Origin of the sequence: Streptomyces sp. A5-4, assembly GCF_051131715.1 — a bacterium.
In the GTDB taxonomy this organism is placed as follows: Bacteria; Actinomycetota; Actinomycetes; order Streptomycetales; family Streptomycetaceae; genus Streptomyces.
Genome location: NZ_CP178591.1, coordinates 5,840,054 through 5,895,557, shown reverse-complemented (window position 1 = coordinate 5,895,557; position 55,504 = coordinate 5,840,054). Strand labels below are relative to the sequence as shown.

At 71.2% G+C, this 55,504-nt stretch carries 52 protein-coding genes and 2 pseudogenes (2 of these 54 cut by a window edge); 27 read left to right on the top strand and 27 right to left on the bottom strand.

Annotation, left to right across the window (positions count from 1 at the left end; genetic code table 11):
- Both ACLLJJ_RS27660 and ACLLJJ_RS27655 read right to left on the bottom strand, forming a co-directional pair.
- A protein-coding gene (locus ACLLJJ_RS27660) for an ADP-ribosylglycohydrolase family protein (RefSeq protein WP_434596439.1) crosses the window boundary here: on the bottom strand, positions 1–685 show its 5' portion. 200 nt of this gene lie to the left of the window's left edge; 685 of the gene's 885 nt are visible here — the first part of the coding sequence; its start codon is at positions 683–685; the stop codon falls past the left edge of the window.
- Positions 686–750: 65 nt separating this feature from the next.
- Positions 751–1,875 carry a ferritin-like domain-containing protein gene (locus ACLLJJ_RS27655; RefSeq protein WP_434596436.1) on the bottom strand — a complete coding sequence of 375 codons (1,125 nt, stop codon included), beginning with the start codon at positions 1,873–1,875 and terminating at the stop codon, positions 751–753.
- 203 nt (positions 1,876–2,078) lie between these two features.
- On the opposite strand from ACLLJJ_RS27655, the gene ACLLJJ_RS27650 reads away from it, so the two are divergent.
- The 5 genes from ACLLJJ_RS27650 to ACLLJJ_RS27630 all read left to right on the top strand — a co-directional run bounded on the left by ACLLJJ_RS27650 (position 2,079) and on the right by ACLLJJ_RS27630 (position 8,316).
- Complete coding sequence (locus tag ACLLJJ_RS27650) at positions 2,079–3,008, top strand: AurF N-oxygenase family protein (protein ID WP_434596434.1); 930 nt, start codon at positions 2,079–2,081, stop codon at positions 3,006–3,008.
- A gap of 77 nt (positions 3,009–3,085) precedes the next feature.
- Complete coding sequence (locus tag ACLLJJ_RS27645) at positions 3,086–3,817, top strand: TetR/AcrR family transcriptional regulator (RefSeq protein ID WP_434596432.1); 732 nt, start codon at positions 3,086–3,088, stop codon at positions 3,815–3,817.
- Positions 3,818–3,866: 49 nt separating this feature from the next.
- Positions 3,867–4,142, top strand: a complete 276-nt coding sequence (locus tag ACLLJJ_RS27640) for a hypothetical protein (protein WP_434596430.1) — start codon at positions 3,867–3,869, stop codon at positions 4,140–4,142.
- A gap of 73 nt (positions 4,143–4,215) precedes the next feature.
- Entirely contained in the window at positions 4,216–6,714 is a 2,499-nt protein-coding gene (locus ACLLJJ_RS27635; RefSeq protein ID WP_434596428.1) for a PQQ-binding-like beta-propeller repeat protein, read from the top strand.
- A 198-nt stretch (positions 6,715–6,912) separates the two neighbouring features.
- Positions 6,913–8,316 carry an NlpC/P60 family protein gene (locus tag ACLLJJ_RS27630; protein WP_434596426.1) on the top strand — a complete coding sequence of 468 codons (1,404 nt, stop codon included), beginning with the start codon at positions 6,913–6,915 and terminating at the stop codon, positions 8,314–8,316.
- A 165-nt stretch (positions 8,317–8,481) separates the two neighbouring features.
- Here ACLLJJ_RS27630 and ACLLJJ_RS27625 read toward each other — a convergent pair whose 3' ends face one another.
- The 5 genes from ACLLJJ_RS27625 to ACLLJJ_RS27605 form a co-directional block, all read right to left on the bottom strand.
- Entirely contained in the window at positions 8,482–9,732 is a 1,251-nt protein-coding gene (locus tag ACLLJJ_RS27625) for a styrene monooxygenase/indole monooxygenase family protein (protein WP_434596424.1), read from the bottom strand.
- 114 nt (positions 9,733–9,846) lie between these two features.
- The gene (locus tag ACLLJJ_RS27620; protein ID WP_434600539.1) at positions 9,847–10,455 is read right to left on the bottom strand and encodes a GTP-binding protein; all 609 of its coding nucleotides are present in this window, start codon (positions 10,453–10,455) and stop codon (positions 9,847–9,849) included.
- A gap of 34 nt (positions 10,456–10,489) precedes the next feature.
- Positions 10,490–10,894: a DUF742 domain-containing protein gene (locus ACLLJJ_RS27615; RefSeq protein ID WP_283517331.1), complete on the bottom strand. Its 405-nt coding sequence runs from the start codon at positions 10,892–10,894 to the stop codon at positions 10,490–10,492.
- Positions 10,891–11,376, bottom strand: coding sequence for a roadblock/LC7 domain-containing protein (locus ACLLJJ_RS27610; protein ID WP_434596422.1), 486 nt, complete (start codon positions 11,374–11,376; stop codon positions 10,891–10,893). The genes ACLLJJ_RS27615 and ACLLJJ_RS27610 overlap by 4 nt, the downstream gene beginning before the upstream one ends.
- Positions 11,373–14,582 (bottom strand): nitrate- and nitrite sensing domain-containing protein, encoded by a 3,210-nt coding sequence (locus ACLLJJ_RS27605; protein ID WP_434596420.1) that lies wholly within the window; start codon positions 14,580–14,582, stop codon positions 11,373–11,375. Before ACLLJJ_RS27605 ends, ACLLJJ_RS27610 begins: the two co-directional genes overlap by 4 nt.
- Before the next feature lie 389 nt (positions 14,583–14,971).
- Between ACLLJJ_RS27605 and ACLLJJ_RS27600 the strand changes: the two genes are divergently transcribed.
- Positions 14,972–15,754 carry a hypothetical protein gene (locus tag ACLLJJ_RS27600; RefSeq protein ID WP_434596419.1) on the top strand — a complete coding sequence of 261 codons (783 nt, stop codon included), beginning with the start codon at positions 14,972–14,974 and terminating at the stop codon, positions 15,752–15,754.
- A gap of 106 nt (positions 15,755–15,860) precedes the next feature.
- Here the strand turns inward: ACLLJJ_RS27600 and ACLLJJ_RS27595 are convergent, their stop codons facing one another.
- A complete protein-coding gene (locus tag ACLLJJ_RS27595; RefSeq protein ID WP_434600538.1) occupies positions 15,861–16,355 on the bottom strand; it encodes a MarR family winged helix-turn-helix transcriptional regulator in 495 nt (164 codons plus the stop codon).
- 157 nt (positions 16,356–16,512) lie between these two features.
- On the opposite strand from ACLLJJ_RS27595, the gene ACLLJJ_RS27590 reads away from it, so the two are divergent.
- The gene (locus ACLLJJ_RS27590; RefSeq protein WP_434596417.1) at positions 16,513–17,163 is read left to right on the top strand and encodes a hypothetical protein; all 651 of its coding nucleotides are present in this window, start codon (positions 16,513–16,515) and stop codon (positions 17,161–17,163) included.
- On the top strand, positions 17,150–17,401 hold the full coding sequence (locus tag ACLLJJ_RS27585) for a hypothetical protein (RefSeq protein WP_434596415.1): 252 nt from the start codon (positions 17,150–17,152) through the stop codon (positions 17,399–17,401). The genes ACLLJJ_RS27590 and ACLLJJ_RS27585 overlap by 14 nt, the downstream gene beginning before the upstream one ends.
- A gap of 80 nt (positions 17,402–17,481) precedes the next feature.
- Here ACLLJJ_RS27585 and lon read toward each other — a convergent pair whose 3' ends face one another.
- On the bottom strand, positions 17,482–19,896 hold the full coding sequence (gene lon / locus ACLLJJ_RS27580; protein ID WP_434596413.1) for an endopeptidase La: 2,415 nt from the start codon (positions 19,894–19,896) through the stop codon (positions 17,482–17,484).
- 183 nt (positions 19,897–20,079) lie between these two features.
- On the opposite strand from lon, the gene ACLLJJ_RS27575 reads away from it, so the two are divergent.
- The 3 genes from ACLLJJ_RS27575 to ACLLJJ_RS27565 all read left to right on the top strand — a co-directional run bounded on the left by ACLLJJ_RS27575 (position 20,080) and on the right by ACLLJJ_RS27565 (position 22,410).
- Positions 20,080–20,763, top strand: coding sequence for a GNAT family N-acetyltransferase (locus ACLLJJ_RS27575; RefSeq protein ID WP_434596411.1), 684 nt, complete (start codon positions 20,080–20,082; stop codon positions 20,761–20,763).
- A 142-nt stretch (positions 20,764–20,905) separates the two neighbouring features.
- The gene (locus ACLLJJ_RS27570) at positions 20,906–21,487 is read left to right on the top strand and encodes a hypothetical protein (RefSeq protein ID WP_434596409.1); all 582 of its coding nucleotides are present in this window, start codon (positions 20,906–20,908) and stop codon (positions 21,485–21,487) included.
- Positions 21,488–21,642: 155 nt separating this feature from the next.
- Positions 21,643–22,410: a hypothetical protein gene (locus ACLLJJ_RS27565; protein WP_434596408.1), complete on the top strand. Its 768-nt coding sequence runs from the start codon at positions 21,643–21,645 to the stop codon at positions 22,408–22,410.
- Between the two features lie 79 nt (positions 22,411–22,489).
- On the opposite strand, the gene ACLLJJ_RS27560 is transcribed toward ACLLJJ_RS27565, so the two are convergent.
- Positions 22,490–23,257, bottom strand: coding sequence for a rhomboid-like protein (locus tag ACLLJJ_RS27560; protein WP_434596406.1), 768 nt, complete (start codon positions 23,255–23,257; stop codon positions 22,490–22,492).
- A gap of 336 nt (positions 23,258–23,593) precedes the next feature.
- Between ACLLJJ_RS27560 and ACLLJJ_RS27555 the strand changes: the two are divergent.
- The 4 genes and pseudogenes from ACLLJJ_RS27555 to ACLLJJ_RS27540 all read left to right on the top strand — a co-directional run bounded on the left by ACLLJJ_RS27555 (position 23,594) and on the right by ACLLJJ_RS27540 (position 30,321).
- Positions 23,594–24,350: pseudogene (locus ACLLJJ_RS27555) on the top strand (spermidine synthase).
- Between the two features lie 74 nt (positions 24,351–24,424).
- Complete coding sequence (locus ACLLJJ_RS27550) at positions 24,425–25,162, top strand: response regulator transcription factor (protein ID WP_214920005.1); 738 nt, start codon at positions 24,425–24,427, stop codon at positions 25,160–25,162.
- Entirely contained in the window at positions 25,159–26,235 is a 1,077-nt protein-coding gene (locus ACLLJJ_RS27545; protein ID WP_434596404.1) for a HAMP domain-containing sensor histidine kinase, read from the top strand. Before ACLLJJ_RS27550 ends, ACLLJJ_RS27545 begins: the two co-directional genes overlap by 4 nt.
- 258 nt (positions 26,236–26,493) lie before the next feature.
- Positions 26,494–30,321, top strand: a complete 3,828-nt coding sequence (locus ACLLJJ_RS27540; RefSeq protein WP_434596401.1) for a multifunctional oxoglutarate decarboxylase/oxoglutarate dehydrogenase thiamine pyrophosphate-binding subunit/dihydrolipoyllysine-residue succinyltransferase subunit — start codon at positions 26,494–26,496, stop codon at positions 30,319–30,321.
- Between the two features lie 84 nt (positions 30,322–30,405).
- Here ACLLJJ_RS27540 and ACLLJJ_RS27535 read toward each other — a convergent pair whose 3' ends face one another.
- Positions 30,406–30,762 (bottom strand): hypothetical protein, encoded by a 357-nt coding sequence (locus tag ACLLJJ_RS27535; RefSeq protein WP_434596398.1) that lies wholly within the window; start codon positions 30,760–30,762, stop codon positions 30,406–30,408.
- A gap of 439 nt (positions 30,763–31,201) precedes the next feature.
- On the opposite strand from ACLLJJ_RS27535, the gene ACLLJJ_RS27530 reads away from it, so the two are divergent.
- Entirely contained in the window at positions 31,202–31,387 is a 186-nt protein-coding gene (locus tag ACLLJJ_RS27530; protein ID WP_434596397.1) for a DUF6104 family protein, read from the top strand.
- Between the two features lie 14 nt (positions 31,388–31,401).
- Here ACLLJJ_RS27530 and ACLLJJ_RS27525 read toward each other — a convergent pair whose 3' ends face one another.
- On the bottom strand, positions 31,402–32,232 hold the full coding sequence (locus ACLLJJ_RS27525) for a hypothetical protein (RefSeq protein WP_434596395.1): 831 nt from the start codon (positions 32,230–32,232) through the stop codon (positions 31,402–31,404).
- A 160-nt stretch (positions 32,233–32,392) separates the two neighbouring features.
- Between ACLLJJ_RS27525 and ACLLJJ_RS27520 the strand changes: the two genes are divergently transcribed.
- Both ACLLJJ_RS27520 and ACLLJJ_RS27515 read left to right on the top strand, forming a co-directional pair.
- Positions 32,393–33,268 (top strand): DUF4097 family beta strand repeat-containing protein, encoded by an 876-nt coding sequence (locus ACLLJJ_RS27520; protein WP_434596393.1) that lies wholly within the window; start codon positions 32,393–32,395, stop codon positions 33,266–33,268.
- Between the two features lies 1 nt (position 33,269).
- The gene (locus ACLLJJ_RS27515) at positions 33,270–34,316 is read left to right on the top strand and encodes a helix-turn-helix transcriptional regulator (protein WP_434596390.1); all 1,047 of its coding nucleotides are present in this window, start codon (positions 33,270–33,272) and stop codon (positions 34,314–34,316) included.
- Between the two features lie 508 nt (positions 34,317–34,824).
- Here ACLLJJ_RS27515 and ACLLJJ_RS27510 read toward each other — a convergent pair.
- The 7 genes from ACLLJJ_RS27510 to ACLLJJ_RS27480 form a co-directional block, all read right to left on the bottom strand.
- Positions 34,825–35,397, bottom strand: coding sequence for a Clp protease N-terminal domain-containing protein (locus ACLLJJ_RS27510; RefSeq protein ID WP_434596389.1), 573 nt, complete (start codon positions 35,395–35,397; stop codon positions 34,825–34,827).
- Positions 35,397–35,606, bottom strand: a complete 210-nt coding sequence (locus tag ACLLJJ_RS27505) for a helix-turn-helix domain-containing protein (RefSeq protein ID WP_434596387.1) — start codon at positions 35,604–35,606, stop codon at positions 35,397–35,399. The genes ACLLJJ_RS27510 and ACLLJJ_RS27505 overlap by 1 nt, the downstream gene beginning before the upstream one ends.
- 48 nt (positions 35,607–35,654) lie before the next feature.
- A complete protein-coding gene (locus ACLLJJ_RS27500; protein ID WP_434596385.1) occupies positions 35,655–37,070 on the bottom strand; it encodes a glycoside hydrolase family 5 protein in 1,416 nt (471 codons plus the stop codon).
- 74 nt (positions 37,071–37,144) lie between these two features.
- Positions 37,145–38,110 (bottom strand): zinc-binding dehydrogenase, encoded by a 966-nt coding sequence (locus ACLLJJ_RS27495; RefSeq protein WP_434596382.1) that lies wholly within the window; start codon positions 38,108–38,110, stop codon positions 37,145–37,147.
- A 98-nt stretch (positions 38,111–38,208) separates the two neighbouring features.
- Complete coding sequence (locus tag ACLLJJ_RS27490) at positions 38,209–39,762, bottom strand: alkaline phosphatase D family protein (RefSeq protein WP_434596380.1); 1,554 nt, start codon at positions 39,760–39,762, stop codon at positions 38,209–38,211.
- Positions 39,759–40,337, bottom strand: a complete 579-nt coding sequence (locus tag ACLLJJ_RS27485; protein WP_434596378.1) for a phosphoesterase — start codon at positions 40,335–40,337, stop codon at positions 39,759–39,761. Before ACLLJJ_RS27485 ends, ACLLJJ_RS27490 begins: the two co-directional genes overlap by 4 nt.
- Before the next feature lie 213 nt (positions 40,338–40,550).
- Positions 40,551–41,762 carry an NAD(P)-dependent malic enzyme gene (locus tag ACLLJJ_RS27480; RefSeq protein WP_434596376.1) on the bottom strand — a complete coding sequence of 404 codons (1,212 nt, stop codon included), beginning with the start codon at positions 41,760–41,762 and terminating at the stop codon, positions 40,551–40,553.
- Positions 41,763–42,283: 521 nt separating this feature from the next.
- On the opposite strand from ACLLJJ_RS27480, the gene ACLLJJ_RS27475 reads away from it, so the two are divergent.
- Genes ACLLJJ_RS27475 through ACLLJJ_RS27465 form a run of 3 tightly spaced genes read left to right on the top strand, consistent with a single transcriptional unit; the run spans position 42,284 to position 45,009 of the window.
- Positions 42,284–43,243, top strand: coding sequence for an ABC transporter substrate-binding protein (locus ACLLJJ_RS27475; RefSeq protein WP_434596374.1), 960 nt, complete (start codon positions 42,284–42,286; stop codon positions 43,241–43,243).
- 36 nt (positions 43,244–43,279) lie between these two features.
- A complete protein-coding gene (locus ACLLJJ_RS27470; protein WP_434596371.1) occupies positions 43,280–44,251 on the top strand; it encodes an amino acid ABC transporter permease in 972 nt (323 codons plus the stop codon).
- On the top strand, positions 44,248–45,009 hold the full coding sequence (locus tag ACLLJJ_RS27465; RefSeq protein ID WP_434596370.1) for an amino acid ABC transporter ATP-binding protein: 762 nt from the start codon (positions 44,248–44,250) through the stop codon (positions 45,007–45,009). The genes ACLLJJ_RS27470 and ACLLJJ_RS27465 overlap by 4 nt, the downstream gene beginning before the upstream one ends.
- Before the next feature lie 76 nt (positions 45,010–45,085).
- Here the strand turns inward: ACLLJJ_RS27465 and ACLLJJ_RS27460 are convergent, their stop codons facing one another.
- Positions 45,086–45,847, bottom strand: a complete 762-nt coding sequence (locus ACLLJJ_RS27460; protein ID WP_434596368.1) for a class I SAM-dependent methyltransferase — start codon at positions 45,845–45,847, stop codon at positions 45,086–45,088.
- Between the two features lie 135 nt (positions 45,848–45,982).
- Between ACLLJJ_RS27460 and ACLLJJ_RS27455 the strand changes: the two genes are divergently transcribed.
- Positions 45,983–46,612, top strand: coding sequence for a CGNR zinc finger domain-containing protein (locus tag ACLLJJ_RS27455; protein WP_434596366.1), 630 nt, complete (start codon positions 45,983–45,985; stop codon positions 46,610–46,612).
- Here the strand turns inward: ACLLJJ_RS27455 and sodX are convergent.
- Positions 46,516–46,941 carry a nickel-type superoxide dismutase maturation protease gene (gene sodX, locus ACLLJJ_RS27450; protein WP_434596364.1) on the bottom strand — a complete coding sequence of 142 codons (426 nt, stop codon included), beginning with the start codon at positions 46,939–46,941 and terminating at the stop codon, positions 46,516–46,518. The two genes, ACLLJJ_RS27455 and sodX, sit on opposite strands and share 97 nt — an antisense overlap.
- A 140-nt stretch (positions 46,942–47,081) precedes the next feature.
- Here sodX and sodN point away from each other — a divergent pair, with 140 nt between their 5' ends.
- Positions 47,082–47,477, top strand: a complete 396-nt coding sequence (sodN, locus tag ACLLJJ_RS27445; protein WP_434596362.1) for a superoxide dismutase, Ni — start codon at positions 47,082–47,084, stop codon at positions 47,475–47,477.
- A gap of 223 nt (positions 47,478–47,700) precedes the next feature.
- Here sodN and ACLLJJ_RS27440 read toward each other — a convergent pair whose 3' ends face one another.
- A complete protein-coding gene (locus ACLLJJ_RS27440) occupies positions 47,701–48,969 on the bottom strand; it encodes an IS256 family transposase (protein WP_434600248.1) in 1,269 nt (422 codons plus the stop codon).
- 118 nt (positions 48,970–49,087) lie between these two features.
- Between ACLLJJ_RS27440 and ACLLJJ_RS27435 the strand changes: the two are divergent.
- Positions 49,088–49,456, top strand: a pseudogene (locus tag ACLLJJ_RS27435) (FtsX-like permease family protein); the annotation flags it as partial.
- A gap of 143 nt (positions 49,457–49,599) precedes the next feature.
- Here ACLLJJ_RS27435 and ACLLJJ_RS27430 read toward each other — a convergent pair.
- Positions 49,600–50,427: a restriction endonuclease gene (locus ACLLJJ_RS27430; protein ID WP_434596361.1), complete on the bottom strand. Its 828-nt coding sequence runs from the start codon at positions 50,425–50,427 to the stop codon at positions 49,600–49,602.
- Positions 50,428–50,502: 75 nt separating this feature from the next.
- The gene (locus ACLLJJ_RS27425) at positions 50,503–50,997 is read right to left on the bottom strand and encodes a S1 RNA-binding domain-containing protein (RefSeq protein ID WP_434596359.1); all 495 of its coding nucleotides are present in this window, start codon (positions 50,995–50,997) and stop codon (positions 50,503–50,505) included.
- Positions 50,998–51,077: 80 nt separating this feature from the next.
- Here ACLLJJ_RS27425 and ACLLJJ_RS27420 point away from each other — a divergent pair, with 80 nt between their 5' ends.
- Positions 51,078–51,305 carry a hypothetical protein gene (locus tag ACLLJJ_RS27420; RefSeq protein ID WP_434596357.1) on the top strand — a complete coding sequence of 76 codons (228 nt, stop codon included), beginning with the start codon at positions 51,078–51,080 and terminating at the stop codon, positions 51,303–51,305.
- Positions 51,306–51,335: 30 nt separating this feature from the next.
- Here ACLLJJ_RS27420 and ACLLJJ_RS27415 read toward each other — a convergent pair whose 3' ends face one another.
- Positions 51,336–52,220 (bottom strand): NAD(P)H-binding protein, encoded by an 885-nt coding sequence (locus ACLLJJ_RS27415; protein ID WP_434596355.1) that lies wholly within the window; start codon positions 52,218–52,220, stop codon positions 51,336–51,338.
- 265 nt (positions 52,221–52,485) lie between these two features.
- On the opposite strand from ACLLJJ_RS27415, the gene ACLLJJ_RS27410 reads away from it, so the two are divergent.
- On the top strand, positions 52,486–53,046 hold the full coding sequence (locus tag ACLLJJ_RS27410; RefSeq protein WP_434596354.1) for a helix-turn-helix transcriptional regulator: 561 nt from the start codon (positions 52,486–52,488) through the stop codon (positions 53,044–53,046).
- Positions 53,047–53,124: 78 nt separating this feature from the next.
- Here the strand turns inward: ACLLJJ_RS27410 and ACLLJJ_RS27405 are convergent, their stop codons facing one another.
- Positions 53,125–54,087, bottom strand: a complete 963-nt coding sequence (locus tag ACLLJJ_RS27405; RefSeq protein ID WP_434596352.1) for a LysR family transcriptional regulator — start codon at positions 54,085–54,087, stop codon at positions 53,125–53,127.
- Positions 54,088–54,305: 218 nt separating this feature from the next.
- Here ACLLJJ_RS27405 and snpA point away from each other — a divergent pair, with 218 nt between their 5' ends.
- Positions 54,306–54,965 carry a snapalysin gene (gene snpA / locus ACLLJJ_RS27400; protein ID WP_434596350.1) on the top strand — a complete coding sequence of 220 codons (660 nt, stop codon included), beginning with the start codon at positions 54,306–54,308 and terminating at the stop codon, positions 54,963–54,965.
- A gap of 139 nt (positions 54,966–55,104) precedes the next feature.
- On the opposite strand, the gene ACLLJJ_RS27395 is transcribed toward snpA, so the two are convergent.
- Positions 55,105–55,504, bottom strand: the 3' portion of a protein-coding gene (locus ACLLJJ_RS27395) for a DUF6304 family protein (protein WP_434596348.1). The gene runs 344 nt beyond the window's last position; 400 of the gene's 744 nt are visible here — the last part of the coding sequence; its start codon lies off the right edge, out of view; its stop codon occupies positions 55,105–55,107.

Sequence of the window (55,504 nt, the reverse complement as noted above, 5' to 3'; positions counted from 1 at the left end):
GGATGCGGCTCCCGCTGCCGAGCACCGCGGCGGCCTGCCGGGGCTCGCTGTCCAGCGGTACGGTCGCGGCGCGCAGCAGGCCGTCCCGGACCGGGCCTTCGGGGGTGCGTTCCAGCACGGCCGGCAGCGAGAGTTCGCCGCGCACCGAGAGCGCCGCGGCCACGGCGACGGCCACCGCGCCCGCGACGCCCTGCGGGTGCGCGTGGGTGACCTGGGCCGACAACGTGGCCTGCTCCACGACGCGTTCGAGGTCGGCGGCGAACCAGGCGCCCAGCGGCGCCACCCGCATCGCCGCGCCGTTGCCGAGGCTGCCCTCCCCGCCGAAGAGCCGCCGGGTGAGCTCGGGCCAGGCCGACGCGTCCGCCATCAACTGCGGCAGCAGTTCGTGCATGCCGCTGCCGTAGCCGCGGGCCTGGTCGGCCATGAAGATCATGGCGAGCGAACCAGCGAGCGGGGTCTGCCGGATCTCACCGTGTTCGTCGAGCACCCGCATGATGCCGCGCGCCATCGCGGTGTCGTCGGTCCAGGGCCAGTGCGGCTCCTCGGGGACCCGCCGCGCCAGGATCGCGTCGTACACCGTCCCACTGTCACGGAAGAGCGGGAACCAGCGCTCGCCGAAGGCGTCTCCGAGGGCGAGGCCTTCGAGGCTGCGGCGGGCGGCCCGGATGTTCGCGGTCGTCGTCATGGTGGTCATCGTGCCGCGCCGGTTTCCGCACGTACAGCGGATTGCCGCGCACCCGACGGATGCCGTCAGGGGGAGACCCGGGCCTCCTCCGCCGCGCCGTCGGCCATCGCCCGGTCGATCTCGGCGAGCCGTTCGCGCTCCTCCACCTCGAAGCGTTCCTCGTCGAGCTTCTCCGCGATCTCCTCGTCCTCCTTCATCAGCAGGTCGAGGTTGGAGTTGCCCATGTCGAAGACGCCCATGTCGAGGTACGCCTTCTGGAGCCGCTCGCCCCACAGACCGATGTCCTTGACGCACGGCACGATGCGGCTGAACAGCAGCTTGCGGAAGAGGTGCAGGAATTCGGACTGCTCGGACAGCTCCTCGGCCTCCTTCTTGGGGATGCCGAAGTTCTCCAGGACCTCGATGCCGCGCAGCCGGTCGCGCATCAGGTAGCAGCCCTCGATGACGAACTCCTCGCGCTCCTTCAGCTCGGCGTCCGACAGCTGCTTGTAGTAGTCGCGCAGCGCCATCCGCCCGAACGCGACGTGCCGGGCCTCGTCCTGCATGATGTACGCGAGGATCTGCTTGGGCAGCGGCTTGTCCGTGGTGTCGCGGATCATGCCGAAGGCGGCGAGCGCCAGCCCTTCGATGAGAACCTGCATACCGAGGTACGGCATGTCCCAGCGGGAGTCGCGCAGGGTGTCGCCGAGCAGCGACTGAAGGTTGTCGTTGATCGGGTAGAGCATCCCGACCTTCTCGTGCAGGAAGCGGCTGTAGATCTCCGCGTGCCTGGCCTCGTCCATGGTCTGGGTCGCGGAGTAGAGCTTCGCGTCGAGGTCGGGGACCGACTCCACGATCCGCGCCGCGCACACCATCGCGCCCTGCTCACCGTGCAGGAACTGGCTGAACTGCCAGGAGGCGTAGTGCCGCCGCAGGTCCCCCTTGTCACGCTCGGTCATCTTCGCCCAGTGCCGGCTGCCGTAGAGGCTGAGGGCGTCGTCGGGGGTGCCGAGCGGATCGTAGGGGTCGACCTCCAGGCTCCAGTCGATGCGGGTCGCGCCGTCCCACTGCTTGTCCTTGCCCTTCTGGTAGAGGGCGAGCAGCCGGGCGCGGCCCTCGTCGTACTCCCAGCTGAACCGGGCGGCGCCGGTGGCCGGCACCTGCCAATGCGGGTCCGACGGGGGCTTGGTGTAGAGCTCGTGCGTCGACACTGACGACTCCTTCGCCTCTTGTCCCTTTATCCCTTACCAGGATGGAATCCCTTATCAGGACGGACAGTTGGCAGACTCACACGTTGCTAGACGAGCGGTCAACAAGTCCTGCGCGAGGGATTGACGAGCTTGCTGACAAGCAGTCTCATAAGGGGGAACGCAAGTGTGACCGCCGGTAACGCCCACCCGTGAGGTGCCCAGCCATGACGACAGTGACCGATCACGACACACTCAGGGACGCACTCGGCCTCCTCAAGGACCGTGAGCAGGTCGCCGAGCGCCTGCTGGAATCGTCCGCCAAGCACTCCTTCGACCCCGACACCGAGCTCGACTGGGAAGCCCCGATCGAGGAAGGCAAATGGTTCTGGCCGCCGGAGCTCGTTTCGCTGTACGACACCCCGCTCTGGCACAAGATGTCCGAGGACCAGCGCATGGAGCTGGCCAGGCACGAGGCCGCGTCACTCGCCTCGCTCGGCATCTGGTTCGAGATCATCCTGATGCAGCTGCTGGTCAGGCACATCTACGACAAGCCCGTGACCAGCAACCACGTGCGCTACGCGCTCACCGAGATAGCGGACGAGTGCCGCCACTCGATCATGTTCGGGAAGATGATCGAGAAGGGCGGAGCGCCCAACTACCCGGTCCCCAGGCTCTATCACAACCTCGCCCGGGTCCTGAAGACCGTCTCGACGACGCCGGGCTCGTTCGCGGCGACACTGCTCGGCGAGGAGATCCTCGACTGGATGCAGCGACTGACCTTCCCGGACGAGCGCGTCCAGACGCTGGTGCGCGGCGTCACACGCATCCATGTGGTGGAGGAGGCGCGCCATGTCCGGTACGCCCGTGAGGAGTTGCGCCGCCAGATGGTGACGGCACCGCTCTGGGAGCGTGAGCTCACCCGGGTGAGCTGCGGAGAGGCGGCCCGCGTCTTCTCCACCTGCTTCGTGAACCCGAAGGTGTACGAGAACGTCGGGCTCGACCGCCGCCAGGCGATCGCCCAGGTCAGGGCGAGCGGCCACCGCGCCGAGGTCATGCAGAACGGCGCCAAGCGGCTGACCGACTTCCTCGACGACATCGGCGTGCTCCAGGGGGTCGGCCGCAAGCTGTGGAAGAGCTCGGGGCTGCTCGCCTAGCCACCCCGGCAGTTGCCCACGCACTCGCCCGTGCGACCGCCCGGGTGGCCGGCGGTGGGCGGGGATACGCTGCGGACATGACCACGGCGTCGACCCCCACCCCCGCGTACCGCAGGCTCGGCGTGGCGGAGCGCCGCTCCCAACTCCTCGTCGCCGCCCTGTCCCTGTTCGCCCACCGGGCGCCCGAAGAGGTCTCGTTGGACGAGGTGGCGGAGGCTGCCGGGGTATCGAGGCCGCTCATATACAGGTACTTCCCGGGCGGCAAGCAGCAGTTGTACGAGGCCGCGCTCGGTTCCGCCGCCGACGAGCTGAAGCTCTGCTTCGCCGAGCCGCAGACCGGCCCGCTGACCCGGCGGCTCGGCCGCGCCCTAGACCGCTATCTGACGTTCGTCGACGAACACGACACCGGCTTCAGCGCGTTGCTCCAGGGCGGCAGCGTCGCCGAGACGTCCCGCACGACCGCGACGGTCGACGGGGTGCGGCGGGCCGCGGCCGAGCAGGTCCTGACCCACCTGGGGCTCGCCGGGACGGCGGGCCCCAGGCTGCGGATGATGGTCCGCACCTGGATATCGGCCGTCGAGGCGGCCTCCCTGATCTGGCTCGACGAGGAGAAGCAGCCACCGGTCGGCGAGCTGCGCGACTGGCTGATCGACCATTTCGTCGCCCTGCTCACCGTGACGGCGGCCACCGACGAGCAGACGGCAGCGGCGACCCGGGCGGCCCTGGCCCTGGAGACCCCGGACGGCCCGGCCGGGGTGCTCGCCCGGCGGGTGCTGCCGGTCGTCGCCGAGGCCGCCCACCTGCTCTGAACGGGGAGGGCTGCGGGCTCCCGGCCCGTCGGCCTGGGAGACTGGCCGGGTGAGAAGCGAGAACACGCCCTTCGTGGGCGGCCCCCTGGACGGGCGGGTGCTGCCGGTCCTTGTGGGGCCGACCGGGCAGCCGCCGAAGTGGTACGAGGTGCCGGTGCCGGACGACGCGGGCGGGGCGCCGACCGTGTACGCCTATGTGCGGGTCCCCGCCGGGTACTCCAAGCGGCTGGGGCTCCAGCGGGGCTGGAAGTACGAGTACGCGCCGGACGGGCGTGGGCGACGTGAGCTGAAGTGGCCCTGGTCGAAGCCCGACAGCAGCACATAGGATCGGCCGCTGTGCCGGTTGTGGCCGATGTGGCCGACTGAGCGACCCCGGCACGGACCACGGGGGGTGCGCCTTGGAAGCGCTGCGTCAGGACGATCCGCGCCAAATCGGTCCGTACGCCGCATTGTTGCGCCTGCGTGAGACCGCGAGTGCCGTGCAGTACCTGGCCCACGGCCAGGACGGCTCCAGCGTCGTGGTGGCCCTCGCGCGCCCGGAGCTGGCCGGGGTGGCCGCTTTCCAGCGGCGTTTCGCCGCGGAGGCACGGACCGCGGAGCGGCTGGCCGGTGGCTGGGTACAGGCGCCGCTGGAGTGCCGCACCGACGGGCCCGAGCTGTGGACGGCGAGCGGGTACGTGCCCGCACTGACCCTGGGCGAGGCCATCACCCTCGCCGGACCGCTGCCCGAGCGGACCGTGCGCATACTGGGCGCCGCTCTCGCCGAGACCCTTTCGCGGGTGCATGCCACGGGCGCGGTACTGCACGGCCTCGCCGCCGACACCGTGCTGCTGGCCTCCGACGGGCCGCGCCTGACCGCCTTCGGGGCGCTGGGTGCGGCGGCGCAGGCCGCGGCCGGGCCCGGCGGGCAGCTGTCCGTACGGCTCGGTTACCTCACCCCGGAGCAGGTCTCCGGCCAGGAGCCCGGCCCCGCGTCCGACCTCTTCGTACTGGGGCTGCTGCTGACGTACGCGGCGACGGGCGCGACCCCGTTCTCGGCGGGCCCCGACGCGACGGCCGCCGAGCGCATCGCGCGGGCCGAGCCCGAACTCAGTGGCGTACCAGCGGAGTTGCGGGAGCTGATCGGCCGCTGCCTGGTGAAGGACCCGGCCGCCCGGCCCGCCCCGGGCTCGGTGGCGGCCGAGCTGGCCCTGGAAGGCGCGGCGGCCCTCGCACGCGACGGCTGGCTCCCCGAACCGCTGGTGACGGCACTCGCGGAGCAGGCCTCCCGGGCGTCCGCGCCGGAGACGGGACAAGCGCCCGAGGACCGGCGGCCGGTGGCCGCGGTGGCTGCTCAGCTGCCCGCCCGGATCGAGGTACCGGCCCAGGGGCACCGGCCCGCCCCGGGCCAGGTGCCCGCGCAGGTCCCGGGACGGGTTCCGGGGCAGGCGCCGGTGTCGCATCAGACGCTGTCGTTGGTACGCGCCGCCGAGGAGGCCGCGCCCGCCCCGGCGCAGCCTGCTGTGCCCGCCTACCAGCGGCCCGAGCGGCCCGTCCTGCCTCCCGCCCTTCCCCCTGCCCCGCATCCGGCACCGGCCGGACCGGGGCGATCCGGTGGCGTGGACCGCCGGTCCCTGCTCACCGGAGTCGTGGCGGGCGCCGCGGGGCTGGTCCTCGGCGGGGGCGGCGTGCTGGCCTTCGCCTCGGACGACCCCGCGCCCGCTCCCAAGCCCGCCCCGAAGCCGCCGACGCCCAGCAAGCGGCCGTTGCCCGGCCTTTATGCGGCGCCACGCTGGGCCTACCGGCATCCCGTCCAGGAGCCGCCCGGCACACCGGGCGCCGTGATCTGGCGGGACCGTGTGCTGTTCGTACCCGGTGGCAAGCAGACGGTCGGCGTGGATCTGCGCACCGGCCGGCAGTTGTGGGAACAGCCGGACGCCACCGCGATCCACCTGCCGGTGGCCGTCGACGACGAGCTGTGCCTGGTCGTGACCGGCAGCGAGTTCCTGTGGCTCTCGGCGAAGGACGGCAGGATCGGGCACCGGGTCCGGTACGCGGAGGCCCTGGTGAAGGGCGACCGTCTGCGGATCTCGAACGTGGCCGCCTCCGACGGGCCCGTCGTCTGGTTCACCGGGCTCACCAGGAGGACGACCGGCAAGAAGCCCCGCGAACGGGCCTATCTGTTCGCGTACGACATGGTGGCGCGCAAGGAGCTGTGGCGCGCGCCCGTACCGCACGAGCACAAGACCAACGGTCCGCGCTACGAGGTGGTCGCCGTCCGCCCCGAGGGCATCCTCGTGCGGCAGGACACCGAGTCCCTCACCCCTGGGCAGCGGAAGAAGGCCAAGAACAAGGCCGTCTTCATGCTCTTCGACCGCAAGAGCGGCAAGCGGCTGTGGAGCAGGCCCGTCGGGCCGCTCAAGCCGGACGGCATTGTCATGGGCGCCGGATCGTCGGACCTGCTGTACGCGTCCGTCGGCGACGATCTGCATGCCTACGACACCCGCACCGGGAAGCGGAAGTGGCAGCTGGGCGGTACGGCCCCGCACGCGTTCGCCAAGGGGACATTGCGGGACACCACGCTGTTCGCGGCGAACTCCTTCCACGACGTGTACGCCGTGAACGCGGCGACCGGGGCCACCCTGTGGAAGCGTTCGACCGAGGGCAGCGGGCCGCGCGAGAGGCCGCGCGTCGTGCTGTCCACGACCGGCAGCACCGCGCTCGCGGTCGAGTCCACCCAGGTCACTGCGTTCTCCGCGCAGGACGGCGGGCGGCTGTGGAAGTTCCAGGACGCGGGGGTCCGTAAGCCGGACGACGGCAGGGACAAGGTCGCGCCCGCCTACCGGGCGCTGGCCTCCGGGAACGGGCTCGCCGTGGTGTGGCGCGATCGCACGTATTACGCGCTCGAAGTCGACTGAGGCGGCCGGGGCCGCGGCGCAGCGGGGGCGACTGCATGTCCCTCGCTCCGAGCGGGGAGGCGCGCCGGAGGTGTGGCGCCTTCCCCCTCGACGGGTGACACGGTTGCCCCAACCCGCCCTCTCACCAGGTCGCCCCGCCGTGGTCGGCGCATCATCGCCGTGAGCCGGACTGTCCGGCCCGCAACCGGAGGTGATGACGTGCCAGGAAGGCTCTCCCAGTCCGTACGGACGGTGGCGCTGGCGGCGGCAACGGTGTTCGCGGTGGTACCGGTCTCGTCCGCCGCGGCCGCCGCCCCCCTGGAGCCGGTACCCGGTGTACCGGGGGATGCGGTACCCGGTGAGGACGTAGCGGGTGGGTCCAACGTGCCGGGGGTGTCCGCCGTGCCCGGCGAGTCCACGGTGCCCGGCGCGTCCGATGGGCCGGGTGTCGGTGATGAGGCCGATGCCGGCGGTGAGGCCGGCGCCCTGGACGCCTTCGGTGTACCCGCCGGTACCGATGATCCGGCCGCGTCCGGCACCGCGGGCCGGTCCGAGCCGCTCGACGGGACCAGGAGCGTCGCCGAGTTGCTGGCGGAACTCCGGCGGCTGTACCAGCAGGCCGAGGAGGCCGGCGAGACGTACAAGGCGACCGACCAGGCGGTCAAGGAGCAGCGGCGCGAGGTCAGGAAAGTCGCGTCGGGACTGTCCAAGGTGCGGTTCACCCTGGCCGGGAGCCGGGGCACGGCGGGCCGGCTGGCGCGTGAGCAGTACCAGGGGCGCACCGAACTCTCCCCCTATCTACGGCTGTTGCTGGCCAAAGACCCGCAGTACGCCCTGCACCAGGGGCATGTGCTCCAGCGGGCGGCCGACGACCGGGCCGCTACGATCTCCCGGCTGGAGAGCGGCGAGAAGCGGGCCGTCGAGCTGGCGCGGACCGAGCGCCGCGCGCTCGGCGTGCAGCAGGCGCTCGCCACGAAGCAGAAGAAGCAGCGCGACGCGGTGGGTGTGCGGCTCAAGAAGGTCGAGGCGCTGCTCGCCTCGTTGACCGAGGACCAACTCGCGGACCTGGCGCTGCTGGAGACCCGGACCACGGGCGCTGCCCAGCGCGAGCTCGTCACCTCGGGCGCGCTGGGCAGCCCGGCGGCGACGGCCAGACGCCCGTCCAAGCAGGGCGGTGAGGCGGTGGAGTACGCCGTACGGCAGCTCGGCAAGCCGTACGTGTGGGGCGCGGAGGGCCCGGCGTCCTTCGACTGCTCCGGACTCACCTCGCAGGCGTGGGCGCAGGCGGGGCGCGCCATTCCGCGAACCAGTCAGGAGCAGTGGCGGCAGCTGCCTAAGGTGTCGTTGCGGGCGCTGCGGCCGGGGGACCTGGTGATCTACTTCCCCAAGGCCACGCATGTGGCGATCTACCTCGGCAGGGGGATGGTGGTGCAGGCCCCGCGGCCGGGTACGCGCGTCAAGGTCTCGCCGATCGCGGCGAATCCGCTGCTCGGTGCGGTGCGACCGGACCCGTTGGTGAAGTCGGTCGCCGCGAGCGCCTATACGCCGCCGGCGCTGCCTCGGGGGGCCGTCGGTGGCGGCTCGGACGCGGGGTACGGGGAGGCGGGAGCGCCGGGGGCGTGATTTCCCGGTACCGGGGCTCCACCCCGGGCGCCGGGCCCCAGGCCTCGGGCCTGGGGCCTCGGGCCTCGGGCCTCGGGCCTCGGGCCTCGGGCCTCGGACGCCGGGCGGGCCGAAAAGACGCCGTGCGGGCCCAAAAATGGCTTGGGCCCGCACGGAAGCCGTCGGTCAGGAACCGGAGGCCAGGGCCTCCGTCGTCTCCCGCAGGTACGCGTTCGTCCTGTCCGGCTCGTAGAAGAAGTTCTCGAAGTCCGACGGATCGTTGAAGCCGTTCGCGAAGCGGTCGGCGACCGGCGGCAGTTGGCCCGCCGCGCCGATCAGGTTCAGCACGTGCTCCGGCGGGACGCCCAGCATCGCGTTCGTCCACTTGGTGACGTGCTGGGCCGTGTCCCAGTAGCGGTCGAACGTGGTCCGCATCCAGGCCTCGTCGAACGCGCCGTCACCGTGCGAGACGATCGAGTCGAGGTACGAAGCGGCGCACTTGGAGGCCGAGTTGGAGCCCTGCCCGGTGACCGGGTCGTTCGCGACCACCACGTCGGCGACGCCAAGCACCAGGCCGCCGCCCGGCAGCCTGCCGACGGGGTTGCGGACCGTCGGGGCGTACCGGCCGGCCAGCGTCCCGTTGGCGTCGGTCAGTTCGACCTTCGTGGCGCGCGCGTACTCCCACGGGAGGAACTGCTCCATGAGCTCCAGCGTGAGCGCCAGGTGCTCGGAGGGGCCCTTGACGCCCTTGAACGCGTCGACCGGGCCGCCGGGGACGCCCTCCCAGAAGAGAATGTCCGCCCGGCCCGCCGTGGTGAGGGTGGGCATCACGAACAGCTCACCGACCCCCGGCACCAGGTTGCACCGCACCGCGTCGAACTCCGGGTGCTCCGGGCGCGGGCCGAGTCCGTGCACGTACGCCACGGCGAGTGCGCGCTGCGGGGCGTCGTACGGGGAGCGTGCCGCGTCCCGGCCGAACATGGAGACCAGCTCGCCCTTGCCCGCCGACACCATGACCAGGTCGTACGTACGGGAGAAGAAGTCCAGGTCGGAAACGGCCGCGCCGTGGATGACGAGCTGCCCGCCGCGCTGCGCGAACGTGTCCATCCAGCCCGCCATCTTCACGCGCTGGTCCACGGACTGGGCGTAACCGTCCAGCTTGCCGACCCAGTCGACGGCCCGCGAGGAGTCCGGCGCGGCCACCGAGACACCGACGCCCTCTATCAGCGGGGCCTGCGACTCCCAGAAGTTGATCTGGAGGTCACGCTCGTGCTGGAGCGCGGTGTCGAACATGCACTGCGTCGACATGACCCGGCCGGCCCTGATCTCGTCCGCCGTGCGGTTGGACATCAGGGTGACCTCGTACCCGCGGGACTGGAGCCCGAGGGCGAGCTGAAGCCCGGACTGGCCGGCTCCGACTATGAGTATCTTCCGCATGGCGGGTTCTCCGTTACGTGTGACCTGCTGCGTGTGACATACCGCGTGTGACTTACTGCGTGTGACTTACTGCGTAAGACCGACCACGTGTGACCGACCACGTGAGCCGGTTGGTTACTCGGGGCCGGCGGCGAGCGCGTGGCCGACCAGGGCCAGCAGTGACTCGACGACGTTGATCCGGTTGCGCGCGTCCATGATCACAACCGGTATGTGCGACGGCACCGTCAGGGCCTCCCGCACATCGTCGGCCTCGTACCCCGGTGTGCCTTCGAAATGGTTCACGGCGACGATGTACGGCAGCCCGCAGCTCTCGAAGTAGTCGAGGGCCGGGAAGCAGTCCGAGAGCCGCCGTGTGTCCGCCATGACGACGGCGCCTATCGCACCCCGCACCAGGTCGTCCCACATGAACCAGAAGCGCTGCTGACCCGGCGTCCCGAAGACGTACAGCACGAGGTCGTCGGCGAGGGTGACGCGGCCGAAGTCCATCGCGACGGTGGTGGTGAGCTTGTCCGGCGTCGCGGAGAGGTCGTCGGTCTCCTCGCTGGCGGTGGTCATCACCGCCTCGGTCTCCAGCGGGGTTATCTCGGAGACGGCCTTGACGAAGGTGGTCTTGCCGACGCCGAAGCCGCCCGCGACCACGATCTTCGTGGCGATGGGGGCCCGGGTGCGGTCGGTCTGCCAGTCCCGGGCGCCGTCTTCCGCCTGGGGCGGCAGGGACTGCACCGGGACGGACGGTGTCTCGGAGACGGAGGGGACGTCAGAGACGACGGAGTCCACTCATCACCCTTTCCAGTAGCGCGCGGTCGGGCTGGCCGGTGCCGTGCCCGGTCCCGTACACACGGATCTTTCCCTGGTCGGCCAAGTCGCTGAGCAGCACACGCACCACGCCGAGCGGCATCTTCAGCAGCGCGGAGATCTCCGCGACGGTACGCATCCGACGGCACAGCTCGACGATGGCCCGCATCTCCGGCATGACGCGCTGCAGGCCGCCGCCGGTGAGCTCGCGCCGGTCCTCGGGCCCTTCGAGCGCGGCCACGAAGGTCTCGACGAGCAGGACGTGCGTGAAGCGGGTACGGCCGCCGGTGAGCGAGTACGGGCGTACGCGGGCGGGCCGGCGGCCCTCGCCCCGTACCGGGAGTTTGACGGTGTGTGACGTCGTCACAGGGCGCTCTCCATCGATTTGCGCAGCTCGCTGCGGAGTTCGGGGGTGAGGACGTGACCGGCGCGGCCGACGAAGAGTGCCATGTGGTACGCCACGACGCTCATGTCGCAGTCGGGCGTGGCATGGACGCCGAGCAGCGAGCCGTCACTGATCGACATGACGAAGACGCTGCCGTCGGCCATCGAGATCATCGTCTGCTTGACGCCACCGCCGTCCATCAGCTTCGCGGCGCCCTGGGTGAGGCTGGCGAGGCCGGAGACAATGGTGGCCAGGTCCGCGCTCGACCCCTTGGGGCCGTCCTGCCGGGCGGAGGCGGCGGCGGGACCGACGGCCCGCTCCGGGTCGGAGGACAGGAGCAGCAGCCCGTCGGAGGACACGACGGCGACCGAGAGGAGACCCGGCACCTCCTCCACGAGATTGCTCAACAGCCAGTGGAGATTACGGGCTTCGCTGCTCAGTCCGAATGTGCTCGATGCGGTCAACTACGGGCCTCCTCAACGGTGTCCCCCTCGGTCTCAGTACGGTCCCCGTTGGCTGAACTGCTGGAAATCTCTGCTTCTACGTCGCGCCGGCCCTCGTTGGCGCCCTGCTGGAAGCCGCCGAGACGCCGCCGCAGGGCGTCCGCGTCGACGCTGCCGGTGCGGGCCGCGGGCTCCGCCGGGCCGGACCCGAGCACCTTGGGCGTCCGCTTGGGAAGCCCCTTGTCGGTGACCCGTTCCCACTTCGGGGGGGCCGATGCGGCTGCGGACGAGGGTACTTCGGTCTCGGGGGCCGGGGAGTGAGGCTCGGCGGGCACGGTCTCGATCACCGTCGGGACGGCGTCCTCGGCGGCATCAGCGGCCTCGGCGGGCACCTTCGGGAGCCGCATGGTCCAGGTCGGCTCGTCGACCGGCGGTTCGTGGGCCGGCGGCTCATCGACCGGCGGCTGGTGGGCCTGCGGCTCGTCGACCGGCGGTTCGTCGACCGGCGGTTCAACGGCCTGCGGTTCATCGGCCGGGCGTCCGGCGATCAGCGCCTCTTCGGCCAACGGCGTCTCGACCGTGGGCACTTCGACGGTGGGCTCTTCGGCCGACGGCTCGTCCTGTGCGCCGTTTCCGTCGGGTACCCGCTCGTGCGTGTCGGGCCCGATGGCGTACCGGTCGAAAACAGCCGCTGCGGCACGCTCGCCCCGGGCGCGGGCATCCCGCTCCAGGACCGTGCTCCCGTGCACCGGCCGGGGGCCGGCCTCGGCCCCGGAGGGCTCCGGCACGTCCGGCGTGTCCGCCGCGTCCGGAGCCTCGCCCACCGGGGCGGATTCGGTCACGACTCCGGCGTCGGCGCCGTCCTTCGCCCCGTCCTCGGCCAGGCTCACCGCCGCCACCTCGCGGAGCGTCCGCTCCGCCGCTGCCACCAGCGGGTCCTCGCCCACGGCCTCGGGCCGCGTCCGGGTGTCCGGCGCGGAACGCCCCGGCAGCGCGTTGGAGTTCGCCTCCGCGACCGAACCCGGCAGGTTCAGCGTCGGGGCGCCCCCCGCGACCTTCGCGCTCGGCGGCGCCGCCACCGAAGGTATGGCGGGCAGCAGCGCCCCGGGCAGTACGACCACCGCGGCGACCCCGCCCTGCTTCTGCTCCCTCAGCCGTACCCGCACGCCGTGGCGCGCGGCCAGCAGCGCGGCCACGTGCAGGCCGATGCCGCCGTCGGTGCCTTCGCCCGGCTCGTGGGAGACGGGGTCGGCGAGCCGTGTGTTCAGTTCGGCGATCCGGGCCTCCGGCATGCCGATGCCCTCGTCCTGGACCGAGAGCATGACCTCGCCGTTCTCCAGCAGCCAGCCGGAGAACTGGACCTTGGAGTCCGGCGGGGAGAAGGACGTGGCGTTCTCCAGCAGCTCGGCGAGGAGGTGACTCAGGTCGTTCGCCGCGAAACCCGCGACGTGCGAGTGCGGCGGCAGGGACTGGATGTCCACCCGCTCGTACCGCTCGATCTCGCTGACCGCGGCGCGCAGTACGTCGACGAGCGGGACCGGGCCCGCATGGCCGGGCCCCTGTTCCGTACCGGCCAGAACCAGCAGATTCTCACCGTGGCGGCGCATCACGGTCGCCATGTGGTCGAGCTTGAAGAGGGTCGAGAGCCGCTCGGGGTCCTGCTCACGCTCCTCCAGGCCCTCGATGACGCCCAGTTGGCGCTCGACGACGCCCAGCGTGCGCAGCGAGAGGTTGACGAAGGTGGCGTGGACGGTGTGGCGCAGCCGCTCCAGCTGTGCGGCTGCCTCGGCCGCCTGCTTCTGGAGTGCGGTGCGGTCGGCGGCGAGGCTCTCGCGCTGGCCGATCAGGTGCGTGCGGTCGGCGGCGAGCTTCTCGGCGCGTGCGCCGGTCTCGGCCAGTCGGCCGTGCAGCGTGTTGAGGGACCGTACGACCTGGGCGAACTCGTCGTTGCGGCCGGTGAAGCGGATCGGCTCGACGGCGTCGGGGCCGTCGGCCGCCTCGGCCTCGGCGCTCGCCGGCTTGGGCTCCGCCGCCAGCCGGGCCGCGCCGAGCCGCAGTACGGCCAGCGGCTGGGTGAGCGTACGGGCGACGGCCGTGCTGACGCCCACCGCGATGATCATGAGGAGGCCGGCCAGCGCGATCCGGATCTCCAGCGCGGTGACGTCGTCGTCGCGCAGCAGTTCCAGCCGCTGGACCTGCGCCGAGCCGAGCGAGGACTCGACGCCGCGCATCAGGTCGACACGGGCCGACAGGGCGGCCTCCGCCTTGCGGCGGTCGGTGCCGAGCTCCGAGGTGGAGAGCTGGGGCTGGTCGGTGAGGCGGGCCAGGTACTGCTCGGCCGTCCTGACCTCGCTGCCGGTGACGGTGGTCTTGAGCGACTGCCGGGACTTGGCGCCCGCGGCCTGGTCGAAGTCGGCGAGGGCGGCGAGTTCACGTACCCGCGACTGCTGGGCGGCGGCGCTCAGCGCGTTGCGGGTGCGGGCGCTCTCGGAGGTCTTGCTCTCCTGTATCGGCACCAGGAGCCCGGTGATGGGGTCGACGCGGCTGCCGGTGTTCTCGCGCGGCACGGACAGTGCGGCGATCAGCAGGCCCCGGGTCGCGGCGGCCTGCTCGACGGCCTGGCCGAGCGCGGCGGGCGCGCGGGTCGCCTCGGCGGCGCGCGGCGGTGTCCGGTCGGCGAGCTCCTCGGCGAGGTCCTGGAGCTTCTGGATCGCCTCGGTGTACGTCTTGTGGGCCTCCAGCGCGGTGCCCTCACCGGTGAGGGCGTCCCTGCGGATGCCGGGGATGCGGGCGAGGTCGCGGCGCAGCGAGGCGGGGGCCGCGGCCTCTATCTCGTCCAGCTGCCGGTCGACGCGGGCGCTGCGGCTGGACGAGAGGGCCTTGGCGGTCTTGTTCGCGCCGGATTCCGCGCCCTCTGCTTCCGCGTCACCGCCGACTCTGTCCGCGTCTCCTTCTTCGCGCCCGGCCGCGATGTACGCGGTGACGTCGTCGCGCTCGTCGGAGAGGGAGTGGGCGAGGGTGACGGCCTGCCGGTTCAGCTCGCTGAGGGTGACCAGCCGCTGGGACTCCGAGAGTTCGGAGGAGGCATGGAAAATGGCGGGGGCACCGGCCGCGAGGACGGTGACGCCGACGACGGCCACGCCGGCGACAAGCCGACTGCGTACCCGTACGGTGCGTTCGGTCCGCTCGCCATTACCGCTACCGCCCCGAGGCCGCTTCTTCTGCACCGGTGCTCGCAATCTTGCTCGACTCGTCTTGCCCATGTGGCCGAGGTGACGCCTGGTCACACAAGAGAGCGCCCCCACCCAGGAACGGCTTCAGACCATTCCAGTGCTTTTGGGAGGGAGGCGTGCATCAACCACTCCGCCACCTGAACGAGTGAACATCACTCCGGAGTTGACGAACAAGTCTCGAACGGCCCCGCCCGACGGCCGCCCGGGGCGCCGGTTGGAACTTCCGCGCAGGCTTTGGCAGGATGCGCCCTCGCAGCTTCCCGGAGCCCCGCATTCCGGGTGAAACCCGCCCCCCGAGCCGTCGGCACGGGCCGACCGGGCCGCACGGGTGACGCCGGGCCCGGCCACTCGGCCACCCACCCGGCCTCCTGCAGACTGGGCCCATGCGCATCGAACTCGCCACGGCCCCCGGTGATCCCGAACGCCCCAATGAGGACTGGGTCGCTGTCGCCCTGCCCGCCGCCGGTCAGGGCGGGGCCCTCGTACTGCTGGACGGGGTGACGCCGCCGGCGGGCGACGACGGTTGCGTGCATTCGGTGCCGTGGTTCACCGCACGACTCGGTGGCGCGCTGCACGAATTGTCCACATCTCGCCGGGATTTGACCCTCCGTGAGATCCTCGCGCAGGCAATCCGGCGCACCGCCGACGCCCATCGCGACACCTGTGATCTTTCTCACCGCCGTACGCCTCAGGCAACGGTGGTCATGGCGCGCTGGGGTACGGACCAGGTCGAACATCTGGTGCTGTCCGATTCCGCGCTGCTCCTGGAGTCCCCGGACGGCTCGGTCCGCGCGGTGCTCGACGACCGGCTCGACCTGGTCCCGCGCGAAGTGCTCGCCTCGCACGCCGCGACCGACGCCCTGCGCAACATGGCGGGCGGCTTCTTCACCGCGGCGGCCGACCCGGAGGTCGCGGCGCGCGCCGTGGCGGGCGCGGCGCCGCGCGAGCAGGTGCGGGCGGTGGCGGCGCTCACCGACGGCGCGGGCCGCTGGGTCGAGACCTTCGGCGAGGGCGACTGGGCCGACTGCCTGGGCCTGCTGCGCAAGGAGGGCCCGCAGGGCCTGATCGACCGTGTACGGGCCCTGGAGGACGCGGCGGCCACGCCGGGCGTCGTACGCCCCGGGAAGAAGCACGACGACGCGGCAGTGGTCTACGTGGAGCTCTGAGGGGCCCCCGGCCCGGCGGCGGTGCGGGGCTCGCTGCTCGGCGCGGTCGGCCGAGGCCACCATCGCCCCGGCCGTCCGACGCAGCCGTGGTCACCCGGGGAGCCGGTCAGCTCTCGGCCCGGCTGTTCAACTGGTGGAGCAGCCGGGCGAGTTCGGCGACCTCCAGCCGGTCCCAGTCGGCGAGCTTGCGTACGTACCGGGCGCGGCGGGCGTCCCGCACCCGGCGGAAGCGCTCGCGCCCCCCGTCGGTCAGCGCCACGAGTGAGGCCCGCCCGTCGGCCGGGTCGGGCTCCCGGGTCACCAGACCGAGGTCCTCCATCGCGCGCAGCTGCCGGCTCATGGTCGCCTTGCCGACACCGAACCAGGCGGCCAGCTCGGTGGCCCGCTGCCGGTCAGCCTCGTCGAGGCGTACGAGCAGCCCGTAGGCGGCGGGCTCCAGCTCGGGATGGACCTCGCGGGCCATGTCGCCGGACGCGGCGCGGGCCCGGCGCAGGAACACCGCCAGCTCCCGCTCCAGGGACAGGAATTCATGGTCCACCCCAGCGCTGCCGACCTCGCCTTCCGGAGCCCGGTGGCCGCCCGCTCCCTCACTTCCGTGCACGTCAGCACTCATCGCGAGCTTTCCCCATCGTGAAGGTTCCTTCAGCGGCGGCCGTTGCCGCAGCTCGGCCAGTATTTCGCAGGAGTGGACCAGCGGCGGTACCCCGCCCCCGCACGGCCTCGGGGGCAATGGCGCGCGGGACACCGTCGAGCGCGACATGGCTGTGATCTCGGGTGAGCTGCACTGTGACGCCGTACGCGTGTCGGGCGGTGATCCCGTGCGGCCGGGTGTCGCCGCCGAGGCCGCGGCCGGTGTCGGGCTCGAGGTCTGGTTCGCGCCCTTCCCGGTGGACCTTCCGGCCGAGGAGATGCCGGCGTCGTTCTTCGCGGACTGCGCGCAGCGGGCCGAAGCGGTGCGGGTGGGTGGGGCCGAGGTCGTATTCGTCGCCGGGTGTGAGATCAGCACCTTCGAGAACGGGTTCATTCCCGGTGCGACGTACGGGGACCGGCTGGACGTCATGGCCGGCGCCGATCCGGAGTGGCGGGGGTCGCTCGGGCCCGTGCTGGAGCGGCTCAACGGGTTTCTCCGCGAGGCCGTCGGCGTCGTACGGGAACACTTCGGCGGCCGGGTCACCTACGCCGCCGGGCCCTGGGCGTTCATCGACTGGGGCCCGTTCGACCTCGTCGGCGTCGACGCGTACCGGGCCGCGTACACCGCCGAGACTTTCCAGGCCGAGATCCGCGAGCATTTCAAGCACGGCAAGCCTGTCGCCGTCACCGAGTACGGGACGTGCGCGTACCGGGGAGCTGCCGAGCCGTGGCGGCATGGCCTGGCAGGTGCCGGAAGGGGCGGTGGTGGACGAGGGTGAGCAAGTCCGTTACTTCAACGACCTCTTGGACGTCTTCGAGGAGGTGGGCGTGGACACCGCCCTCTGGTTCACCTTCGCCGGCTTCGGCAAGGCGGGCGAGCTGGACGCCTCGCCGTACGGCGTGGTGCGGATGCTCGACGCGCCCCCGGAAGAGGATCCGAACGGGGTCCGGGGAGAGACGCACTGGGAGCCCAGGGCGGCGTTCCGTGCCATGGCCGCGAGGTACGGGCAGGGCTGAGGCGGGCCGCGGAGACGGGCCCCGGACAGGCGGGTGCCGAGGTGCCCGGTCTGGACACCTCGGCAGCCGCGGGTCACGCCCTACGCCGCGACCGGGACCTTGATTTCGGTCCCCGCCGGGGCCAGCGCGATCTCCAGGACCTGGCGGACGTCCGTCACCGGGTGGACCTCCAGCTTGTCCAGGATCTCCGCCGGTACGTCGTCCAGGTCCGCCTCGTTCCGCTTGGGGATCACCACTGTCGTGATGCCCGCCCGGTGCGCGGCCAGCAGCTTCTGCTTCAGGCCGCCGATCGGCAGGACGCGGCCGGTCAGGGACACCTCGCCGGTCATCGCCACGTCCGTACGGACCGGACGCCCCGAAAGGAGCGACGCCAGGGCCGACGTCATGGTGATGCCCGCGCTCGGGCCGTCCTTGGGGATGCCGCCCGCCGGGAAGTGGATGTGCACCCCCCGGTCCTTCAAGTCCGCGACCGGCAGCTCCAGTTCCGCTCCGTGCGAGCGCAGGAAGGAGAGCGCGATCTGCGCGGACTCCTTCATCACGTCGCCCAGCTGGCCCGTCAGGGTCAGCCCCGCGGCGCCCGTCTCCTCGTCGGCGAGGGACGCCTCGACGAACAGCACGTCGCCGCCCGCACCCGTCACCGCGAGGCCGGTGGCCACGCCGGGGACCGCCGTGCGGCGCTCCGCCGGGTCCTGCGCGGACTCCGGGACGTGGTGCGGCCTGCCGATGAGCTTGCGCAAGTGCTTGTCGGCGATCGTGAACGGGAGTTCCTGCTCGCCGAGTTCGTGCTGCGCCGCGACCTTGCGCAGCAGCCGTGCCACCGAGCGCTCCAGGTTGCGTACGCCCGCCTCCCGGGTGTACTCCCCCGCCAGCTTGCGCAGCGCGGAGTCGTCGAGGGTGACCTCGCCGGGCTCCAGACCCGCGCGCTCCAGCTGGCGCGGGAGCAGGTGGTCGCGGGCGATGACGACCTTCTCGTCCTCCGTGTAGCCGTCGAGCCTGACCAGCTCCATGCGGTCGAGCAGGGCCTCCGGGATGGCTTCCAGGACGTTGGCCGTGGCGAGGAAGACGACGTCGGACAGGTCGAGTTCGACTTCGAGGTAGTGGTCGCGGAAGGTGTGGTTCTGCGCCGGGTCCAGGACTTCGAGCAGCGCCGCGGCCGGGTCGCCGCGGTAGTCGGAGCCGACCTTGTCGATCTCGTCGAGGAGGACGACCGGGTTCATCGACCCGGCCTCCTTGATGGCGCGGACGATGCGGCCCGGGAGAGCGCCGACGTACGTACGCCGGTGTCCGCGGATCTCCGCCTCGTCGCGTACGCCGCCGAGCGCGACCCGGACGAACTTGCGCCCCATCGCGTGCGCGACGGACTCACCCAGCGAGGTCTTGCCGACGCCGGGCGGGCCGACCAGGGCCAGCACCGCGCCGCCGCGACGGCCGCCGACGACACCGAGGCCGCGGTCGGCCCGGCGCTTGCGCACCGCGAGGTACTCGGTGATGCGCTCCTTCACGTCGTCCAGGCCCGCGTGCTCCGCGTCGAGGATCGCCTTGGCGCCCTGGATGTCGTACTGGTCCTCGGTGCGTTCGTTCCACGGCAGTTCGAGGATGGTGTCGAGCCAGGTGCGGATCCAGGAGCCCTCGGGCGACTGGTCCGAGGAACGCTCCAGCTTGTCGACCTCCTTGAGGGCGGCCTCACGGACACTCTCGGGGAGGTCGGCGGCCTCGACGCGTGTCCGGTAGTCGTCGGACTCGTCCGCCGTCTCCGCGGACTGGCCGTTGATCTCGCGCAGTTCCTTGCGTACGGCGTCGAGCTGGCGGCGCAGCAGGAACTCGCGCTGCTGCTTGTCCACGCCCTCCTGCACGTCCTTGGCGATGGACTCGGCGACGTCCTGCTCGGCGAGGTGCTCGCTCAGCCGCCGCACGGCGAGCTTGAGGCGGGCCACCGGGTCGGCGGTCTCCAGCAGCTCCACCTTCTGGGTGGTGGTGAGGAAGGGCGAGTAGCCGGAGTTGTCGGCGAGCGCGGAGACGCCCTCGATCTGCTGGACGCGGTCCACGACCTGCCAGGCGCCGCGCTTCTTCAGCCAGGTGGTGGCGAGCGCCTTGTACTCGGTGATCAGTTCGGTGACGGAGCCGGGCAGCGGGTCAGGGACGCTCTCCTCGACACGATTGCCCTCGACCCACAGGGCCACGCCGGGGCCGGTCGTGCCCGCGCCGACCCGGACCCGGTCGACGCCCCGGATGAGGGCGCCGGGATCGCCGTCGGAGAGCCGGCCGACCTGCTCGACGGTGCCGAGGACGCCGGTCCCCGCGTACGTACCGTCGATTCGAGGAACGAGAAGCACCTGCGGCTTGTTGCCACTGGAACGGGCGGCGGCCTGTGCGGCCTCCACCGCGGCGCGTACATCGGGATCGGACAGGTCCAGGGGCACCACCATTCCGGGCAGCACGACCTCGTCATCGAGCGGCAGCACAGGCAGGGTGAGTGGATTGGACGTCGATGCCATGATCTCCCCTAGGGCAGTGAAGTTGAGCTATGCCGACTCAATGCTGGGGAGCGACCGAATGTTCCCGAGCCTGCGTTCGCTCTGAGCGATCAGGTGGCGACGATCACGCCGGAGCCTCACCGAGCAGGGCCTGTAATGGCTAATATCCATCAGCAGCCATTACCTAGGAATCAGGAGTACGGCATGACCGGGGCCCCTTTCCGCACCACCGCCGATGCCGTCCGCGCCTGGGTCGACGGCTGGGTCCTGTCCCGGGGTGCGGCGGACCCGCTGCCCCGGCCCTGGGGCCTCACTGTCGATGTCGGCCTCCCGCACCACGCCACCCGGCACGTCATGACCGACGCCGACGAGGCGACCGTCCGCGAACTCGCCGAGGCGTACGCCGCCCCGGCCGTCTGCCTCAAGATCTTCCTGGATCCGGAGACCGTCGCGCCGTGGCTCGGCCCGGGGTGGGTCTCCGACGGTCCCGGCTGGCTGATGACGACCGCCTTGCGCCCGTCCGGCGCCGAGACCCCGGACGGCTACACGCTCAGGTCCTGGACGCGCGGCGGCGTGATCCGGGCCCTCGTCCTCGCCCCCGACGGCGGATTCGCCGCCTGCGGCCAGGTCGCCCCGACCGGCACGACGGCGGTGGTCGACCAGGTGGAGACCTCCCCGGCGCACCGCCGCAAGGGGCTGGGCGGCCTGGTGATGCGCACGCTCCAGGGCGCGGCGTACGACCGGGGCGCGCGGACCGGGTTGCTGGGCGCGACCACCGACGGGCGGGGGCTGTACGAGGCTCTGGGCTGGGAGGTCCGCGCACCGCTGGTCGGGGTGACGTACACGCCGGACGCCGCCGGGGGAACGGGCCGGGCGCGGGGCCGATGACGAGCCCCGCACCCGGGGTGCCGATTCGCCCGGCGCCAGGTGGTGGACGCGGGGCCCCGATAGCCGGAAGCTTGGCCGCACGAGGGCGGGCGCGGCGCGCGGGGCGCGTACTGACCCGATGACGCGAGGAGTTGGGGCGCGTATGCGGCGAAGCGTGTGTGGCGCGGTGGCCGGAACCATGATGATCGCCACGCTGTCACTGACGGGGTGCGGGAGCGGTGACGGCCGCGGATCTGACGCGGGTACGTCCGAGAGCGCGCCCAGCCCCTCGGTCGGCAGGAGCGGCGGCGACCAGACCGGCACCTCCGCCCCGCCGCCGACCGGTGCGCCGACGCCGTCCGCGTCCACACCCTCCGCACCCTCCACCCCCGCGCCCGCGAACGAGCGGCTCGTCACGGTCACCGTCAGCGGCGGGTTCGACGGGCGGCACCAGAGCACTCTCGTCAACGGCGACGGGTCGTACAGGATGCTGTCGCACAGGCCCGAGCGGCCCGAGCACACGGGGCGGATGAAGCCGGCCGAGCTGGCCGAGCTGCGCACGGCCCTCGCGGAGGCCGACTTCGCGAAGCTGCCCCGCCTCAACGTCGCCGATCAGCCCATCGCCGACGGGCTCACCACCGCCGTTGTGCACCGGGGCCACGAGGTGGTGACGGACGGTTCGAAGCCGGTCCCGGGGCTGGACCGGGTCATCGCCGCACTGCCGGCGATGCGCACCGGGGCCTGATCCGCCCGGCCCGACACCGGGCACGGGCCGAGGGTTTCCGGTCACCTACGGACAAAGCGCGGTGGAGGCGCTTCCGCGTCCCGATACTGGCAACCGCACGGCCCGGCGGGCGGCCCGCACGCTGCCCGGCGGGCGTCGTCCGTGGAAGGTGCCAGATGTATCTGCCGTTCTCTACGTCCGCGGCCATCTTGGGGTCCGACACCGGACTGATACGCGAGGTCGGTGAAGGCCACCTCGATTCGTTCCGCCATCTCTACCGGCGGCACTATCCGGCCGTGCGCGCCTACGCCGTCGGGTGCATGCAGACTTCCTACGACGCGTACGAACTGACCTGCCATACCTTCTCCGAGCTGCCGCAACGGGCGCTGACCGGGGAGCCCTTCGTCGAGCGCCGCTATCCCGGCTGCCTGCGGCTCCAACTCCTGGAGAGCGCCCGCATCGCCGCGGTGGCCCGGTGCGCGGACGACGACGAGCGGGCCTCGCCGCAGTTCCACCGGTGGGTGGTCCAGGGGTCCCGCTGGTCGATGGAGGAGAGCGGCCGGCCTGCCGTCGCGTGGGACGCCCTTCCCCGCGACAAGCGCTGCCTGCTGTGGCACGCCGTCGCCGAACAGGAGGAACCGGCTCTGGTGTCACAGGTGACCGGCGCCCCCGCGGGCTCGATCGAAAGGGCCAGGGAAGCGGCCCTGGGCACCCTGCGGCAGATCCGGGCGAATCTGTCCCTGGAGCGGCTGCGACGACCGGACTGCCGGGGCGCGGTGGAACAGTTGATGGCCCGCTACCCGGCAGCGCCCGCGCGGCAGGAACCGTTCGAACACGCCGGTGTGTGCACCGAGTGCGCCGAGCTGTTCAGCGATGTGATCCATCTGGAGACGCGGCTGGCGGCGCAACTGCCCCGTCCGGCACGGGCACCGAGCCGGTGCTGAGCGGGATTCCGGGTCCTGGAGCGCACTCCAAGTCAAGGCCGGGGAAAGGCCGGAGCGGGCAGGGGCAACGCCCGTACCGTCAGCCGGGGACGCGGGCCCGGCGTCGCACCAGCGGCCAGAACGCCACACCGAGCAACAGGGCCAGCGGATGGCCCCAGTTCGTCAGCGGATCCGTGAACGCCAGGAGGTCCTGGAGGAGCATCAGGCCGACGCCGGCCAGGGCGGCCCGGCGCAGCCACGGGGTCAGCAGCCCGGCCAGCGCGCCGACGCTCGCCATCAGGCCGAAGCTGATGCCGTAGTCGAGCCGGTGCAGCGAGCTGTCCGGCAGGTGCCCCGCCAGCACCGAGAGCCCGACCGGGATCTCGGTGGCGAGCGTCGCCACCACATGCCCGAGCAGGAACACCCCCGCCGTACGCAGACCGCCGACTCGGCGCTCCAGCGCGGTGAGGACGAACACGAACCCGACGGCATACGGCGACGCGAGGCCACCGGCGACCCACAGGGCGCTGGCCACCAGCACGAGCAACGGGCTCTCGGTGAGGTGCGCGACATCGGTGCTCGACCCGCGCAGCGCGTCCGAGACGGTCGCCGGGTCGGCGTACTCGGCGAACAGCGAGGTGGCGATCAGGACCAGTGCGTAGGCGAACGTGAAGGGGGTGCCGACGGGGGTGGGAAAGAGCCGCCAGGGGCGCCAGGACCGCCGGTGCCCGGTGGTGGGCACCGAGTGCGCGGCGGGCGCGGACCCGGACGTCGACGCCGCCCTGGGCGCCGTCCGCTGCCCGGGGACGCCTGCCGGCAGGACGTCGGATCGTCCGGTCCTGTTCGCGGTCGGCGCTGCGCTCTGCACTGGGTGGGGCCCCTTCCGCCGTCGCGTCTCTTCCGCGGCCCTAACGGGTCGTACGCCCTCGGGGACAATGGCGCGCGGACTCCCGACGCCCCGCGACTCCGCCTCCGGCGTTGTCGTCGGTCGACGACGCCCGCTGATCCACGCTCCATTGCTTCCGAGCCGTTACCTACGGACAACGCTCACCTTCCGCGATCAGCTCCTGCCCCGCCTATGGCGTACGTCACATGAGGCAACCTTCACACCCCGCCGTGCGTCAGCGCGCGGCCGGGGGTCCCGAGCGGCGGCCCAGCATCGGATTCAAGTCAAAGTCACGATCTTCTCCGCCGCCGTACAGGCTTGAAATCGAGCCGCGAAGAGGCCGGCCACACCCGAAAGCACCGACCCCGTCACTTCGACCGGCGCGAGGTGCCGTACGGCGAGGTCGTACCACCGGAGCCCGGGAAGCATTGCGAGATCATCGCCAACGGGTGCTTCCTGACGGGCACTTGCGACGGGCGCTCCGTGCGGCGTCCGGTCGACGCCGCACCGGACACACTCACCGCCGGCCGGCCCCGCGCCGCTCACCGGCGGGCCGGGGGCCGGGTTCTCGTTGGCGCGGGACGCCGCGGAGTCCCGGTGGGGGCGGACCGTGGCGGTCGAGCGGGAGTAGGCAGTCGTCGAGCGGGAGCGGGCAGTCGTCGACCGGCATCACACAGGGCCGCTGAGCAGGATCTCGGGGGTGGCGCTCGCCGATTCTCGATGCGACATCATTCACACCGGCTTGATGGATGTCGTACGGAAAAGCACGATTGATCCGACCGCTGCGCCCTTCGATACAAACCGCGACACATACGACCCGCTCCGACTGGGCATCGACGACGGACCGGACCGGACGGCGACCGACGAACACGGCGATCTCCGCTCACCGCTGGGACTCGCGGGACGCGTGGGGTTGTTGAGGCCGGGGAGCATCCTCGGGGTCCGGTCCGCGCACCCGCTCACCCTCTTCGAGGACACGATGCGGAATGCCGGATTCAACTTGGTTAGGGCCGAAGAGATCCCAGTTGCCCGGGGCGTGCCTGACGTGGTCCATCTTGCCATTCGCCCTGCGTAGCCGGGATGCCTTCACTGCCTCTACGCTGCAGCCCTACACACGGGATCTAGCCAGAGAACTCCCAGGGGCGGGCGATGGAGCAGACACACACCAGCCACAACGGCCTCGCGGCCACTCCCGGCGCTCAGCGCCGGGTGCTGGTCGTCGAGGACGATGCCACGATCGTCGACGCCATTGCCGCGCGGCTGCGTGCCGAGGGCTTTCAGGTCCAGACAGCCGTCGACGGCCCCGCGGCCGTGGACGCGGCCGAGGCGTGGCAACCCGATCTCATGGTTCTCGACATCATGCTGCCGGGCTTCGATGGCCTTGAGGTCTGCCGTCGCGTCCAGGCGCAGCGCCCGGTGCCGGTCCTGATGCTGACGGCCCGCGACGACGAGACCGACATGCTGGTCGGCCTCGGGGTCGGCGCGGACGACTACATGACCAAGCCGTTCTCCATGCGCGAGCTGGCGGCCCGGGTGCACGTACTGCTGCGCCGGGTGGAGCGGGCGACCCTCGCCGCCTCGACCCCGCGCAGCGGAATCCTGCGCCTCGGCGAGCTGGAGATCGACCACGCGCAGCGCAGGGTGCGGGTACGCGGCGAGGACGTGCACCTGACGCCCACCGAGTTCGACCTGCTCGTGTGCCTGGCCAACACGCCGCGGGCCGTGCTCTCGCGCGAGCAGCTGCTCGCCGAGGTGTGGGACTGGGCGGACGCGTCGGGCACCAGGACCGTCGACAGCCACATCAAGGCGCTGCGCCGGAAGATCGGCGCGGAGCGGATCCGCACGGTGCACGGCGTGGGGTACGCACTGGAGACTCCGCCCGCATGACACGGCAGGGGAACGGCCTGCGGCCCTTCTCGATCAAGACCAAGCTCGGCACGCTGGTGGTCGTCTCGGTCTTCATCACCACCGGCCTGATCCTGGTGGCGCTGCGCACCAAGACGGAGCTGCGCTTCATCACCGTCTTCTCGGTGATCGCCTCGATGCTGATCACCCAGTTCGTGGCGCACAGCCTGACGTCGCCTCTCGACGACATGACGACGGTGGCCCGGTCCATCGCGCACGGCGACTACACGCGGCGGGTGCGCGGCGCCGGGCGCCGCGACGAGCTGGGCGACCTCGCCGCCACGATCAACCGCATGGCGGACGATCTGGAGGCCGTGGACCGGCACCGCAAGGAACTCGTCGCCAATGTCTCGCACGAGCTGAGAACCCCCATCACGGGGTTGAGAGCCGTGCTGGAGAACGTCGTGGACGGGGTGTCCGCGGCGGACCCGGAGACGATGCGCACGGCGCTGAAGCAGACGGAGCGCCTCGGGCGGCTCGTGGAGACGCTGCTGGACCTGTCCCGCCTCGACAACGGCGTCGTACCGCTGAAGGCGCGGCGCTTCGAGGTCTGGCCGTACCTCTCGGGCGTGCTCAAGGAGGCGAACGTACTGGCCTCCCAGCGCGGTCTGGCGTCGGGCTCGGGCAGCCACACGCGCACCGACGTGCACCTGCACCTGGACGTCTCGCCGCCCGAGCTGACCGCGCACGCGGACGCGGAGCGGCTGCACCAGGTCGTCGCCAATCTCCTGGACAACGCGGTCAAGCACTCCCCGCCGCACGGCCGGGTCACGATCCGGGCCCGGCGCGGCGCGCAGCCGGAGAGCCTGGACCTAGAGGTGCTGGACGAGGGCCCCGGAATCCCGGAGTCCGAATGGCACCGGGTCTTCGAGCGCTTCAACCGCGGCAGCGCGCCCTCCCCGCACGGTCCGGGCAGCGACGGCGGTACGGGCCTGGGCCTCGCCATCGCCCGCTGGGCGGTGGATCTGCACGGCGGGCGCATCGGAGTGGCCGAATCCTCTCGGGGCTGCCGGATCCAGGTCACCCTTCCGGGAAGCCCGCGGCCGATCGGTTGACGTAGGGTTCGAACCGGAAGGCCACGTTCTGCGTGTCTTCCACAGGGGGGTACGGCCCAGTGGGCCGTAGCCACGGTCCGGCCTATCCGGGCCACAGCGGAACCATGCTCGTTTCCCGCCAATCCACGCGCCGAAACCAGCACTGCAATGTGACTTACGCGACGGATGCCCGCCCGGCCTGCACCTGTCGGCCGGGGAGGCGTAGCCTTTATTTCCGCTGTCCATCACCTTGCGAAGCGGAAGAGGGCGGTTCACGCCGTGTCGTCTCAGTCCCCCAGTAGCTCGAGCATCTCGACCGACCAAGACGGGCAGGGAAAGAACCCTGCCGCTGCCTTCGGTCCCAATGAGTGGCTCGTCGACGAGATCTATCAGCAGTACCTCCAGGACCCGAATTCGGTCGACCGCGCCTGGTGGGACTTCTTCGCCGACTACAAGCCAGGCTCCCCCAGCGCGGCGGAGAAGCCCGCCACCGACGGAGCCGGAGCCACCACCCCGGCCGCCGCACCGGCCCCCGCGGCTGCCGCGCCGACCGCACCTGCTGCGGCCGCACCGGCCGCTGCCGCGCCCGCCCCTGTGGCGAAGCCCGCGGCAGCAGCACCGGCACCCGCCAAGCCCGCCGCCGCTGCTCCGGCAGCCGCCAAGCCGGCCGCGACCGCTCCGGCGGCGAAAGCCCCCGCGGACAAGCCCGTCGCGGACACGGCCACCGCCGAGGCCCCCGCGGGCCCCGAGCTGGTCACGCTGCGCGGTCCCGCCGCCGCGGTCGCCAAGAACATGAACGCCTCGCTGGAGGTGCCCACGGCCACGTCCGTGCGCGCCGTCCCGGTGAAGCTGCTGTTCGACAACCGCATCGTCATCAACAACCACCTCAAGCGCGCCCGGGGCGGGAAGGTCTCCTTCACGCACCTCATCGGGTATGCGATGGTGCAGGCCATCAAGGCCATGCCGGCCATGAACCAGTCGTTCATGGAGAAGGACGGCAAGCCGACGCTGGTCAAGCCCGAGCATGTGAACCTGGGCCTCGCCATCGACCTGGTGAAGCCGAACGGCGACCGCCAGCTCGTCGTCGCGGCCATCAAGAAGGCCGAGACGCTCAGCTTCTTCGAGTTCTGGCAGGCGTACGAGGACATCGTCCGCCGCGCCCGCGCGAACAAGCTGACGATGGAGGACTTCACCGGAGTCACCGCCTCGCTGACCAACCCCGGCGGCATCGGCACCGTCCACTCCGTGCCCCGCCTGATGCCCAACCAGGGCCTCATCCTGGGCGTCGGCGCGATGGACTACCCGGCCGAGTTCCAGGGCACGTCGCAGGACACCCTGAACAAGCTGGGCATCGCCAAGGTCATGACGCTGACCTCGACGTACGACCACCGCGTCATCCAGGGAGCCGCCTCCGGCGAGTTCCTGCGGATCCTCGCCAACATGCTCCTCGGCGAGAGCGGCTTCTACGACGACGTCTTCGAGTCGCTGCGCATCCCCTACGAGCCGGTCCGCTGGCTCAAGGACATCGACGTCTCGCACGACGACGACGTCACCAAGGCCGCGCGGGTCTTCGAGCTGATCCACTCCTACCGGGTCCGCGGCCACGTCATGGCCGACACCGACCCGCTGGAGTACCGCCAGCGCAAGCACCCCGACCTCGACATCAACGTGCACGGGCTCACGCTGTGGGACCTGGAGCGCGAGTTCGCCGTCGGCGGTTTCGGCGGCAAGTCGATGATGAAGCTGCGCGACATCCTGGGCGTCCTGCGCGACTCGTACTGCCGCACCACGGGCATCGAGTTCATGCACATCCAGGACCCGAAGCAGCGCCAGTGGATCCAGGACCGCGTCGAGCGCCAGGGCACCAAGCCCGAGCGCGAGGAGCAGCTGCGCATCCTGCGCCGGCTGAACGCCGCGGAGGCGTTCGAGACCTTCCTGCAGACGAAGTACGTCGGCCAGAAGCGGTTCTCCCTGGAGGGCGGCGAGTCCGTCGTCCCGCTGCTGGACGCCGTGATCGACTCGGCCGCCGAGTCGCGTCTCGACGAGGTCGTCATCGGCATGGCCCACCGCGGCCGGCTGAACATCCTCGCCAACATCGTCGGCAAGTCGTACGCGCAGATCTTCCGGGAGTTCGAGGGCAACCTCGACCCGAAGTCGATGCACGGCTCCGGTGACGTGAAGTACCACCTGGGCGCCGAGGGCACCTTCACGGGTCTCGACGGTGAGCAGATCAAGGTCTCGCTGGTCGCCAACCCTTCGCACCTGGAGGCGGTCGACCCGGTCCTGGAGGGTGTCGCCCGCGCCAAGCAGGACGTCATCAACAAGGGCGGTACGGACTTCACGGTCCTGCCCATCGCCCTGCACGGCGACGCGGCCTTCGCGGGCCAGGGCGTCGTGGCCGAGACGCTCAACATGTCGCAGCTGCGCGGTTACCGCACCGGCGGCACGGTGCACGTCGTCATCAACAACCAGGTCGGCTTCACCGCCGCCCCGGAGGCGTCGCGCTCCTCGATGTACGCGACCGACGTGGCCCGCATGATCGAGGCGCCGATCTTCCATGTGAACGGCGACGACCCGGAGGCCGTGGTGCGCGTCGCGCGTCTGGCCTTCGAGTTCCGCCAGGTGTTCAACAAGGACGTCGTGATCGACCTCATCTGCTACCGCCGCCGCGGTCACAACGAGGGCGACAACCCGCAGTTCACCAACCCGCAGATGTACACCCTGATCGACAAGAAGCGCTCGGTGCGCAAGCTCTACACCGAGTCCCTCATCGGTCGCGGCGACATCACGCTGGAAGAGGCGGAGCAGGCGCTCCAGGACTTCCAGGGCCAGCTGGAGAAGGTCTTCGCGGAGGTCCGCGAGGCCACCTCGCAGCCCGCCGCGACGCCGATGGCGGACGCCCAGGCCGAGTTCCCGGTGCACGTCACCACCGCGATCTCGCAGGAGGTCGTCAAGCGGATCGCCGAGTCCCAGGTCAACATCCCCGACCGGGTCAAGGTGCACCCGCGCCTGATGCCGCAGATGCAGCGCCGCGCCGCCTCGGTGGAGGACGGCACGATCGACTGGGGCATGGGCGAGACCCTCGCCATCGGCTCGCTGCTGATGGAGGGTGTGCCGGTCCGCCTGTCGGGCCAGGACACCCGCCGCGGCACCTTCGGCCAGCGCCACGCGGTGCTCGTCGACCAGGAGACCGGCGAGGACTACACCCCGCTGCTCTACCTCTCGGACGAGCAGGCCCGCTACAACGTCTACGACTCGCTGCTCTCCGAGTACGCGTGCATGGGCTTCGAGTACGGCTACTCGCTCGCCCGGCCCGAGTCGCTGGTCATGTGGGAGGCCCAGTTCGGTGACTTCGTCAACGGCGCGCAGACCGTCGTCGACGAGTTCATCTCCTCGGCCGAGCAGAAGTGGGGCCAGACCTCCGGCGTCACGCTGCTCCTGCCGCACGGTCACGAGGGCCAGGGCCCGGACCACTCGTCCGCGCGCCCCGAGCGCTTCCTCCAGATGTGCGCGCAGAACAACATGACGGTCGCCATGCCGACCCTGCCGTCGAACTACTTCCACCTGCTGCGCTGGCAGGTCCACAACCCGCACCACAAGCCGCTCATCGTCTTCACCCCGAAGTCGATGCTGCGTCTGAAGGCGGCGGCGTCGAAGGCGGAAGAGTTCATCAACGGCGGGTTCCGTCCGGTGATCGGCGACGAGTCGGTCGACCCGGCCGCCGTCCGCAAGGTCGTCTTCTGCGCCGGCAAGGTCTACTACGACCTGGAGGCCGAGCGCCAGAAGCGCGGCAGCACGGACACCGCGATCATCCGGCTGGAGCGCCTGTACCCGCTGCCGGGCAAGGAGCTCCAGCAGGAGATCGCCAAGTACCCGAACGCCGAGAAGTACCTGTGGACGCAGGAGGAGCCGGCGAACCAGGGTGCGTGGCCGTTCATCGCGCTCAACCTGATCGACCACCTCGACCTGGCGGTCGGCGCGGACGTCCCGCACGGTGAGCGCCTGCGCCGCATCTCGCGCCCGCACGGCTCGTCCCCGGCGGTCGGTTCGGCGAAGCGCCACCAGGCGGAGCAGCAGCAGCTGATGAACGAGGTCTTCGAGGCCTGAGCCAGGCCCCGATCGGCTCGTACACACGCCGGAAGCCCGGCCCCGCACGTGGGGCCGGGCTTCCGGCGTTGCGGGGCCTTCGGCTCATGCGCGTCCTGCGTCAGGTCGCCGAACTCCGGCAGACGTGCCCGGCGGGTCGTACAGGACCGCGAGGTCGCGCGCCCACTCCACCTCATCGGTGCGCAACGCCCTGATGCGCGTGAGCAGTTCGGGGGCGCCGGCCACCCCGTCCAGCGCCTCGCCCACCCGGTCGTAGAACGCGCGGCAGTCCTCGTGGCGCCGGCTGCGCCGCCACGGCACCAGCGGGAACTCCGCCCGGAATACGTCGTCCAGCGCGGCGTCGGCTGTGCAGACCACCGGGACGGCGTTGAGCGGGGACGTACTCTCCGACTGCCGGAATCGCCGCCGGCCGGCGCCCTCCGGGTGCCGCAGGGGCGCCATCAGCGGGGCCGTGCGGGAGTGCCGCCCACCGGGCGGACCTGGCCTCCGGTCCGGAGTGCGGCACCTTTACGTCTCGCAGCACGACGTTGCAGCGCTCCGCCAGTGGTGACGAACCCAAGGGGGACTCGCCGCATGAACCCGACACGGATGAACTACCTCAAACCAGGCGGCTCGGGGTTGACGAAAGACATAGGGGCACCCCCTGCGCGCCGAAGTCACTCAGCACCGCGATGTCCGACGCGACGAAGTCTCCGTCGCTCTGCCTGCTCCGGATCACGCCGACGACGGCCCCCGTGCGCGAGTCGATCGACGCACGTGGCACATTCCGCACCGGCTCGCGCGGCGGGCGCAGGGTTGTGGCAATACGGTGCGGTGCGGAAAGAAACACGCCCCCCGCATAACCTGGAAGCGAACGACACCGTCCCCAGGAGAGCAGCACATGTACTTCACCGACCGCGGTATCGAGGAGCTGGCCAAGCGGCGCGGCGAGGAGGAGGTCACCTTCGAGTGGCTCACCGAGCAGCTGCGTACGTTCGTCGATCTCAACCCCGACTTCGAGGTCCCGGTCGAGCGCCTCGCGACCTGGCTGGCGCGGCTGGACGACGACGAGGACGAGGACGAGTAGGTCCGGGCCCCCGGTTACGTACGCGGCCCGCGCACCCGGTCGTAGAGCAGCCCCAGCGCTCCGTGCATCACCAGCACCGTCCCCGCGACCACCCAGCCCCCGCCGCGCCGCCGCAGGCCCCACAGGGTCAGCGGTACGCCCGCCGCCAGTTGGGCCGCACCGAGCAGACGGGCCTTCGGGCCCCGGAGCCAGGGGCCCAGCGGTCCCGCGTCGACCACGTCGAGTTCCGCGCGGACCGCGTCGCGCCAGCCCGACCACTCCACGGTCTCCGTGCCGGCCCGCACCCGGACCGCCTCGCGCAGCCGGTCGGCGGGCTCCCCGGGGGTGAGGCCGGGCGGCAGGTCCAGGCCCGAGCCGACCAGCGTCGCGAGCAGACCCAGCAGGCGGGCCCGGCCGTCGGCGTCGGGATCGGGGAGCGTGAGCGGCTCCAGCGCCTGTACGTCGAGTACGGGGTCGAGGCCGAGCCGGGCCGCGAAGGTCCGCATCGCCTCGTCCTCGCCGAGCGGGGTGCCGTCCGCGAGCCATACGTAGCCGACCGGGCGCCGGAAGCCCGACGCGAGTGTGAAGCCGGCCCGGTCGGCGTCCCACCAGAGGCCGAGGACCGGCCAGGTGACGCCGACGGCCAGCGCGGCGGCCCAGCCCGCGACGACCGCGTCGACCGGTTCGCCGCCGTCGAGCCAGGGTTTGCCCTCCGGCACCAGCACGCTCCACCGGCCGCGCTCCGCGCCCGCCGGGGCCAGCAGCAGCCGTTCGCGCAGCAGATGCGCGGCGGGGCGCACGGCGTCGGGGTCGGCCCCGCACAGCAGCAGCGCTCCCACCGTTCCGGTTCCGGGTGTCGCATTCATGCCCTCACGCTAGGGCACTTTGTCGTTCTTCGGAGGGTATGAGTGGGCTGTCCGCGCTCCGGGGGCAGCCTGCGCGGCCTTGACTTCGACAGTCCGCGATATATCGTGTCTTTCAAGAGACGCGATATGTTGCGTCGAGCCGACCGAGGAGGTCAGCACCATGACAGATCAGACACGGACGGTCGCCGAGCCTGAGAAGCTCACCTTCGACGGCCCGGTGACGGCGCTCAAGGTGCGCATCGTCAACGGCACGGTGAACGTCGTCGGGACCGACGAGGGGCCGGCCCGCCTGGAGGTCTCCGAGATCAACGGTCCGCCGCTGATCGTGACCCGGCAGGGCGGCGCCCTGACCGTCGCGTACGAAGACCTGCCCTGGCAGAACTTCCTGAAGTGGCTGGAGCACAAGAGCTGGAGCCGCAGCGCGGTCGTCTCCCTCACGGTCCCCGCCGGCGCCTCGGTCGAGGTAGGTGTGGTCGGCGCGGGCGCGGTCGTCTCCAGGATCAGCGGGCGTACGGACGTGCGCGGTGTCACCGGCGACACGACGCTGGTCGGCCTCTCCGGCGCCGTCCACGCCGACACGGTCTCGGGCAACGTGGAGACCCAGGGCGTCACCGGCGACCTCCGCTTCAAGTCGATCTCCGGCGACCTGACCGTGATCGAGGGCGCCGGAACGTCCGTACGGGCCGACTCGGTCAGCGGCGACATGGTCATCGACCTCGACCCCTCGGGCCGGCGCACCGACATCAGCCTCACCACCGTCTCCGGCGAGGTCGCCATCCGGCTGCCGCACCCGGCGGACACCCGGGTCGAGGCGAACACCGCGAGCGGCACCGTGTCCAACGCCTTCGACAACCTGCGGGTCAGCGGCCAATGGGGCACCAAGAAGATCACCGGCACCCTCGGCGAGGGCAACGGCAAGCTCAGGGCTGCGACCGTATCGGGGTCCATCGCCCTGCTGCGCCGCCCACCGGCCGAGGAAGAGCCCGCCGACGCACACGCCGGACCCAACGCCCCCGCCGACAAGAAGGTGCTCTGACATGGCTCCCGTCTTCGCCCACGGCCGTCTGCGCCTGTACCTCCTCAAGCTGCTCGACGAAGCTCCGCGCCACGGCTATGAAGTGATCCGGCTTCTTGAGGAGCGCTTCCAGGGGCTGTACGCACCGAGCGCGGGCACCGTCTATCCGCGCCTCGCCAAGCTGGAGGCCGAGGGCCTGGTCACGCACGCCACCGAGGGAGGCCGCAAGGTCTACTCGATCACCGACGCGGGCCGCGCCGAGTTGGCCGGGCGCGGTGGTGAACTGGCCGACCTGGAGCTGGAGATCCGCGATTCGGTCTCGGAACTGGCATCCGAGATCCGGGACGACGTACGCGGCGCGGCGGGCAACCTGCGCCGCGAGATGCGGGCCGCGGCGACCGAGACCCGGCAGGGCTCCACCGATCAGAAGGACGCCAGGCCCCCGACGGGCGGCTGGGAGAACGCCTTCGGCGACAAGGAGGCCTGGCAGCTGGCGAAGGAGGAGCTGCGCAAGGCCAAGCAGGAGTGGAAGGAGCAGGCCCGCCGCGCCAAGGACGAGAGCCGCCGCGCCCGCGAGGACGCGCAGCAGGCCCGCCGGCAGGCCAAGGAGGCGCAGGACAAGGCGCGCGAGCAGATGCAGCGCATCGCGCAACAGGTGCAGGACCAGGTCCAGGACCACTTCGCACGGGGTGACTGGCCCACCGGGGTACGGGAGGGACTGGCCGAGATCACCAAGGAGTTCGGCTTCTTCGGCCGCCCTCGTCCCGAGAGCGGACCCGAGGTGAAGGTGGAGCGCCCGGGCACGGCGGACGCGACGGGCGGCGCCGACCGTACGGACCTCAGGAAGGACGACGCCGTTCCCGAGCCGCCCGAGCCGGAGTGGGCGCACGAGGACGCGTCCGGCGACCCGGCCCGTGACCTGGACCGGCTGCTCGACCGCTTCCGCGACGACATCCGCGACGCGGCGCGCGACCGGGGCGTGGACGAGGACCAACTGCGCGAGACCCGCCGCCACCTCTCGACGGCGGCGGCCCACATCGGCGCGATCCTGCGGGGCCCGAAGGCCTGACGGTGAGCAAGAACTCCGGCCAGGCGCCCGGACGCGCCCAGCCGGAGCCCACACCCCGCGCACCGACCCCGACTCCACACCCCCGGAGCCCCGGAGCCCCGGAGCCCCGGGCCAACGATCCCCGCGCCGGGTGGGGCCATGGCGGGACGCTCCCCACAGAGCCCGACACCCGATGGGCCCACGGCGAGGCGCTCCCCACAGGGTCCGACGCCGGGTGGGGCCGCGGCGGGGGCCCCCAGCAGAGCCCGACACCCAACAGGGCCGCGGCGGGGCGCTCCCCGCAGGGTCCGATGCCGGGTGGGGCCGCGGCGGGGCGCTCCCCGCAGGGTGCCGAACGCAACCACCGCGACCCTCACGCAGCACTACCCGAACGTTCGACACCCGAGGAGACGCCCCGCCACGGCACCACCCCCGAAGCCCCGCCCACACCGCACCCCGGAGCCCCCGTAACCCCCGCAGCCCCCGTAACACCCCGCAGCCCCCGCGAGCCCAAGAGCCCCGCCCCGGCTCATCCCGCCTCGGCCACGCCCTCCCCGCCCGTCCCGAACAGCGCCCGCTCCGCGCTCGCGTACGTCACTCCGTACTCCGCGAGTACGTCCGCGACCACCCCCGGCTGCGCAGTCAGCGCCAGCAGCAGATGCTCGTCGCCGATGAACCGGTCGCCTCGCCCCAGCGCGACCCTGAGCGACTTCTCCAGGACGCCCTTCGCGGCCCGCTCGAACGGCCGGTGTCCCGACCACCGGCGCCTCGTCCTGCCGCCTCCCAGCAACGCGCCGGCGCCGTGCGTCTCCTCGACCCGCGCCACGATGCCCTCGACGGAGATGCCGATGCCGGCGAGCGCGTCCTCGTCGGCCCTGGACAGACCACCGCGCCGCCGGGCCGCCTGCAGCGCGCCCGCCACCGCGTCACGCCGCCCGGTGACGCCGAGCGAGGCGAAGGCGAACGACGACCGTGTGCCCTCCTGGTCGAGGAGGGCGAGCAGCAGATGCTCCCCGGTGACCCGGGCCGCGTCCATCCGCTCCGCGTGGGCGACCGCGCCCTCCACCACACCCCGGGCGCTCTTCGTGAACCGCTCGAACATCAATGCCTCCCGTGCTTCTTGTGGACGGCCTGCCTGCTGACGCCCAGCTCGGCCGCGATCTCCTGCCAGGACCAGCCCTGCACCCGGGCGCTTCTCACTTGTACGGCTTCGAGCTGCTCCAGCAGCCGCCGCAGCGCGGCGACGGCACGCAGCCCGACCCGGGGGTCGTGGTCGCCGGCCCGCTGGGCGAGATCCGTTGCTTCGGTCATGGCTGTCAATTTACGTTGACAGCACGCTGACGTCAACCCACGTTGACATCAGCGGTTCATCGAAACCCGCACCCCGACCCGCGCCCCCGGCAGGGCCCGCACCCGGACCACCGCACTCTCCCTCGCGGCCACCCTCCGCTCCGACGCCCACGCCGCGCCGTTGACCGAGATCCGCCAGCCGTGCGCGCTCGGCGGCAGGGACACCTCGGTCGTGCGCGACCCCCGGCGCCCCGCGTCGTACGCCAGGCGGTACTCCCCCGAAGCCGGGTCGTACGCGTCCACGCGCACCGCGCCCGCGACCGCGGCGGCGTACGGGGAGGCTGTCTGCTCCTTGTTCGTACGGAAGCCACCCGCGCCGTCGACCGCGCAGTAGCCGCCCCCGTAGCACCACACATAGCCCGCCCAGCCCGAGCTGTAGCGGTTCAGCGAGGCGAGCGCGTCGCGGTAGAAGCGGCCCATGGCGGGCAGGCCGTTGTTGAGCGGGCCCCACTCCCCGACCACGACCGGGACCCGGTGCTCCTTCGGATACACCGTGACGGCGGCCTCGTAGGACTCGATCCAGCCCGCCGAGGGGTCGTAGTCCGCGCCCGCCTCCATCGCGGTGTTGTAGAAGTGCGGGGCGTAGACGACCTTCGGGTCCTTGATCTTCCCGAGCCCGGCCGGCACGCCCTCACCGACGATCGGCGTCGGTTCGACGAAGACCCAGTTGTCACGGTCGACGGCGCGGACCGCGTCCGCGAGGCGGTTGTGCATCGGGGTGATCTGGTCGCGCTCGATGCGCCGGGCGGCCGTCGGCAGGTCCTCGCCCTCCCGCAGCTCGCCCATCGGCTCATTGATCAAGTCGTAGCCGAGGACGGCCGGATGGCCGGAGAAGCGGTCGGCCAGCGTCCGCCACATCTTCGCCTGGGCGCGCCGCAGGTCCTGGTCCTCGTAGAGGTGGGTGAAGGCGCGCTGCACGGCGGGCTGAAAGTACTCGGAGAACCAGTCGTCCGGGTTCGGCGTGAAGGGCAACCCGTCGGTGCGGGTGGCCCATTCGGGGATGCCGCGGTGTCCGAACGCGGGGCCGAAGACGTCCTGGTGCGCATCGAGCAGCACCTGGACGTCGTACTTCCGCGCCCAGTCCAGGATCCGCTCGATCTGGCGGAGGTAGCGCGCGTCGTAGTGTCCGCGACGCGGCTCCAGGTCGTCCCAGAAGACCAGCAGGCGGGCGAAGTTGAAGCCCTTGCCGCGCATGTCGCGGAAGTGCTTCTCGGTGATGGCCGACAGCGCCGCGTCGCCGCGGTTGGCCTTGTCCTCCACGTTCCAGCCGCGCAGGGTGAGGACGCGCCCGCGGGCGTCGGTGAGCCGCGGGATCTCCCCGCCGTCACGCCGACCGCTTTGCGCGTACGCCGCCGGACTCGGCCCTCCGGTCGCCAGCATCGCACCACAGCACACCCCGACCGCGACCGCTCGTATCCCAGGCATGCCCGGATACAACCAGCCTGACGGCACGTCAGCAACACCCCGTTATCCAACGCCCGTTATCCAACACCCCGTCATCAGGGCGCGGTCAGCACGATCTTCCCGAAGAGGTCGCCGCCCGCCAACTTCACGAAGCCCTCGCGCGCCCGGTCCAGCGGCAGCTCCTCGTCGATCACCGGGCGTACCCCGGTCGCCGCGCAGAAGGACAGCAGGTCCTCCAGCTCGTCCTTGGAGCCCATGGTCGAGCCGACGACCTTCAGCTCAAGGAAGAAGATCCGGGTCAGCTCCACGGACGCCGGGTCGGAGCCGCTCGTGGCGCCCGAAATCACCAACGTGCCACCGGGCTTGAGCGACTTCACCGAGTGCGACCAGGTGGCCGCGCCGACGGTCTCGATGACGGCGTCCACCCGGTGCGGCAGCCGCTCGCCCGGCTCGAACGCGTCGACCGCGCCCAGCTCCACGGCCCTCTTGCGCTTGGACTCGTGGCGGCTCGTCGCGTACATCCGCAGGCCGGCCGCCTTGCCGAGGACGATCGCGGCGGTCGCGACGCCACCCCCCGCCCCCTGCACGAGAACCGAATCACCGGGCCGCACACCGGCGTTGGTGAACAGCATCCGGTACGCGGTGAGCCAGGCGGTGGGCAGGCACGCGGCCTCGGCGAAGGACAGCTCGGCCGGTTTCGGCAGCACGTTCCAGATCGGGACGGTGACCTGCTCGGCGAAGGTGCCCTGGTACTTCTCGGTGAGGATGGACCGCTTCTCGCGCGGCCCGACGCCGTGCCCGCTCTCGCCGATGACGGAGTGCACGACGACCTCGTTGCCGTCGGCGTCGATCCCGGCGGCGTCGCAGCCGAGGATCATCGGCAGCGCCTCCTCGCCGAGGCCCACGCCGCGCAGCGACCACAGGTCGTGATGGTTGAGGGAGGCGGCCCTGACGGTGACGGTGGTCCAGCCGGGTCGTACCTCGGGGGCCGGGCGTTCGCCCAGCTCAAGGCCGTTCAGGGGCTGGTCGCGGTCGATGCGTGCGGCGTAGGCGGCGAACATGATCCCGAGAGTAGGGCGCGTACGGGACGCGGCGGAACCACACAGCGGTGTGACACGCGCCGCGTCCGTACTCGGGACTCGGGCGAAGAGCCCGGCGGTCAGTCCCTCCGGTACTGAGCGGCGGACCTCTTCGTCGCCGGGTCCTCGTACGAGCCGACCGTCCCCCGGTCCACGTGGAAGCTGGTCAGAGTCGAGACGGGCGAGCGCGGGTCCCTGCGGTCCTCGATGACCCGCATATGGGTGGTGAAGCGCTCCGGCGTGACCTCGTACACGTCGTAGCCGTAGCGGTTGCCCTCGAAGTACTTCAGGTGCGGGTTGGCCGCCCCCATCAGCGGCCCGTTGGTGGCGTTCCACTCCGCGGAGTACGCCCCCGAGGTGACCGAGTGCGCGGTGAACTCCGTGCCGACCACCGGCGAGGCGGTGTCGTCGAAGTCGGTCCTGATGTCGTCGACGAACGCGGAGTGCCAGTCGCCGGTGATCACCACCAGGTCCTCAAGGCCGCTCTTGTGCACGTGGTCGAGCACTTCCTTGCGCTCGGTGAGGAAGCCGTCCCACTGGTCGGTGAACATGTACCCGCCGCCGGGCCGCCCGCGCAGCTGGCTGAGCATGATCGAGTTGGCCCAGACGTGCCAGGCGTCCGGCGCCCGGTCGACGTGCCGCTTGAGCCAGGCCTTCTGTCCTGCGCCGAGGATCGTCCCGTCGGGCAGGTTCTGCGCCGAGCGGTACGAGCGCAGGTCCAGGACGCTGAGTTCGAGGAGGTCGCCCCAGCGGCGGTTGCGGTGGATCACCAGGTCGGGCAGCGAGGACTCGCCGCCGTCCCGGTGCGGCATGTGCTCGTACCAGGCCTGGTAGGCGGCGGCCCGGCGCTGCATCAGGGGCGCGCCGCCCCCGGTGCCCGAGTAGTCGTTGACGACCTCGTGGTCGTCCCAGGTCAAGAACCACGGGTGGGCCGCGTGGGCCTCGCGCAGTGAGGCGTCGCCCTTGTAGAGCGCGTGCCGGCGCCGGTAGTCGGTGAGGGTGAGGATCTCCGGGGCGTCGTGGTCGCGGACGTGGTCGCCGCCGACCGGGCCGTGCTCGTAGATGTAGTCGCCGAGGTGGACGACGAAGTCGACGTCCTCCCGGGCGATGGCGCGGTGCGCGCCGTAGAAGCCGTCGTGGAACGCCTGGCAGTTGGCGGCGGCGAACCTGACCTTGCCGATCCGCCCCGCCGGGGCCGTCCTGGTCCGCCCGACCCGGCTGGTCCTGCCCAGCGCCCGGAACGCGTAGAAGTAGTGCGTGCCCGCCCGCAGCCCGCCGACCGGCACATGGACGCTGTGCCCGAGCGTCGCGGAGGCCGGTGCCTTGCCGCGTGCCACGACCCGGCGCAGCGCCCGGTCCGTGGCGACGACCCACTCCACCTCGACGACCTCGGGCAGCGGCTGCTCGGGGGCCAGTGGTTCGGGCGCGAGTCTGGTCCACAGCACGACGCTGCTGGTCAGCGGGTCGCCGGAGGCGACTCCGAGGGTGAAGGGCGCCGGGTCGTACTGCGCGCCGAGCGCCTCGGCGGCCTCGCGTGCCTGCGCGGGCGAGAGCCCGGCGCTCAGCGGCCATACGACGTTGAGGGCGCCGACCGCGCCCGCGGCCTTGAGCAGATCTCGGCGGTTGAGATTCATGACCGGTCTCCAGCGGTGCTCAGGGTGAGGGAAATCGCGTCCGCGTAGCCGTCGTTGGAGGCGCCGCTCCCGGTCCGGGTGAAGACCAGCAGCAGCCGCGCAGCCCGGGCGCCGGGCGGCACGGCGGCCTCCCCGCCCCGTTCGACCGTGCCGGTACGTCCGCCCCGCTCGCCCGCCGTCACGGGACCGAGCACGGTCAGCGCGACCGGCGTGCCCCTGCGGTCCCGGAACTCCACGGACAGCCGTACGCCGTCCTCCTGGGCGGCGTATCCGCCGAGCCAGGCGCCGAGGGCGTATCTGACCCGGCCGGCGTCGACGGCGGCCTGTCCGGTGGGTCCCTTGTGGGGCAGCTGGACGTCCTGCATCAGCGCCGTCCGCCGGCTGGCGCCCCCGGAGAAGAACCGGCTGCCGCGCCGGGCGGGCCCGGGGTCGGACGGGGTCGGATAGCCGCCGCCGACGTCGTAGCCGACCAGCGCGGGGGCGCCCTGGGTGACCTTCCAGCCGGCGACCGACCTCACCGGCTCGGCGGTGCCGCCCGGCCCGCTCTCGGCATCTCCGTTGACGACCAGATTCACAAGCGCCTCCTGGTGGGGGAATGTTCAGCGCTGGGAATCACAACAGCCCCGTATGAACCGCCGGTACCTGTTGACCGAATTTCGTGCGGAGCGTCCAAGTGCCCCGTACGAAAGTCCAAGTCCGACGCGGCGGTGAAACGAAACGGGCCGCGTCCCGCCCCCGTGGGGGTGGGACGCGGCCCGTACGGCCGGTGGGACCGGCGTGCGACCGGCTCAGCGGCGGGCGACACCCTCGGCGCGCGCGGCGGCGGCGACCGCGGCGGTGACCGCGGGGGCGACCCGCTCGTCGAACGGCGACGGAATCACGTAGTCGGCGGCGAGCGCGTCACCGACGACATCCGCCAGCGCGTTCGCCGCGGCAATCTTCATGCCCTCGGTGATGCGGGAGGCCCGCACCTGGAGGGCGCCCGCGAAGATCCCGGGGAATGCCAGCACATTGTTGATCTGGTTCGGGTAGTCGCTGCGCCCGGTGGCGACGACCGCCGCGTAACGGTGCGCGACGTCCGGGTGGACCTCGGGGTTCGGGTTGGCCATGGCGAACACGAAGGCGCCGGGCGCCATCGAAGCCACCGCGGGCTCGGGCACCGTACCGCCGGACACACCGATGAAGACGTCGGCGCCGCCCAGCGCGGACTCCAGCGAGCCGCTCAGTCCGGCCCGGTTCGTGAGCTCGGCCAGCTCACGCTTGACGTCCGTCAGGTCCTCGCGGTCCCGGCTGACGACGCCCTTGCGGTCCGCCACGGCCACATCGCCGATACCGGCCGCCAGCAGGAACTTCGCGATGGCGATCCCGGCCGCGCCCGCACCGGAGATCACGGCGCGCAGGTCGGCGAGCGTGCGTCCGGTGAGCTTCGCGGCGTTGCGCAGCGCGGCCAGCGTCACCACGGCCGTACCGTGCTGGTCGTCGTGGAAGACCGGAATGTCCAGCTCTTCCTGGAGCCTGCGCTCGATCTCGAAGCAGCGGGGAGCCGAGATGTCCTCCAGGTTCACCCCACCGAAGGACGGGGCGAGCCGCACGACCGTCTCGACGATCTCGTCGACATTGGTGGTCGCGAGCGCGATGGGCACCGCGTCGACGCCGCCGAACTGCTTGAAGAGGATCGCCTTGCCCTCCATCACGGGGAGCGAGGCCTCGGGTCCGATGTCACCGAGTCCCAGAACCGCCGTACCGTCCGTCACGACGGCGACCACGTTGGACTTCCAGGTGTAGTCGTTCACCAGGTCGGGCTGCTCCGCGATGGCGGTGCAGACCTTGGCGACGCCCGGCGTGTAGGCGAGGGACAGGTCGTCCTTGTCACGCACCGGCACGGTCGCCTGGATGGCCATCTTGCCGCCGCGGTGCAGGGCGAAGACCGGATCGAAGGGCTCCTCGGGAGCACCCTCCGTACTGCTGTCGCTGCGAGGATTGACGATCTCCGCTGCCATGTGTTGACCCCTTAATTCTTCATCATCAGTTGAGGGTGGCCACTCCTGGTTGAGGAGGGGTGGGTGGGCACCGCGTACGTTCCCCGCGCTGGGCGGTTGGCCGCCCCGGCAGGGAGGAGGTACATACGCGCGGGCGCGCCGCACACGCGCCCTGGGCCCCGGATGAGGGGTGTAAACGTCCTTCTTACCGGACCGAAGCGACGGCGACGAGTGCATATCACCTGGGTGATACGACTCATACGCGAATGTCGGGACTCTTCCGGTACGCCCCATGTTTAGTTTCCACACAGCGAGACGCACAGGAAATTTTCCGGTCACAACACTGCAACCCCGCAGAAGGTCCGGCCTTGATGTACCGGCCCCTTGAGGTTCGGGGATCACCCGTTATCTGATTTTGACATGGCGGGCACCCTGATTGGGCCGGTCCGAATGGCAAGATGCCTGAATCACACAAGGTCGGGACACTCGAAGACGTGTACCCGCCCGTTTGGCCCTTCCCCCATCCCGCCGGAGGAACCACCATGACCGCAAGCGCCCCGTGTCGTAAGACCGCCGCGAAGTCCCGCACAGCCGCGGTCGGCGCGATCGCGGTCGCCGGCGCCCTGCTGCTCACCGCGTGCGGTGACCAGACCGAGGGCGGTAAGGACTCCGACACCGGATCCGTCAAGGGCAGCAGCGCACCGCTCTTCGACAAGCTCCCGGCGAAGTACCAGAAGTCCGGTGTCGTCAAGGTCGGCACGGACGCCGCGTACGCCCCGATGGAGTCGATGGACGGCGACAAGATCGTCGGTATCGACCCGGAGATCGGCGAGGCGATCGGCAAGCAGCTCGGTGTGAAGGTGACCTTCGAGAACGGCAAGTTCGACGGCCTGATCGGCTCGCTGTACTCCGGCCGTGTGGACCTCGCGATGTCCGGCATGACGGACACCAAGGACCGCCAGGAGGGGCTGGACGAGGGCAAGAAGAGCGGCAAGGGCGTCGACTTCGTCGACTACTTCCAGTCCGGCACCGCCATTCTGGTCAAGAAGGGCAACCCCAAGGGCATCAAGACCCTCGACGACCTGTGCGGCAAGAAGGTCGCCGTGCAGCTCGGTACGACGTACGCGGACGCGGCCAAGGCCCAGTCCACCAAGTGCGTGAAGGACAAGAAGCCGAAGATCGCGATCGAGACGCCCGACACCGACGCCGAGGCCCAGGTGCGGGTCAAGGCCGGTGGCGCCGACGCCGACCTGAACGACTTCCCGGTCGCGGCGCACGTCGCGAAGACGGCCGACAACGGCGCGTCCTTCGAGGTCGTCGGCGAGCCGGTCGACGCGGCACCGTTCGGCATCGCCGTCGACAAGGGCAACAGCGAGCTGCGCGACGCGATCAAGGAAGCCCTCGACGCGATCATCGCGGACGGCACGTACAAGAAGATCCTGGAGAAGTGGGGCGCTGCGGACAGCGCGATCGAGAAGTCCGCCATCAACGGCGGCAAGTGATCCGCGCGCGTCCCGAAGGCTCGAAGGGCATTACCCATGAGTGAAAAGTTCAAAAAGGGGCCGTCCGACACCCCACCGGGCGACTCCCCCACCCCGGCCTCCGGGCCCACCGTGACCAAGGAGCGGCCGGAGAACATCCGCGCCATTCCGGTCCGCCACTACGGCCGCTACGTCAGCGGCGCACTGGTGCTGGTCGTCCTGGTGTGGCTGGTGCTCGCCTTCGCGGGCGGCAACGTCCGCTGGGCCACCGTCGGTGACTACATCACCAACGGCAACATCATCGCGGGCATGGGCCGGACCCTGCTGATCAGCGTCCTGTCGATGCTCATCGGCCTGGTGCTCGGTGTGGTCCTCGCCGTGATGCGGATGTCCAAGAACCCGGTGACCGGTGGTGTCTCCTGGCTCTACATCTGGTTCTTCCGCGGCACCCCGGTCTATGTGCAGCTGCTGCTCTGGTACAGCCTCGCGCTGATCTTCCCGGTGTTCGAGATCCCGTTCATCTTCAAGGACGAGATGTCGGACGTCATGACGCCGTTCGTCGTGGCGCTGCTCGGCCTCGGCCTCAACGAGGGCGCCTACATGGCGGAGATCGTGCGGGCCGGCATCCAGTCGGTCGACCACGGCCAGACCGAGGCGTCGCACGCGCTGGGCATGACGCAGACGAAGACCATGCGCCGTGTGGTGCTCCCGCAGGCGATGCGGGTGATCATCCCGCCGACGGGCAACGAGTTCATCAACCTGCTCAAGACCTCGTCGCTGGTGGCCGTGGTGTCCTACCCGGACCTGCTGCGCAGCGCGCAGATCATCTCCGGCCGCAACTACGCGGTGATCGAGATGCTCTTCGTGGCGTCCTTCTGGTACCTGGCGCTGACCAGTGTCTTCAGCATCGGCCAGTTCTACCTGGAGCGCCGCTACGCCCGTGGCGCGCTGCGTGAACTGCCGCTCACTCCCTGGCAGAAGGTCAAGACGAACGTGCTGTCCCTGCGCCGTCCGGAGGTCCCGCGATGACCGCCATGGTCAAGTCCGAGGGCGTCCACAAGTCCTTCGGCCCCGTCCACGTCCTCAAGGGCATCGACCTCGAAGTCGCCCCCCGCGAGGTGTTCTGCCTGGTCGGCCCGTCCGGCTCCGGCAAGTCGACCTTCCTCAGGTGCATCAACCACCTGGAGCAGATCAACGCCGGCCGGCTGTACGTCGACGGCGACCTCGTCGGCTACCGCCAGAAGGGCGACAAGCTGTACGAGCTCAAGGACAGCGAGGTCGCACTGAAGCGCCGGGACATCGGCATGGTCTTCCAGCGCTTCAACCTGTTCCCGCACATGACGGCCACCGAGAACGTCATGGAGGCGCCGATCCAGGTCAGGGGCGAGTCGAAGGCCGTGGCCCGCGCACGCGCCGAGCGGCTGCTCGACCGGGTCGGCCTGTCCGACAAGGCCGGGAACTACCCGGCGCAGCTCTCCGGTGGTCAGCAGCAGCGCGTGGCGATCGCCCGCGCGCTGGCCATGGAGCCGAAGCTGATGCTCTTCGACGAGCCGACGTCGGCGCTCGACCCCGAGCTGGTGGGTGAGGTGCTCGACGTGATGCGCGGTCTCGCCGAGGACGGCATGACGATGATCGTCGTCACGCACGAGATGGGCTTCGCGCGCGAGGTCGGCGACGCGCTCGTCTTCATGGACGACGGCGTGGTGGTCGAGTCGGGCCACCCGCGCGATGTGCTGGGCAACCCGCAGCACGACCGTACGAAAGCGTTCCTGTCGAAGGTGCTGTAGCCGAAGCGGCGGGATGACGACGAGGGAGGCGGCACGGGCCCACTGGCCCGTGCCGCCTCCCTCGTTCGGTCTCCCCCTACTTCACTGCCAGCACGAGCGCGTCGGAGGGCGAGCCCCACACCGTCCGCGCCTCCGCGAACCCGGCCTCACGCAGAGTGCGCGCGTGCCACTCCGCGCTCGGCGTCGCGCCGTCGGCGTGCTCGCCGTAGATCTCGTAGCGCTTGGCGGTGGGCCCGGCGAGTACGGGGTCCTTCGCGGCCAGCGCCCACCAGTCGGCCCAGTCCAGCGCGCCGGCGGCCCGGCCCCGCTCCATCTGCGCGTGCCGGTGCGCGCTCTCGGCCTCGTTGATGCGCGGGGTGGCCTCGTCCTTCATGCGATCGGCGTTCATGAAGACGCCGCCGTCGCGGACGAGTCCGGCGAGCTGCCCGTACAGAGTGGTGAGCGGCTCGTTGTGCAGCCAGTGCAGAGCGGTGGCGGTGAGGACGGCGTCGTACGAGTCGTACGGCAGCGCGCTCGTCCACTGCGGGTCCTTCAGGTCGGCGGGGACGAACCGGACCCGCTCGTCCCCGGCGAAGTACCCCTCGGCGATGGCGAGCAGGGCGGGGTCGAGATCCACACCCGTACTGGTGGCTCGCGGGAACCGGGTGAGCAGCCGGTCCGTAATACTTCCCGTACCGCATGCGAGGTCCAGGACCCTCGGCTCGGGTCCGACCACGGCCTCGACCATGTCCAGCATCACCCGCAGCCGCTCCTCGCGGTCGGGCATGTACCACTCCTGCTGCCGGTCCCAGCTCTCCTGCCAGGCCCGCCAGTCGGTTCCCGCCACTGTCTCCGTCATCGGAACCCCTCCACTCCATCCGCTGCACCAACGTCCACTGCCCCGACACCCGCTACGCCAGCTCTCGCTACGTAATACCCTCGAAGCAAGACCAACTATTACCCAGACCTTAGACCGCCGCCGTAAGGACTACAAGTGGAACTGGCCTATTACTCGGACTATGCCGTGCGCCTGGTCAACACCGAGGAGCCGGCCCGCAACAAGGACTCCCTCACCACGGTGGACGCGGTCCGCGCGCTCTTCGTGGGAAACGCCCAGGCGGCCCGCCGCACCACGGACGCGGACGTCACGCGCTTCCGCTCGGTGCGGGCCCGACTGCGCGCGATCTTCGAGGCGGCGGACGGCGACGACGAGACGCTGGCCGTGGACCTGCTGAACTCGCTCCTGATGGAGTTCCCCGTCAGCCCGCAGATCTCGGGACACGACGTACGCAAGGACGACGGCCGCCCGGACTGGCACATGCACCTGGCCGACCACCCCTCGAACGCGACCGCCGGCTACGCGGCCATCGCCTCGATGGGCCTCGCCTTCCACCTCACGGAACACGGCGCGGACCGGCTGGGCCTGTGCGAGGCAGCGCCGTGCCGCAACGCCTACCTCGACACCTCGACCAACCGCTCCCGCCGCTACTGCTCGGACCGCTGCGCGACCCGGGCCAACGTCGCGGCCTACCGCGCCCGCAAGCGCCTGGAGACGGAGCGTTCGGCGAGCACCGGCCGCACGGCCGACACCAGCCAGGACAGCAGCACACCGGCGGACCGCTGACGCCCTGCCCTGATCGGCCGGTACCTCGCCCGCACCCGCCCGAGCACCAGCTCGCCGGGCACCACGCCGAACGCCCGGCTGTCCACGACTTCGGCGTCCGAATTGTCCCCAAGCACCCACCAGCCGCCGTCGCGTCGCTCGACCAGCCGCTTCACGATCATCAGATCCTGCTGCAAGGGATGGCGCAGCACTGCCACGTCACCCGGGCGGAGCCGCGCCCCGTAGTGCACCAGCAGCTGATCCCGGTGCCGCAGCGCGGGCACCATGGAAAGACCTGTCACCTCGGCGACTCCGAACAGCGCCCCCGGCTCCCGCCCTTGATCCGTCATCCGGTACCTCCCGGTCCGATCCTCCACCAGTCCCATACTCACCCTGGACTTTTGGCCTAAGCCCATGGGGGCGCCCGCCAAAACACGCCTCTCACGGAGTAATGTCCCCCATGAGAAGACGATCACGAGGAAGGAAGCTCATGCTCTCCCGACTGTTTGCCCCCAAGGTCAAGGTCAGCGCACACTGCGATCTGCCCTGCGGCGTGTACGACCCGGCCCAGGCCCGCATCGAGGCCGAGTCGGTCAAGGGCGTCCAGGACAAGATGCAGGCGAACGACGACGCACACTTCCAGGCGCGCGCGACGGTCATCAAGGAGCAGCGCGCGGAGCTCGCCAAGCACCACGTCTCGGTGCTCTGGAGCGACTACTTCAAGCCCCCGCACTTCGAGAAGTACCCCGAACTGCACCAGCTGGTCAACGACACCCTGAAGGCGCTCAGCGCGGCCAAGGGCTCGAAGGACCCGGCGACGGGCCAGAAGGCGCTGGACTACATCGCCCAGATCGACAAGATCTTCTGGGAGACCAAGAAGGCCTGACCTTCACCGGTCGCACACCGCACCACCCCGACAGCACCCGGCGTTCGCGCGAAGCCGGGTGCTGTCGGCGTTTGCGCTCGCCCCCGCGACCGGCTCACGGACCACCGCGCCGCACCGTCAGCCTTCTGTAGGGCTTCACCGAATCGGGCGAAGTCAGGGGTCTATCAGGATTCAGGTGTGGTTCGTCTGTTTGGCCTACAGGTTTTTCGGTGGGCTGTTCGGTCTACACCCGTCCGGCGGTGAGGCGGCCGTCGAAGAGGACGTCGAACTCGTTCAACGCCGACTTCCAGCGGTTGTTCCAGCGCTGGCGGCCGCGGCCGGTGGGGTCCAGGGCGAGGGTGGCGAGGTAGAGGCGCTTGAGGGCGGCGGTCTCGTTGGGGAAGTGTCCGCAGGCCTGGGCCGCGCGCCGGTAGCGGGCGTTGAGGGACTCGATCGCGTTGGTGGTGTAGACGACCTGCCGGATGGCGTCGGGAAGGCCGAGGAAGGGCACGAACTCGCTCCAGGCCCGCTCCCAGGTCCCGGCGATCGAGGGGTAGCGCTTGCCCCACTTGTCGTCGAAGTCCGTCAGCCGTGTCCGGGCCTCGTCCTCGTTGACGGCGGTGTAGACGGGCTTGAGGTCGCGGGCGACTTCGGCCCAGTCGCGGCGCGAGGCATAACGCAGGCTGGCACGCAGGAGGTGCACCACGCAGGTCTGGACCACGGTCTGGGGCCAGACTGCGTTCACTGCGTCAGGCAGGGCGCTGAGCCCGTCGCAGACCAGCATCAGCACGTCACGGACGCCTCTGTTCTTGATCTCGGTCAGCACCGTCTGCCAGTATTTGGCGCCCTCGCCGCCGTCCCCGGCCCACAGCCCGAGGATCTCGCGATAGCCGTCGGCGGTGACCGCGACGGCCACGTAGATGGGCCGGTTGGCGACAGAGCCGTCCCGGATCTTCACGTGCACGGCGTCGATGAAGATGACCGGGTAGACCGAGTCCAGCGGCCTCGTGCGCCACTCTGCCATCGATTCCAGGGCCTTGTCGGTGATCGTGGAGATGGTCTCCTTTGTCGTCGTCATCCCGTACGTCTGGGCGAGATGGGAGACGATTTCACCGGAGGTCAGTCCCTTCGCGGTCAGCGAGAGCACCAGGTCGTCCAACGCCCCGGTGCGGCGGGCGTACTTGGGCAGCATCCGGGGCTGGAAGGTACCCAGCCGGTCTCTGGGGACCTGCACCGTGACAGCACCGACCTCCGTCATCACCTTCTTGGCCCGGTACCCGTTACGGGTGTTGCCACCCGAGCGCGACCCGCGTCCACCGACCCGGCCGGCCTCCACGGCCAGATGCTCGTCCATCTCGGCTTCCAGAGCGGACTGCATCAGGTGCTGGGCCAGCTCCGGCAACAGGCCGCCCTCGCCCATCAGCCGCAGTCCCCCGCCGCGGACCTTCTCGGCCGCGAGCGCGGCCAGCTCCTCCAGCAGCTCGCTGGACAGACCGTTGTGCGATACCGGCATCGACTTCACGTCGGCACCCTGAGCGCCATCGCCGACCTCGGCAAGCGACACGCCGTCGACGCCCTCGATCAGGTGATCAGTCGTCGTACTCATCAGGCTCACTCCTTCGGGGAGACCCGCCTCCGGCATGGTCCTCGGCCTCGTGATCGGCGTCGCCGCGTTCATCGTGTCCGTCGCCGACCGTGCCATGGAGCGCAGAGGGCAGGTCACCACCCTCGCTCTGCTCGGTGCCCGCGCGAGCACCCTGCGTACCGCCCAATGCATCCAGGTTCTGTTGCCCCTGGCCGTCGGCCTTGTGGCGGCACTCGTCGCCGGGCGTCTCGCCGAGTCCAGTTACCTCATCACCGGTGGCGGCGAGATCTTCTGGGACGGGGACGGCCTCCCCCTCCTCCTCGCCTGCACCCTCGGCGTGCTGGTAACCGCAGGCGCCGCGTCCATCCCGCTGGTGCGTCGCCATGTCGACCCGGAGCTCATCAGGCGCGACTGACCGCGAAGAGATCAGCTACGCCGGTCCCCCTGCGCGTCGCGCAATTCCCGCAGGGGACGGCGGCTGCGCCTGCTCGCCTGGCACCGGCAGCGAGCAGGCGCAGCTACTTCTTCGTGCGGGCCCGAGGGGGTCGTGGCACGGGATCACTGGTCGGCGATCCGTGGGGCGTTCTGCCAGCTCTCGTCCCACGGCGGCGGGCCTGCCCCGTCGGTCCAGGCCGTGAGTGCGTCGTGGTCGAAGCAGAGGATCCCGCAGTGATCCGCGTACTCGACGGCGGGTTCCGTGAACGCACTGGTCGTCACCACGGCCGCCAAGTGCGCGTCGTGCACCGCGTAACACGTGCCGCCGAAGCGCTGCATGTCCTGCGAGCCGACCTTGTTCGTCTCGCCGTAGCACTTGCACTGGATGACAACGCGCCGACCGTCCGGGGTGGTGGCGATGACATCGGCTCCCAGGTCCCCCGCGCCCCCGACGACGTACACATCGCTGCAGCCGTCCCGTTCACAGAGCCCGGCGATCGCGTCCTCGAACGCATCGGCGCCCATGGCCGCGTACGACGCAGGGGCGTCCTCCACCGGTGCCGCGAGGTCGGCGGGCAGGGGCTCGGCCCGGGCCGGCTCCGACGGCACGCGCGCCTCGGCCCGCGCCTCGGCCCGCGCCGCCTCCGCAGCGGCGGACGCCTCCTCAGCCGCGTCGACGACGCTCTGAGCCACCTCCATCACCGCCCCGGCAGCCCCTCGGACGACCCGGCGACGCCGCCGGACCAGGAGCAGCGACGCCACGGCGGCGAAGGAGGCCACCGCGATCGCCCCCGCGCCCGGGTGCTCCGCGCCTTCGCGCACCGCCAGCTTCACCGTGAGGCCAACACCACAGACGAGGACGGCAATCAGGCCGAGTCCCACAGCGGTCTGCCGGACGCTGAAGGCGGGGCTGCGGTCACCGAGGCGTGAGCGGCGGACGGGTATCGTCATGTGCGGCAGTTCCTTCCGTGGCCCACGGCGATTCCATGATCACCTGTACGGATCACCTGCCCCCGTCCGCGCGTTTCAACAAGGCGGCGTGGAGGGCTTCTCCCGCAGGGCTTTCGTGGACAGCGAGACGAGTTCGCGGTCCATGTCCACGTCGATCACGACGACGGCGACCTCCTGTCCCTCCGCGACAACCTCGCCGGGGTGGCCGATCCGGTCCCAGGACACCTCGGGGATCCTCACCAGGCCCTCCGCGCCGCCGAGTTCCACGAACACCCCGAAGGGAGCGATGCGGGAGGCCACGCCCTTGCGGACCTGTCCCCGGCGCAAGGTCCTGAGGAAGGCCCAGCGGACGTCTGCGGGCGTCTGGTCGGTTCGCCAACGGGCGCGCAGCACACCGTCGTTGTCGGGAAGTACCGCCGTGAGCAGGGGGTGGCGGTCGTCCGCCGTGGTGGGAAGCAGCGCTGCCGCCCGGGACCGGGCGAGCTCGGCCTTCGGCTCCGCGTATCGCGTCTCGTCGGAGAGCACGCCGGTGATCCGGCCGTCCTCGTCCACCCGGACCACCTCCACCATGCCAGGCGGTCGACGCCGGTGTCCTCGGCGAAGGCCGCCACCGCGTCCACGTACGCCGCGTCGACCGGGCCGTCGTCGCCGTGCACCTCCTCGGAGCCGGCGTCGTGACCGTGCTCGTCGCGGTCGGCCGGGTCGTACTTGGTGACTCTGTACACGTACGGCAGCACGCCGTCCCCCTCGGGCTCGGAGAAGCATCCTGCCAGGCCGCGCGGCCGGCCCCGCACCGCCTGGCCCTCGGCGGCGAGCAGGAGCAGCAGACGGCCGGCGAGCTTCTGGGGGCCCTCGTAATCCGCACCCTGGCGCCCTGATGGAGAGGGCGGGGCCGGGAGGTGCGGCCCCTAACCGAGCAGGTGCCGGTAGCTCGTCGGGTGCTCCTTGAGGAATTCGGCGAATGTCTTCGCCGGGTGGCCGGTCAGGCTCGGCACGGCGTCGGAGACGGTCGCCATCTCGCCGGCCGCGATGGCTTCGTACGACGTCACCCAGCCCGCGACCTCCCAGTCCTCGGCGTCGTACCGCGTCCGCGAGGCGTACGCCTCCTCACGGGTCTCCGGTACGTACGTGATGCCGCGCCCGGTGACGCGGCTCAGCTCGGCCGTGGCTTCGGCGAGGGAGAAGGCACGGGAGCCGGTGATGTCGTACGTGACGCCGTCGTGCTCGTCGCCCTCGTCGAGCAGGACGGACGCGGCCGCGTCCGCGATGTCCTCGTGGGCCACCGCCGAGACCAGGCCGTCGCCGCCCGGACCACGGATCACACCGTCGGTGCCGGTCATGGCGGGGAGCGCGGCGAGGTAGAAGCTGTCGCGCAGGAAGGTGTGGCGCAGGCCGGTGGCACGGATGTGGTTCTCGGTGTGCCAGTGGTCGCGGCCGAAGGTGAACGTCGCGTCCGGGGCGGCGCCCAGGAACGACACGTACACGATCCGCTCGACGCCGGCGGCGACCGCCGCGTCCACGGCGGTCCTGTGCTCGCGGACCCGGTCGGCGCTCTCGTGCGCGGAGACGAGAAAGAGCGTGTGCGCGCCGTCGAGGGCGCGGCGCATGGCCGTGGCATCGCCGTAGGAGGCGGCGGGCGCCTTGACGGCGCCGGGCAGGTTCGGCAGGCGGGAGGTGTCGCGGCCGAGGAGGCGAAGGGCGCTGTACTCGGCGGTGAGGCGGTGGGAGACACGCCTGCCGATCTGGCCGGTGGCTCCGGTGACGGCGACGAGGGGGGACCGGGACGGTGGCATGGAGGTCCTTCACGGGGCGCGGGCTCGGGCGGGTCGGTACATGGCTGCTTGTTACAGGCAGCGTAAGTGGGGCGCGATGGTTCGGGCGGGAACGCCTACGGCGGGCTGTTCCCCGGACCTGCCGGTCGGCCGAATTGCAGCCCGTCCGGCTTTTGAGTACCCGCCCGAAGGCCCTCCGGGGCCAGGGGCTCGCCCTGGTCTCGGGAGGGGCGGGGAGGGGCAGCGCCGCAGGCCACCGGTGCCCGCCGACCGGGCTCAACCAGCCGTGGACAGCGACCTGTTGAGGGCACTGACCGCGGCCTGCCGTGATCACGAGCGGCTGCGCTTCGACTACCTCGACCACGCCGGTACGGCCTCCCGGCGCGTCGCGGAGCCGCACCGGGTCGTCAACTGGGGCCGGCGCTGGTACCTGGTGGCGTGGGACGTCGACCGCGAGGACTGGCGTACGTACCGGGTGGACCGGGTCGAACCGCGGTTGCCGACCGGACCGCGCTTCGTCCCGCGCGAGCTGCCAGGCGACGGCGATGTGGCCGCGTACGTCTCGCGCAGGGTCTCCGCCGCGGCGTGGCGCTTCCGCGCACGGGTCACGGTGCACGCCCCGGCGGAAGCGGTCGCCGAGCGGGTCAATCCCACGGTGGGGGTGGTGGAGGCGGTCGACGCGACGACGTGCGTGCTGGACACGGGGGCGGGCTCGGTGGAGTCGATCTGCGTCCATCTCGGCCTGCTGGGTTACGACTTCGAGGTCACCGGGCCCCCTGAGCCGCTGGCTCATCTGCGGGAACTGGCGGGGCGCTACGCGCGCTCGACACCCCGCCCGGCCCCCTGAGGGGTGACGCTCCGCTCGGCCCGTTGGGCGGAGGGGACCCATACGCCCGTCACCCGCCCCCGGTGGAGGACCGCCCGCTCACGCCACCGCGCTGCGCAGCAGCAGCGGGCTCTCGTTGCGCAGCAGCCACTGCCGGTAGCCGGGCGCCCGCATCGCCGCGTCGCGATACGCCGTCTCCAGGTCGGCGTACACCGCGTCGAAGTCGGTGAACCCGGGCCGCGCGACCAACAGCAGACGCACGCCGAGCGGGTCGCCGCGCAGTGGACGGATGGCCATGTCGTCGCGTGGTCCCGAGGTCGGCTGGCAGGGGGCAACCGCTTCGCCGATCGCGACCAGGGAGGCGGCGGTGAGGTAATCACCGTGCAGAAGCGGCGGGTTGAGCCCGGCCGCGACCAGGACGCGGCGCAGGCCGTCCCATTCCCCGTCCACCGCCGGGTCGACCATCCAGCGGTCGCCCGCCAGGTCGGACAGTTCCACCACGGACCGCGCCGCCGCCGGATGGTCCGGGGCCAAGCAGATGAACTGCGGCTCCCGGTCGACCAGTACACGCTCCACGAGCCCGGCCGGGAGGCGCAGCGGGAAGCCCTCCACCTCGTGCACGAAGGCCACGTCGAGCTGCCCGGCCGCGAGCATCCGCAGCAGCGCGTTGGCCGACACGTCGACCTGGAGCGAGGTGTCGGTGTCCGGCAGCCGGATGCGGAGCCGGCGCAGCCAGCCCCCGATGACGCGGCTGGCCGTGGCGCCGATCCGCAGCCGCGGGCCCTGCGTCGTACGGGCCACCGCTGCCCGCGTCTCGGTGACCAGCACGTTCATCCCGTCCACCAGTGGCCGCGCCCTGCTCAGCACCGCGCGCCCCAGCGGGGTCGGACGGCAGCCGGTGCGCTCGCGGGAGAACAGCTCCGCGCCCAACGCGTTCTCGATGCGGCGGAGCTGGGTGGTCAGTGAAGGCTGCGTCGTCCCGAGCATGCGGGCTGCTTTGTGCAGGCTTCCCGTGTCGGCGATGGCGCACAACGCACGAAGGTGCCGGACCTCGAGCTCCATACCCCGAGCCTACGGCGACCCCTTGAGTCACACCAGACTCCCGAAACACAGCAATTGGCGTCAATTTCAAGGACGTTGAGGTCCAGTGGGGTGAGCTCTGTTCCGCCGGTGATGCGCTCGCGCTATCACCGGTTGGCATCATCCCCAGCGGTCTCGGGGACCCCGACACTCTGTCGTACCCAACCGTTCACCTTCACCGGACGAGTAGGAAACCCCCCATGAGACACCGCAAGAGCACCCTCGGCGCAGCCCTCGGCCTCGGCCTGGCGTTCGCCTCCCTCGGCAGCGCACCGGCGATGGCGGCCCCCCAGTCCGCCGCGCCCGTGGAGACCGCCAAGGTCTCGACGTTTCTCTCCACGACGTCGTACGAGAAGTCCAAGGAGAACGCCGCCGCCAACAAGGCCTTCTTCTCGGCGGTCATGGAGTCGGTCGCCGAGAAGCGCGCCGCGAACCCCGGCGCGCAAGCCGTCACCGTCATCTACTCCGCTGCGAACGCGCCCACGTTCCGCAGCCAGATAGCCCGCTCCACCCAGATCTGGAACAGCTCCGTCGCCAACGTGAAGCTGCAGGAAGGCTCCAACCCGGACTTCACGTACCGCGAGGGCAATGACTCCCGCGGCTCCTACGCCAGCACCAACGGTCACGGCAGCGGCTACATCTTCCTGGACTACCGCCAGAACCAGCAGTACAACTCGACGCGCGTCACCGCGCACGAGACCGGTCACGTCCTGGGTCTGCCGGACCACTACTCCGGCCCGTGCAGCGAGCTGATGTCCGGCGGCGGCCCCGGCACCTCCTGCCAGAACCCGAACCCGGACTCCCGTGAGCGCGCCCGCGTCAACCAGCTGTGGCAGAACGGCCTCGCCCAGGCCTCCTGACCCGACGCGGCCCGCAGTCCCACCTCTTCCCCGGACCCCGGACGGACCGTTGCCCCGTACACGCGCTCGCGTGTACGGGGCAACGGTCTTTTGCCCGGGACTTCTCCACCGGGCCTTCTCCACCGGGCTCATCGCGGGGTCAGGACTCCGCGTGCACGACGTCTCCGTCTGTATGGGCCGCGTCGTCGGCGGACGCGGCGACGTCCACCTGGGGGAACGCACCCCGGTAGCCCGTCCCCGGCCCACTGTCCGGCCTGCGCTCGAACTCCGGGCAGCAGGAGGTCTCCTGGACGACTCCGGTGCGCCGGTCCCACAGCTCGATCAGATCGCTCTTGCCCTCAGCGGTCCGGTAGTCGTCCTTCACGCCGCGGAAACAGCCCAGAGCGCCGAACAGCCCGCCGGAAGCGGGGTTGTAGTCGGAGAAGGCACAGGAGATGCACGCCCGCAGATAGGCCCCGGCAGGGAGGCGGTACTGGATCACGTTCAGGGCCTGCTCGAAGTCCTCCTCGGCGCGCCGCGACGCGTACGCCGCACCGTCG

What these genes read in the sequence shown, in the direction of transcription:
- ACLLJJ_RS27650 (WP_434596434.1), top strand. Translation starts at nt 2,079, where the DNA reads ATGACGACAGTGACCGATCACGACACACTCAGGGACGCACTCGGCCTC.
- ACLLJJ_RS27645 (WP_434596432.1), top strand. Translation starts at nt 3,086, where the DNA reads ATGACCACGGCGTCGACCCCCACCCCCGCGTACCGCAGGCTCGGCGTG.
- ACLLJJ_RS27625 (WP_434596424.1), bottom strand. Translation starts at nt 9,732, where the DNA reads ATGCGGAAGATACTCATAGTCGGAGCCGGCCAGTCCGGGCTTCAGCTC.
- ACLLJJ_RS27600 (WP_434596419.1), top strand. Translation starts at nt 14,972, where the DNA reads ATGCGCATCGAACTCGCCACGGCCCCCGGTGATCCCGAACGCCCCAAT.
- ACLLJJ_RS27590 (WP_434596417.1), top strand. Translation starts at nt 16,513, where the DNA reads ATGGCTGTGATCTCGGGTGAGCTGCACTGTGACGCCGTACGCGTGTCG.
- lon (WP_434596413.1), bottom strand. Translation starts at nt 19,896, where the DNA reads ATGGCATCGACGTCCAATCCACTCACCCTGCCTGTGCTGCCGCTCGAT.
- ACLLJJ_RS27575 (WP_434596411.1), top strand. Translation starts at nt 20,080, where the DNA reads ATGACCGGGGCCCCTTTCCGCACCACCGCCGATGCCGTCCGCGCCTGG.
- ACLLJJ_RS27570 (WP_434596409.1), top strand. Translation starts at nt 20,906, where the DNA reads ATGCGGCGAAGCGTGTGTGGCGCGGTGGCCGGAACCATGATGATCGCC.
- ACLLJJ_RS27565 (WP_434596408.1), top strand. Translation starts at nt 21,643, where the DNA reads ATGTATCTGCCGTTCTCTACGTCCGCGGCCATCTTGGGGTCCGACACC.
- ACLLJJ_RS27550 (WP_214920005.1), top strand. Translation starts at nt 24,425, where the DNA reads ATGGAGCAGACACACACCAGCCACAACGGCCTCGCGGCCACTCCCGGC.
- ACLLJJ_RS27545 (WP_434596404.1), top strand. Translation starts at nt 25,159, where the DNA reads ATGACACGGCAGGGGAACGGCCTGCGGCCCTTCTCGATCAAGACCAAG.
- ACLLJJ_RS27535 (WP_434596398.1), bottom strand. Translation starts at nt 30,762, where the DNA reads ATGGCGCCCCTGCGGCACCCGGAGGGCGCCGGCCGGCGGCGATTCCGG.
- ACLLJJ_RS27530 (WP_434596397.1), top strand. Translation starts at nt 31,202, where the DNA reads ATGTACTTCACCGACCGCGGTATCGAGGAGCTGGCCAAGCGGCGCGGC.
- ACLLJJ_RS27525 (WP_434596395.1), bottom strand. Translation starts at nt 32,232, where the DNA reads ATGAATGCGACACCCGGAACCGGAACGGTGGGAGCGCTGCTGCTGTGC.
- ACLLJJ_RS27520 (WP_434596393.1), top strand. Translation starts at nt 32,393, where the DNA reads ATGACAGATCAGACACGGACGGTCGCCGAGCCTGAGAAGCTCACCTTC.
- ACLLJJ_RS27515 (WP_434596390.1), top strand. Translation starts at nt 33,270, where the DNA reads ATGGCTCCCGTCTTCGCCCACGGCCGTCTGCGCCTGTACCTCCTCAAG.
- ACLLJJ_RS27510 (WP_434596389.1), bottom strand. Translation starts at nt 35,397, where the DNA reads ATGTTCGAGCGGTTCACGAAGAGCGCCCGGGGTGTGGTGGAGGGCGCG.
- ACLLJJ_RS27505 (WP_434596387.1), bottom strand. Translation starts at nt 35,606, where the DNA reads ATGACCGAAGCAACGGATCTCGCCCAGCGGGCCGGCGACCACGACCCC.
- ACLLJJ_RS27500 (WP_434596385.1), bottom strand. Translation starts at nt 37,070, where the DNA reads ATGCCTGGGATACGAGCGGTCGCGGTCGGGGTGTGCTGTGGTGCGATG.
- ACLLJJ_RS27495 (WP_434596382.1), bottom strand. Translation starts at nt 38,110, where the DNA reads ATGTTCGCCGCCTACGCCGCACGCATCGACCGCGACCAGCCCCTGAAC.
- ACLLJJ_RS27490 (WP_434596380.1), bottom strand. Translation starts at nt 39,762, where the DNA reads ATGAATCTCAACCGCCGAGATCTGCTCAAGGCCGCGGGCGCGGTCGGC.
- ACLLJJ_RS27480 (WP_434596376.1), bottom strand. Translation starts at nt 41,762, where the DNA reads ATGGCAGCGGAGATCGTCAATCCTCGCAGCGACAGCAGTACGGAGGGT.
- ACLLJJ_RS27475 (WP_434596374.1), top strand. Translation starts at nt 42,284, where the DNA reads ATGACCGCAAGCGCCCCGTGTCGTAAGACCGCCGCGAAGTCCCGCACA.
- ACLLJJ_RS27470 (WP_434596371.1), top strand. Translation starts at nt 43,280, where the DNA reads ATGAGTGAAAAGTTCAAAAAGGGGCCGTCCGACACCCCACCGGGCGAC.
- ACLLJJ_RS27465 (WP_434596370.1), top strand. Translation starts at nt 44,248, where the DNA reads ATGACCGCCATGGTCAAGTCCGAGGGCGTCCACAAGTCCTTCGGCCCC.
- ACLLJJ_RS27460 (WP_434596368.1), bottom strand. Translation starts at nt 45,847, where the DNA reads ATGACGGAGACAGTGGCGGGAACCGACTGGCGGGCCTGGCAGGAGAGC.
- sodX (WP_434596364.1), bottom strand. Translation starts at nt 46,941, where the DNA reads ATGACGGATCAAGGGCGGGAGCCGGGGGCGCTGTTCGGAGTCGCCGAG.
- sodN (WP_434596362.1), top strand. Translation starts at nt 47,082, where the DNA reads ATGCTCTCCCGACTGTTTGCCCCCAAGGTCAAGGTCAGCGCACACTGC.
- ACLLJJ_RS27440 (WP_434600248.1), bottom strand. Translation starts at nt 48,969, where the DNA reads ATGCCGGTATCGCACAACGGTCTGTCCAGCGAGCTGCTGGAGGAGCTG.
- ACLLJJ_RS27430 (WP_434596361.1), bottom strand. Translation starts at nt 50,427, where the DNA reads ATGACGATACCCGTCCGCCGCTCACGCCTCGGTGACCGCAGCCCCGCC.
- ACLLJJ_RS27425 (WP_434596359.1), bottom strand. Translation starts at nt 50,997, where the DNA reads ATGGTGGAGGTGGTCCGGGTGGACGAGGACGGCCGGATCACCGGCGTG.
- ACLLJJ_RS27415 (WP_434596355.1), bottom strand. Translation starts at nt 52,220, where the DNA reads ATGCCACCGTCCCGGTCCCCCCTCGTCGCCGTCACCGGAGCCACCGGC.
- ACLLJJ_RS27405 (WP_434596352.1), bottom strand. Translation starts at nt 54,087, where the DNA reads ATGGAGCTCGAGGTCCGGCACCTTCGTGCGTTGTGCGCCATCGCCGAC.
- snpA (WP_434596350.1), top strand. Translation starts at nt 54,306, where the DNA reads ATGAGACACCGCAAGAGCACCCTCGGCGCAGCCCTCGGCCTCGGCCTG.